Origin of the sequence: Pseudomonas sp., assembly GCF_046581935.1 — a bacterium.
Lineage (GTDB): Bacteria > Pseudomonadota > Gammaproteobacteria > Pseudomonadales > Pseudomonadaceae > Aquipseudomonas.
This window is the reverse complement of sequence record NZ_JAYGFK010000001.1, coordinates 288,358-346,028: the sequence shown is the minus strand read 5'-3', so window position 1 is coordinate 346,028 and position 57,671 is coordinate 288,358. Positions and strand designations below refer to the sequence as shown.

50 protein-coding genes and 1 pseudogene (2 of these 51 only partly in view) are annotated in these 57,671 nt (G+C 57.6%); 26 read left to right on the top strand and 25 right to left on the bottom strand.

What is annotated here, in order from left to right; genetic code table 11:
• The 10 genes and pseudogenes from VCA57_RS01525 to VCA57_RS01480 all read left to right on the top strand — a co-directional run.
• Nucleotides 1-185, top strand: partial view of a nitrite/sulfite reductase gene (locus tag VCA57_RS01525; protein ID WP_411183188.1) — the 3' portion only. Its footprint begins 1,486 nt before the window's first position; the window shows 185 of its 1,671 coding nt (coding positions 1,487-1,671); its start codon lies off the left edge, out of view; the stop codon is at nt 183-185.
• Nucleotides 182-694, top strand: coding sequence for a DUF934 domain-containing protein (locus VCA57_RS01520; RefSeq protein ID WP_411183187.1), 513 nt, complete (start codon nt 182-184; stop codon nt 692-694). The genes VCA57_RS01525 and VCA57_RS01520 overlap by 4 nt, the downstream gene beginning before the upstream one ends.
• An 11-nt stretch (nt 695-705) precedes the next feature.
• Nucleotides 706-1,074 (top strand): CidA/LrgA family protein, encoded by a 369-nt coding sequence (locus VCA57_RS01515; protein ID WP_411183186.1) that lies wholly within the window; start codon nt 706-708, stop codon nt 1,072-1,074.
• The gene (locus VCA57_RS01510; RefSeq protein ID WP_411183185.1) at nt 1,067-1,795 is read left to right on the top strand and encodes an LrgB family protein; all 729 of its coding nucleotides are present in this window, start codon (nt 1,067-1,069) and stop codon (nt 1,793-1,795) included. Before VCA57_RS01515 ends, VCA57_RS01510 begins: the two co-directional genes overlap by 8 nt.
• 191 nt (nt 1,796-1,986) lie before the next feature.
• Nucleotides 1,987-2,475: pseudogene (locus VCA57_RS01505) on the top strand (c-type cytochrome); the annotation flags it as partial.
• 500 nt (nt 2,476-2,975) lie between these two features.
• Nucleotides 2,976-3,230, top strand: a complete 255-nt coding sequence (locus VCA57_RS01500) for a heavy-metal-associated domain-containing protein (protein WP_411183184.1) — start codon at nt 2,976-2,978, stop codon at nt 3,228-3,230.
• An 83-nt stretch (nt 3,231-3,313) separates the two neighbouring features.
• The gene (locus VCA57_RS01495) at nt 3,314-3,724 is read left to right on the top strand and encodes a hypothetical protein (protein WP_411183183.1); all 411 of its coding nucleotides are present in this window, start codon (nt 3,314-3,316) and stop codon (nt 3,722-3,724) included.
• Between the two features lie 45 nt (nt 3,725-3,769).
• Nucleotides 3,770-6,127 carry a heavy metal translocating P-type ATPase gene (locus tag VCA57_RS01490; protein ID WP_411183182.1) on the top strand — a complete coding sequence of 786 codons (2,358 nt, stop codon included), beginning with the start codon at nt 3,770-3,772 and terminating at the stop codon, nt 6,125-6,127.
• 181 nt (nt 6,128-6,308) lie between these two features.
• On the top strand, nt 6,309-6,722 hold the full coding sequence (gene arfB / locus VCA57_RS01485; protein WP_411183181.1) for an alternative ribosome rescue aminoacyl-tRNA hydrolase ArfB: 414 nt from the start codon (nt 6,309-6,311) through the stop codon (nt 6,720-6,722).
• Nucleotides 6,723-6,954: 232 nt separating this feature from the next.
• The gene (locus VCA57_RS01480; RefSeq protein WP_411183180.1) at nt 6,955-7,848 is read left to right on the top strand and encodes a LysR substrate-binding domain-containing protein; all 894 of its coding nucleotides are present in this window, start codon (nt 6,955-6,957) and stop codon (nt 7,846-7,848) included.
• 114 nt (nt 7,849-7,962) lie between these two features.
• On the opposite strand, the gene ggpS is transcribed toward VCA57_RS01480, so the two are convergent.
• The 6 genes from ggpS to VCA57_RS01450 form a co-directional block, all read right to left on the bottom strand.
• The gene (gene ggpS / locus VCA57_RS01475; RefSeq protein ID WP_411183179.1) at nt 7,963-10,230 is read right to left on the bottom strand and encodes a glucosylglycerol-phosphate synthase; all 2,268 of its coding nucleotides are present in this window, start codon (nt 10,228-10,230) and stop codon (nt 7,963-7,965) included.
• 98 nt (nt 10,231-10,328) lie between these two features.
• Nucleotides 10,329-11,606 carry an MFS transporter gene (locus VCA57_RS01470; protein ID WP_411183178.1) on the bottom strand — a complete coding sequence of 426 codons (1,278 nt, stop codon included), beginning with the start codon at nt 11,604-11,606 and terminating at the stop codon, nt 10,329-10,331.
• Nucleotides 11,607-11,722: 116 nt separating this feature from the next.
• Nucleotides 11,723-13,078, bottom strand: coding sequence for a DUF2254 domain-containing protein (locus VCA57_RS01465; protein ID WP_411183177.1), 1,356 nt, complete (start codon nt 13,076-13,078; stop codon nt 11,723-11,725).
• Between the two features lie 139 nt (nt 13,079-13,217).
• The gene (locus VCA57_RS01460) at nt 13,218-13,571 is read right to left on the bottom strand and encodes a 4a-hydroxytetrahydrobiopterin dehydratase (protein ID WP_411183176.1); all 354 of its coding nucleotides are present in this window, start codon (nt 13,569-13,571) and stop codon (nt 13,218-13,220) included.
• 187 nt (nt 13,572-13,758) lie between these two features.
• The gene (locus VCA57_RS01455; RefSeq protein ID WP_411183175.1) at nt 13,759-14,697 is read right to left on the bottom strand and encodes a hydroxymethylglutaryl-CoA lyase; all 939 of its coding nucleotides are present in this window, start codon (nt 14,695-14,697) and stop codon (nt 13,759-13,761) included.
• A 197-nt stretch (nt 14,698-14,894) separates the two neighbouring features.
• Entirely contained in the window at nt 14,895-16,097 is a 1,203-nt protein-coding gene (locus VCA57_RS01450; protein WP_411183174.1) for a CaiB/BaiF CoA transferase family protein, read from the bottom strand.
• Between the two features lie 183 nt (nt 16,098-16,280).
• Between VCA57_RS01450 and VCA57_RS01445 the strand changes: the two genes are divergently transcribed.
• The 9 genes from VCA57_RS01445 to argR all read left to right on the top strand — a co-directional run bounded on the left by VCA57_RS01445 (nt 16,281) and on the right by argR (nt 26,540).
• On the top strand, nt 16,281-17,186 hold the full coding sequence (locus VCA57_RS01445) for a LysR family transcriptional regulator (protein WP_411183173.1): 906 nt from the start codon (nt 16,281-16,283) through the stop codon (nt 17,184-17,186).
• Between the two features lie 135 nt (nt 17,187-17,321).
• Nucleotides 17,322-18,326: a TRAP transporter substrate-binding protein gene (locus VCA57_RS01440; protein ID WP_411183172.1), complete on the top strand. Its 1,005-nt coding sequence runs from the start codon at nt 17,322-17,324 to the stop codon at nt 18,324-18,326.
• Nucleotides 18,327-18,658: 332 nt separating this feature from the next.
• Complete coding sequence (acs, locus tag VCA57_RS01435) at nt 18,659-20,614, top strand: acetate--CoA ligase (protein WP_411183171.1); 1,956 nt, start codon at nt 18,659-18,661, stop codon at nt 20,612-20,614.
• A 594-nt stretch (nt 20,615-21,208) separates the two neighbouring features.
• A complete protein-coding gene (locus VCA57_RS01430; RefSeq protein ID WP_411183170.1) occupies nt 21,209-21,988 on the top strand; it encodes an ABC transporter substrate-binding protein in 780 nt (259 codons plus the stop codon).
• 194 nt (nt 21,989-22,182) lie between these two features.
• Nucleotides 22,183-22,872, top strand: coding sequence for an ABC transporter permease (locus VCA57_RS01425; RefSeq protein WP_411183169.1), 690 nt, complete (start codon nt 22,183-22,185; stop codon nt 22,870-22,872).
• Between the two features lie 16 nt (nt 22,873-22,888).
• Nucleotides 22,889-23,587: an ABC transporter permease gene (locus VCA57_RS01420; protein WP_411183168.1), complete on the top strand. Its 699-nt coding sequence runs from the start codon at nt 22,889-22,891 to the stop codon at nt 23,585-23,587.
• 10 nt (nt 23,588-23,597) lie between these two features.
• Nucleotides 23,598-24,710, top strand: coding sequence for a succinylglutamate desuccinylase/aspartoacylase family protein (locus VCA57_RS01415; protein WP_411183167.1), 1,113 nt, complete (start codon nt 23,598-23,600; stop codon nt 24,708-24,710).
• A gap of 18 nt (nt 24,711-24,728) precedes the next feature.
• Nucleotides 24,729-25,493: an ABC transporter ATP-binding protein gene (locus VCA57_RS01410; protein ID WP_411183166.1), complete on the top strand. Its 765-nt coding sequence runs from the start codon at nt 24,729-24,731 to the stop codon at nt 25,491-25,493.
• A 66-nt stretch (nt 25,494-25,559) separates the two neighbouring features.
• Nucleotides 25,560-26,540, top strand: coding sequence for a transcriptional regulator ArgR (gene argR, locus VCA57_RS01405; RefSeq protein WP_411183165.1), 981 nt, complete (start codon nt 25,560-25,562; stop codon nt 26,538-26,540).
• Between the two features lie 55 nt (nt 26,541-26,595).
• Here the strand turns inward: argR and VCA57_RS01400 are convergent, their stop codons facing one another.
• From VCA57_RS01400 to puuE, 8 genes are all read right to left on the bottom strand, one after another.
• Nucleotides 26,596-27,432, bottom strand: coding sequence for an ion transporter (locus VCA57_RS01400; RefSeq protein ID WP_411183164.1), 837 nt, complete (start codon nt 27,430-27,432; stop codon nt 26,596-26,598).
• Nucleotides 27,433-27,630: 198 nt separating this feature from the next.
• On the bottom strand, nt 27,631-28,275 hold the full coding sequence (locus tag VCA57_RS01395) for a TetR/AcrR family transcriptional regulator (protein WP_411183163.1): 645 nt from the start codon (nt 28,273-28,275) through the stop codon (nt 27,631-27,633).
• Nucleotides 28,276-28,516: 241 nt separating this feature from the next.
• Complete coding sequence (locus VCA57_RS01390) at nt 28,517-29,980, bottom strand: NCS1 family nucleobase:cation symporter-1 (protein ID WP_411183162.1); 1,464 nt, start codon at nt 29,978-29,980, stop codon at nt 28,517-28,519.
• Nucleotides 29,981-30,632: 652 nt separating this feature from the next.
• Nucleotides 30,633-31,874 (bottom strand): urate hydroxylase PuuD, encoded by a 1,242-nt coding sequence (locus tag VCA57_RS01385; protein ID WP_411183161.1) that lies wholly within the window; start codon nt 31,872-31,874, stop codon nt 30,633-30,635.
• Between the two features lie 48 nt (nt 31,875-31,922).
• Nucleotides 31,923-32,426, bottom strand: a complete 504-nt coding sequence (locus VCA57_RS01380; RefSeq protein WP_411183160.1) for an ureidoglycolate lyase — start codon at nt 32,424-32,426, stop codon at nt 31,923-31,925.
• A 121-nt stretch (nt 32,427-32,547) separates the two neighbouring features.
• Entirely contained in the window at nt 32,548-33,543 is a 996-nt protein-coding gene (alc, locus tag VCA57_RS01375) for an allantoicase (RefSeq protein ID WP_411183159.1), read from the bottom strand.
• A gap of 46 nt (nt 33,544-33,589) precedes the next feature.
• Nucleotides 33,590-34,105 carry a 2-oxo-4-hydroxy-4-carboxy-5-ureidoimidazoline decarboxylase gene (uraD, locus tag VCA57_RS01370; RefSeq protein ID WP_411183158.1) on the bottom strand — a complete coding sequence of 172 codons (516 nt, stop codon included), beginning with the start codon at nt 34,103-34,105 and terminating at the stop codon, nt 33,590-33,592.
• Complete coding sequence (puuE, locus tag VCA57_RS01365) at nt 34,102-35,046, bottom strand: allantoinase PuuE (RefSeq protein ID WP_411183157.1); 945 nt, start codon at nt 35,044-35,046, stop codon at nt 34,102-34,104. Before puuE ends, uraD begins: the two co-directional genes overlap by 4 nt.
• Nucleotides 35,047-35,448: 402 nt before the next feature.
• On the opposite strand from puuE, the gene uraH reads away from it, so the two are divergent.
• Nucleotides 35,449-35,802 (top strand): hydroxyisourate hydrolase, encoded by a 354-nt coding sequence (gene uraH / locus VCA57_RS01360; protein WP_411183156.1) that lies wholly within the window; start codon nt 35,449-35,451, stop codon nt 35,800-35,802.
• A 135-nt stretch (nt 35,803-35,937) separates the two neighbouring features.
• On the opposite strand, the gene VCA57_RS01355 is transcribed toward uraH, so the two are convergent.
• Nucleotides 35,938-36,564 (bottom strand): LysE family translocator, encoded by a 627-nt coding sequence (locus VCA57_RS01355; RefSeq protein WP_411183155.1) that lies wholly within the window; start codon nt 36,562-36,564, stop codon nt 35,938-35,940.
• Nucleotides 36,565-37,005: 441 nt separating this feature from the next.
• Here VCA57_RS01355 and VCA57_RS01350 point away from each other — a divergent pair, with 441 nt between their 5' ends.
• A complete protein-coding gene (locus VCA57_RS01350) occupies nt 37,006-37,761 on the top strand; it encodes a GntR family transcriptional regulator (protein WP_411183154.1) in 756 nt (251 codons plus the stop codon).
• 64 nt (nt 37,762-37,825) lie between these two features.
• Here the strand turns inward: VCA57_RS01350 and VCA57_RS01345 are convergent, their stop codons facing one another.
• From VCA57_RS01345 to pobA, 8 genes are all read right to left on the bottom strand, one after another.
• Nucleotides 37,826-39,412 (bottom strand): ABC-F family ATPase, encoded by a 1,587-nt coding sequence (locus VCA57_RS01345; protein ID WP_411183153.1) that lies wholly within the window; start codon nt 39,410-39,412, stop codon nt 37,826-37,828.
• 364 nt (nt 39,413-39,776) lie between these two features.
• Nucleotides 39,777-40,565 (bottom strand): hypothetical protein, encoded by a 789-nt coding sequence (locus VCA57_RS01340; protein ID WP_411183152.1) that lies wholly within the window; start codon nt 40,563-40,565, stop codon nt 39,777-39,779.
• Nucleotides 40,566-40,608: 43 nt separating this feature from the next.
• On the bottom strand, nt 40,609-41,952 hold the full coding sequence (locus VCA57_RS01335) for a restriction endonuclease subunit S (RefSeq protein WP_411183151.1): 1,344 nt from the start codon (nt 41,950-41,952) through the stop codon (nt 40,609-40,611).
• Complete coding sequence (locus VCA57_RS01330) at nt 41,949-43,493, bottom strand: N-6 DNA methylase (RefSeq protein ID WP_411183150.1); 1,545 nt, start codon at nt 43,491-43,493, stop codon at nt 41,949-41,951. Before VCA57_RS01330 ends, VCA57_RS01335 begins: the two co-directional genes overlap by 4 nt.
• 132 nt (nt 43,494-43,625) lie before the next feature.
• Nucleotides 43,626-44,123, bottom strand: coding sequence for a hypothetical protein (locus tag VCA57_RS01325; RefSeq protein WP_411183149.1), 498 nt, complete (start codon nt 44,121-44,123; stop codon nt 43,626-43,628).
• Nucleotides 44,124-44,155: 32 nt separating this feature from the next.
• The gene (locus tag VCA57_RS01320) at nt 44,156-45,343 is read right to left on the bottom strand and encodes an AAA family ATPase (protein ID WP_411183148.1); all 1,188 of its coding nucleotides are present in this window, start codon (nt 45,341-45,343) and stop codon (nt 44,156-44,158) included.
• Between the two features lie 180 nt (nt 45,344-45,523).
• Nucleotides 45,524-49,000 (bottom strand): type I restriction-modification system endonuclease, encoded by a 3,477-nt coding sequence (gene hsdR / locus VCA57_RS01315; protein ID WP_411183147.1) that lies wholly within the window; start codon nt 48,998-49,000, stop codon nt 45,524-45,526.
• A 224-nt stretch (nt 49,001-49,224) separates the two neighbouring features.
• On the bottom strand, nt 49,225-50,409 hold the full coding sequence (pobA, locus tag VCA57_RS01310; RefSeq protein WP_411183146.1) for a 4-hydroxybenzoate 3-monooxygenase: 1,185 nt from the start codon (nt 50,407-50,409) through the stop codon (nt 49,225-49,227).
• Nucleotides 50,410-50,544: 135 nt separating this feature from the next.
• Between pobA and VCA57_RS01305 the strand changes: the two genes are divergently transcribed.
• The gene (locus VCA57_RS01305) at nt 50,545-51,414 is read left to right on the top strand and encodes a helix-turn-helix domain-containing protein (RefSeq protein ID WP_411183145.1); all 870 of its coding nucleotides are present in this window, start codon (nt 50,545-50,547) and stop codon (nt 51,412-51,414) included.
• Between the two features lie 26 nt (nt 51,415-51,440).
• Here VCA57_RS01305 and VCA57_RS01300 read toward each other — a convergent pair whose 3' ends face one another.
• Both VCA57_RS01300 and VCA57_RS01295 read right to left on the bottom strand, forming a co-directional pair.
• Entirely contained in the window at nt 51,441-52,631 is a 1,191-nt protein-coding gene (locus VCA57_RS01300) for an MFS transporter (protein ID WP_411183144.1), read from the bottom strand.
• A gap of 90 nt (nt 52,632-52,721) precedes the next feature.
• Nucleotides 52,722-53,663 carry a LysR family transcriptional regulator gene (locus VCA57_RS01295; RefSeq protein WP_411183143.1) on the bottom strand — a complete coding sequence of 314 codons (942 nt, stop codon included), beginning with the start codon at nt 53,661-53,663 and terminating at the stop codon, nt 52,722-52,724.
• A gap of 680 nt (nt 53,664-54,343) precedes the next feature.
• Here VCA57_RS01295 and VCA57_RS01290 point away from each other — a divergent pair.
• The 4 genes from VCA57_RS01290 to VCA57_RS01275 all read left to right on the top strand — a co-directional run.
• The gene (locus VCA57_RS01290; RefSeq protein ID WP_411183142.1) at nt 54,344-54,892 is read left to right on the top strand and encodes a TRAP transporter small permease; all 549 of its coding nucleotides are present in this window, start codon (nt 54,344-54,346) and stop codon (nt 54,890-54,892) included.
• On the top strand, nt 54,889-56,169 hold the full coding sequence (locus VCA57_RS01285; RefSeq protein ID WP_411183141.1) for a TRAP transporter large permease subunit: 1,281 nt from the start codon (nt 54,889-54,891) through the stop codon (nt 56,167-56,169). Before VCA57_RS01290 ends, VCA57_RS01285 begins: the two co-directional genes overlap by 4 nt.
• Before the next feature lie 53 nt (nt 56,170-56,222).
• Nucleotides 56,223-57,242 carry a TRAP transporter substrate-binding protein gene (locus tag VCA57_RS01280; RefSeq protein WP_411183140.1) on the top strand — a complete coding sequence of 340 codons (1,020 nt, stop codon included), beginning with the start codon at nt 56,223-56,225 and terminating at the stop codon, nt 57,240-57,242.
• A gap of 187 nt (nt 57,243-57,429) precedes the next feature.
• On the top strand, nt 57,430-57,671 hold the beginning of the coding sequence (locus tag VCA57_RS01275) for an OprD family porin (protein WP_411183139.1). The gene runs 1,027 nt beyond the window's last position; 242 of the gene's 1,269 nt are visible here — the first part of the coding sequence; its start codon is at nt 57,430-57,432; its stop codon lies beyond the right edge, outside the window.

Genomic DNA, 57,671 nt, shown 5'->3' with positions numbered 1-57,671 from the left:
GTGCGCTGGGTAAGGTGATTGGTCCGGCGTTCAGTGCCGAGCAGATTCCCGAGGTGATCGATGGGCTGGTACGCACCTTTACCGACTATCGCGAGGCCGAGGAGCGCTTTGTCGATACGGTGCAGCGAATCGGCCTGGAGCCATTCAAGGAGCAGGTCTATCGCAAGCAGCAGGTGCCTGCATGAACAATCTGATCAAGCTGATTGATGGCACGCCGAGTATCGTCGAAAACGACCCTTGGCACTTATTGGCTGACAACCTTGCGCCGCGCCCGGCTGGACCGCTGATCCTGCCGCTGGCAGCTTGGCTTGAGCGGCAAGATGCGAGAATTTTGCGTGGCGAGCGATTTAGTCTCGATGGTGTTTGCCTGGCACCGGACGATGAGGTGGAGAGCCTGCAGGCTTACCTACCGGTCCTGCCGTTGATTGCCATCGACTTCCCCAGCTTTCGTGACGGCCGTGGCTACAGCCAGGCTTACTTGCTGCGTACACGATTGGGGTGGCTGGGTGAATTGCGCGCCGTGGGTGATGTGCTGCGTGACCAGCTCAGCCATATGCGCCAGTGCGGTTTTGATGCCTTTGCTGTACGTGCAGACAAGTCTGTGGCAGATGCGCTCAAGGGCTTGGCCGGGATGAGTGTGGTATATGGACGGTCGGCAATCGAGCCGCGGCCATTGTTCCGGCGGCGTACATAAGGAGTGTTCTGATGGTGTTGAAAGGGCTGACCTGGCTGGTCCTCTTGCAAATTCTCGGCAGTTTAATCAGTGAGCTGCTGCTGCCTGTGCTGCCCGGTAGCGTGATCGGTCTGCTGTTGCTGTTTGGCTACCTATTGCTGCGCGGCCAGGTCAGTGAGCCGTTGGGCCAGGCGTCCGGTATCTTGTTGCAATACCTGCCGCTGCTGTTTGTCGTGCCCGCAGCGGGGATCATGTTGGCCAGCGATGCATTGCTCGCTGACCTGCCGGCCATCCTTACTGCGCTGTGCCTGTCGTTGGTGGTCACGGTGCCACTGTGCGGCTGGATGATGCAGCGTTTGGCCATTCGTGTGGAGCAACGCGAGGAGGGTCGCCATGAGTGAGTGGTCGTGGCTGACTGTCGGGCGGTTGGTGGTTGATCATCCGCTGTTCCCCGTGGGGCTGACGCTTCTGGCGTTTCAGTTCGCCTTGTGGCTGTACCGGCGCAGCGGTTGGTTGGTGTTGCAGCCGGTGATGGTTTCCATGTTGCTGGTGGTGGGCGTGTTGCTGGCCTGTGGCATGGATTACGCCACCTATCGCCAGGGTGCCGCGCCCATTGCCTTTCTCCTCGGCCCGGTGACCATCGCCTTGGCCGTGCCGTTGTATAACAACATTAAACGCATTCGCCTGCTGGCCTGGCCGGTCTTATTGACCGTCCTGCTTGGTGGCTCGCTGACGGTTACGCTGACGCTGGTGATCGCCCATGCGATGGGCGCACAACTGCCGGTGTTGGCGAGCCTGTCGGGCAAGTCGGTGACCATGCCGATTGCCATGCTGGCGGCGGAACAACTCGGCGGCCTTGCCTCTCTGGCTGCGGTGTTCGTGATGCTGACCGGCGTGATTGGTACGGCACTGGGGCCTTGGTTGTTGGGGTTGGTCAAAGTGACTCACCCGGCGGCACGGGGGCTGAGCTATGGCATCAATGCTCATGCGATTGGCACCGCACGCGCCCTGGAGGAAGGTTCCGAGTGCGGGGCTTTTGCCGCCTTGGGCATGAGCTTGCTGGGTGTGATCAGCGCTGTGCTCTTGCCATTGTTGGCCGGTTGGGCGCTCGCCGGCTTGTGACGTTCAGCGGTAAAGCCGAGGCGGGTGCCTGTGCCCCCGTCCTTCTGCTAACTCACATTGAGCTGATGATTTTTTTGAGTTGAGTAGCAGCGCTAATCCAGTTCACGCCTTAACGCAGATCGATATCTGCCCGTTTGTCAGGCAGATATCGGCCAGAAGCGCAGGTATCGGTCGAAGAATGCCGACTCACTATCGTGGCCATTTCGGCTTACTCATCCTGGCTCGCCATCGGCATCCCCGCCGGTCAATAGCTGCCGGGTCGCGGCTATCCAGAAGTGCCACAACCTGAGGGCGGGTTTGATCTTGCCAAAGGGCAGCAGGTTTACACCGCGCAATGTGCGGTGTGCCATGGCAAAAGCGGTGAAGGGCAAAAAGCTGGCGATGATTATGTGTTACCGCCCCTGTGGGGCGCGGACTCTTTCAATTGGGGCGCGGGCATGCACCGGATTAACACGGCTGCCGCGTTTATCAAGGCAAACATGCCGTTGGGCAAAGGCGGTAGCTTGTCGAATGACGACGCCTGGCACGTAGCCGCCTTTATGAATAGCCACGAACGCCCGCAGGACCCGCGCTTGATCGATGGCTCGGTCGAGAAGACCCGCGACAAATACCACGCCAATGATGGGGTGAATCTATACGGTAAAACCGTTAACGGGCAGATGCTGGGTAAGGGCATTTAACCTAGCTATTTGGCCGCCTTTTTGCGGATTTTTGAGCCTCTTTTAGACGGCTGAGATCGTTTCGGAGTGCTCATGAAGGAACCCGCTTCTGCGGGTTTTTTGTTGCCCACCGCAAAGAGCGTGGATTGGCTCTGGCAGCCTGAGTTCCCGTTTTTTCGGTTTTATAGACTCTGGTGAGCGACATGCTTTGAGCGAGAGTTTTGGCTCGCAATTGGCAGCGGCTTGCAAGCCAGCTGAGCACGCCCCCCGACTTCATTACCGGCACCGGCTTGCGTGTCGCAGCGAACAGACCAACCGGCAGCGCAGGCGGATAGTCAGTGAAATGCAGAAAAGTGCATCTGCCTATTGTTGACGGACTTGGACGAAATCCTCCGCTCAGAAGGGCCAAGTGACGTTACGTGGCGGTTAAGAAATTGGTTGCGGGTTTTCTGTGCTTGACCTTGCCACCGTGGCAAGGGGGAAAGTCGAATCATCAACCACAGCCCTATAAGGAACGCGCGATGATTACCTTCGACGTAAAAGACATGACCTGCGGCCACTGCATAAAAACTATTACCCAAGCGGTGCTGGCTGTCGATCCGCAGGCCGACGTGCAGATCGACCTGCCATCGCATCGGGTACAGATTGAGTCGGCAAGCGCTGTAGCCGAACTCAGCCAGGCCATTGTGCAGGCGGGTTACTCCCCGGTTGTGACAACTGGCGAACCGGCCATTAGTGCGCCGGCGAAGAAGGCTGGCGGTTGCTGTTGCCATTAAACAGCGCCAACACAGCGCGTTGATATCGTTCAACGCGCTGTGTTGGCAAAACATAGATTTACCCCAGCTCAATGGAGGCAACCATGAACACTCAACACGTCATCGCCATCCTGGCATTCACGTTCGTTGCCGGCGCACATGCCGCCACGCCAACGACACAGAGCGATCAGTCGACTGATACCCCGGTTGCAGCTGCTAAGCCTCAGTTCGAGGCCGCCACGTTCGAACAGCACACCAAGGCGATGCACGACCTACACGAAAAAATGATGGCCGCCCGTTCGCCTGAAGAGCGTGCCGCGTTAAGGCATGAAGGTATGGCATCCATGCAGAACGGCATGGCGATGATGGGGCAGATGCGCAAGGACATGGGGGCTGGTATGCACATGGGTAATCACATGGGCGGTACTGGCATGCCAATAGATTGCACCGGCGAGGACCGTCGCATGGAGATGATGCAGCTCATGCTTGACCAGCAGGTGCCTGCTAAGCAGTAGGTCGGAGCACCACAACGCATTTGCCGAACGGAGATGGGGCAGCCCATGGATACGAAAGTGAAAACTGGCCACGACGAGCAGAATCCAGCGGTTTCAACACAGATCGCTACCCTTGAGGATCCCGTCTGCGGTATGAAGGTCACCGCTCAGTCGGCGCACAAGGTCGAACATGAGGGCAAACCGTTCTACTTTTGCAGTGCCAAGTGCCAGGAAAAATTCAGCGCTCAACCGGGCAAGTACAGCCAGCAGTCGTCGCCTGCAGCAGAAAAAGCGGAGGAGCCGGCATCACAGGCCGCGACAATTTACACATGCCCAATGCACCCGGAGATCCGTGAGTCGCATCCGGGTAATTGCCCCAAGTGCGGCATGGCCTTGGAGCCGGTTGTTCCCGAACTCGACGATGACGAGAACCCAGAACTGGCCTCGTTTACCCGGCTCTTCTGGTGGACGCTGCCGCTGTCGGTGATTGTCATGGTGCTCGCCATGTTTGGTCATCAGCTTGGCTGGTTTGACATGGCCACGCAGAGTTGGGTCGAGATGATTCTGTCACTGCCGGTGGTGCTATGGGCGGGCTGGCCGTTCTTTGTACGCGGCGTGCAATCCGTGTTGCAGCGCAGCCCGAACATGTGGACGCTGATCAGCCTGGGCACCGGCGCTGCTTTTATTTACAGCGTGGTGGCGACCTTAGCGCCTGGCGTGTTCCCGGCTTCATTTATCTCGATGGGGCGGGTGGCCGTTTACTTCGAAGCCGCCGTGGTGATTATTTCGCTGACGTTGTTCGGCCAGTTACTTGAGCTGAAGGCCCGCTCAAAAACCTCGGCGGCGATCAAGTCGCTGCTTGGCCTGGCCCCGAAAACGGCTCGCCGGGTTAATGCAGACGGCAGTGAGGAAGACATTCCCCTGAACCATGTGCACGAAGGCGATAGCCTGCGCGTGCGACCAGGAGAAAAGGTGCCGGTCGATGGTGTGGTACTTGAAGGCAGCAGCTCGCTTGATGAGTCAATGCTGACGGGCGAACCCTTGCCCGTCAGCAAACACGCTGGCGACAAGCTCATCGGTGCCACGCTCAATACCAGCGGTGCGCTGCTGATGCGCTCCGAACACGTGGGTTCAACCACCGTACTCGCGCAGATTGTGCAGCTGGTGGCACAGGCGCAGCGCTCGAAGGCGCCAATGCAGCGCATGGCGGATAGCGTGGCGGCCTACTTTGTTTATGGCGTAGTCGGTATCGCGCTGCTGACATTCTTCGCCTGGGGCCTCTTCGGCCCGCAGCCGAGCTGGGTCTTTGGCCTGATCACTGCCGTGACGGTCTTGATCATTGCCTGCCCGTGCGCGCTGGGGCTGGCCACGCCGATGTCGATCATGGTCGCCACGGGTCGAGGCGCCACGCATGGCGTGTTGTTTCGCGATGCGGCGGCCATCGAGAACCTGTGCAAGGTTGATACGCTGATCGTCGATAAGACCGGTACGTTAACCGAGGGCAAACCAGCATTTGAGCGCGCGTTGGGCGTTAATGGCTTCAGCGACGACGAGGTGCTACGGCTTGCTGCCAGCCTCGATCAGGGCAGTGAGCATCCCTTGGCTGCCGCTATTGTCAGCGCAGCGCATGAGCGCAAGCTGGAGTTGGAGAAAGCCGAACAATTCGACTCGGCGTCAGGCATCGGCGTAAAGGGTGTTGTGGGCGGTAAGTCGCTGGCCATTGGTAACCCCGCGTTAATGCAGCAGCTGGATATCGATGTGACGTCATTGGCGAGCCAAGCCGAAGAGTTACGCGGGCAGGGCGCCAGCGTTATGCACCTGGCAGTGGACGGCAAATTGGCGGGGCTACTGGCGGTATCTGACCCGATCAAGGCCACCACGGCCGTCGCGCTGGATTCGTTACGGGCCTCTGGACTGCGCATCATCATGGCCACTGGCGATGGCCTGACGACGGCGCAGGCTGTGGGCAAGCGTCTGGGCATAGAGGAGGTGCATGGTGAGGTCAAACCGGCGGACAAGTTGCAGCTGGTCGAGCGCCTGCAAAAAGAGGGGCGAATCGTGGCGATGGTGGGGGACGGCATCAACGATGCCCCGGCGCTGGCCAAGGCCAATGTCGGCATCGCCATGGGCACCGGCACCGACGTGGCGATGAACAGCGCGCAGCTCACCCTGGTCAAGGGCGATCTGCGCGGCATTACAACAGCTCGTGAGTTGTCGGTGGCCACGGTGCGCAACATGAAGCAGAACCTCGGCTTTGCCTTCCTCTACAACATGCTCGGCGTGCCGCTGGCCGCCGGTGTGCTGTTTCCATTCACCGGCTGGCTGTTGTCGCCAATGATCGGCGCATTGGCGATGAGCCTGAGTTCGGTTTCGGTGATCAGCAACGCCTTGCGGCTGCGCTTTACTGCGTTAAAGCAGGACTGACTGTATGCGTAACTGCTAGACATTTTTCACAGTTAGTCACGCTAGCGTCGTCTCTGCGCTGGAGTGGGGCCGCCGTGGACGGAAAGCATGCAGTGAGTTAGCAAGTAGACATGGATGTGAGCGGGCAGTTGGTGTGCGTTCGCGTTATCCTGAGCGGCCTTACTTGTGTTGAAGCCTGTCCATGCTGGTTATTTCTAACAGCGTTCATCTACCTGACGCTGAAGTTGAACTGACTGCTATCCGCGCTCAAGGTGCAGGTGGTCAGAACGTTAATAAGGTGTCCAGCGCGATACACCTGCGCTTCGACATCCAGTCTTCCAGCTTGCCGCCGTTCTATAAAGAGCGCTTGTTGGCGCTGCGCGACAGTCGTATTACCGCCGAAGGTATGGTGATCATCAAGGCCCAGCAGTACCGCACTCAGGAGCAGAACCGCGCCGATGCACTGGAGCGTCTGGCCGAGCTGATTCGCAGCGCCGCTAAAACAGAAAAAGCCCGTCGCCCGACGAAGCCAACGATGGGCTCGAAAAAGCGCCGTCTGGAAGGCAAGACCAAGCGTGGAGCAATCAAGGCGGGCAGGGGCAAAGTGGATTTCTAGTCTTTCGAGTTACATTGCAGGACGCTTCGCCTTCAATGATGTGGCCGTGTATGTATCACGGCATTGGCGTTTTGCACGAAGGTCCGTTTCTGTAGATTGGCCTTTAAGGCAGGTGCCAGCAGGGAAGTGCTCCGCAGAGCAAATCCTGATATGCGTGGTGGGTGCACTTTTTCTGCTTAGTCATGCCGTGAAATAAGATTTAAAGGCTGTGATATTTGAGTAATGTGCACGAATGAAAACGACCCTCGATGAGTTGCTGGCCTTTGTCAGTGTGGTGGACTGCGGCTCAATCAGTGCTGCCGCCGAGCAACTGACGCAGACGGCGTCTGGCGTTAGCCGGGCGCTCAGTCGCCTGGAAGAAAAACTTGATGTCACGCTGTTGCGCCGCACAACTCGCCGGCTGGAATTAACCGAAGAAGGTCAGGCTTTTCTAGCCGAAGCACGCAAAATTCTCGATGCAGTAGAGAACGCTGAAGAACAGATGAAAGTTCGCCGGCAGAAGCCTGCAGGACGTTTGCGGGTGAATGCAGCTGCGCCTTTTATGCTGCATGCGGTGGTGCCATTAGTGGCTGGGTTTCGCGCGCAGTACCCGGAAATTCAGCTGGAACTGCACAGCAGCGATCAGATCATCGATCTGTTGGAGCAACGCACCGATGTCGCGATCCGTATTGGCCCGCTGCGTGATTCCACCCTGCATGCACGTCCGCTGGGCAGCAACAGCCTGCGAGTGCTGGCCAGCCCGGCTTATCTCAAAGCCCATGGCACACCGAAGAGTGTTACGGTGTTAAGTGATCACAGTTTGCTTGGCTTTACTCAGCCGGACAGCCTCAATCAATGGCCGCTGCGCCACGCTTTAGGCGAGACCTTCGGCATTAACCCGAGCCTCAGTGCCTCTAGTGGTGAAACCCTGCGTCAATTGGCTTTGGCCGGGGTAGGAATCGTTTGCCTGGCAGACTTCATGACCGCTGCCGACCGAGCCAGCGGCGAGCTGGTGCAGGTGTTGCCGCGCGACACCATTGAGGTGCGCCAGCCTATCCATGCGGTGTACTACCGCAACACGGCGCTGGCGTCGCGCATCACATGCTTTCTCGATTACCTGAGCTGTCATCTGGGTGATGCAGGCTAACGCGTATTTTCGATTTATGCCGTTCAACTGATGCGCAAAAACGCGTCAAAGCTCTAGCCATAGGCTTCTTGGCCACCCGCGTATGCCTTGCCATACGCGGGTGCCTCGTGCCTTTTAGCCAACCAGACCCAGCGCGCGGTCCAGCTTTTCTTCTGGGTCGCTGACGGCTGCAAGGAATTCATCGCCCCAGCGACGGATATCGTTGTAGCTGACGATATCGAACAGTTCACGCAGTCGGTCCTGAGCCTCGGCTTTGGGCATGTTCAGCGCGACATAACAGGTTTGCACCATGTCCACCGGGTCATGCGGGTTGGTCAGCAGCGCGCCTTTGAGTTCAGCCGCAGCGCCGGCAAACTCGGACAACACCAGCACGCCGCGTCCACCTAGTAAACCTTGAGCGGCGACGAATTCTTTGGCCACCAAGTTAAGGCCGTCGCGCAGTGGAGTAATCCACATCACGTCGGCCATGGCGTACCAGGCGCTGACTTCCTCGAAGGGCAGGCTGCGGAAGAAGAATTGCAACGGCGTCCATCCGATGCGGGCGAAGCGGCCGTTGATACGCCCCACGGCTTGTTCGATCTGCCCTTGCAGCTCGTCGTAGATGGTCATTTCCTTGGCGGCGGGTACACAAACAGTCACTAGCGTGACCTTGCCCAGCAGCTCCGGATTTTCGTCCAGCAGGCGTTCGTAGGCGTTGAGTTTTTCCAGAATGCCCTTGGTGTAGTCGAGGCGCTCAACCGACAGAATCAGTTTCACCCCGCTTAACTCCGCACGCAGGCGCTCCATCATTTCCTGGATTTTCGGCGATTCAAGGGCGCTGCTGACACGCTTAATATCCAGACCTACCGGATGAGCGCCGAGCTTGACCACTCGAGTGCCGGTGTCAACGGCAGTGGTCATGCGTTCCAGTCCCACCGCGCAGCCATAGGTGATAAAGCGTGGCGCGCAGTTTTGCCGGCTTACGGTTTGTAGCGGCATCACGCCGCGTGCGGCATCGACGAAATTCTCCACCTGGCGCGGAATATGGAAGCCGATGTAATCGCATTGCAGCAGGCTGCCGATGATCTGCTTACGCCAAGGCAGTACGTTGAACACATCTGCCGACGGGAAGTAGGTGTGGTGGAAGAAGGCGATACGCAGGTCTGGGCGCAGCTCGCGCAGGTAGCCGGGGACCATCCACAGGTTGTAGTCGTGTAGCCAGACGGTGGCGCCCTCGGCTGCTTCCAGGGCCGTACGTTCGGCAAAGGCACGGTTGACCTTGAGGAACACTTGCCAGTCGTCTTCACGAAACTGCGCACGCTCCCAGAAGGTGTGCAGGGTTGGCCAGAAGGCTTCTTTGGAGAAGCGCTTGTAGAAGATATCGACTTCTTCCTTGCTCAGGGCTACCCGTGCGGCCGTCAGCTTGGGGTAGCGCTCGGCATCTACGGTGGTGTGGCTGTCGAAGGTTTCGCCGCTGGCCTCGTCATGTTCGGCCCAGGCCACCCAAGAGCCTGCGCGGCCGTCACCGAAGAAGCTCAACAAGGTCGGGATAATGCCGTTTGGTGAGGTGGGGCGCCGGCGTTGCAGCTTGCCATCGGCGCCACGGAATTCTTCGTAGGGCAGGCGGTGATAAACCATGACCAGATCAGCTTTGCCCGGCTCGGCAACTTGCTTGCCTTCGGCGGCGATACCCTGTTTGCCGAGAAAGCCAAAATGCACAAAGGCCTCAAGAATGCCGCCGCAACCCGCACGCTCAGCATGAAATACGCGGGAGTATTGGCGGGTGGCCTGCAGCAGGCCGTCTTCAGAGGAACCGACACACACGCCTTTGAATTGGCCGCTGAGCATGCTCAGGTCATTCAAGGTATCGCCGGCAGTCAACACTTGGTCGCTGTCCAGTTCCAGCCACTCGACCAGCGCTTGTAGGCTGCTGCCCTTGTTGACGCCCTTGGGCAGTAAGTCCAGGTAACGTTCGGCTGAGTAAAGCAGGTCGCAGCCAAGGCTTTCGGCTATTTCTAGCAGTTCCGGGTTAGCGGCCTCTTCGGGGCTGCAGAAGTACGAGCAGCGGCGCACTTGCGGTACGTCCTGGCGCTCCAGGGCAAAGCGCTCGATGGCGCTGGCAACTTGGCTGTCGCCCGGCCAGAGGGCGTCTACTGCGCTTTGCAGGGGTTGGATTGGCTGTAGGGTTTCGCCATGCACCAGGCTGGCACCGACATCGGAAATGATGAAGTCGGGTTGTGGCAGGGTTGGGTCGGCCAGCAGCGGCAAGACCGACTCCAGGCTACGTCCGGTGACATAGGCGAGGCGGATTTCCGGGTGTGCGGCGATAGTCTGGTAAAGGCTCAGGCGATCTTTGGGATCGCCGCCGAGAAAGGTTCCATCGAGATCGGTGGCAAGTAACATGCGCTGTCTTCCTGTCCAGTTAAGTGGGTGCAGTGACGCGCCGACAAAAGCCGACGAGCTGTGTGGCGAATGCGCAATGCTGCGTTCGCCTCTTCTTTTTACCCAGGCGTCTGCGGCGCCGGGTTATGCGGTTCCTCGTGAGGGGCTGTGGAGTCGGTTGGTGGTGCATCGGGCATTAGCTCAAGCACCGTATGGCTGGTCCGTAGCATGGGCATAAAGTGCCCAGCGGGTGCGCTGACTAGGTCGCTGACATGGCGCAGGCGGTAGAGCGTGTAAGCCGCCAGCACAGCGAGCACAGCGGCAAAATACAGTGGCAATGCCTGTGGCCCCAGGTGCTCCATGAGTACACCCACGAGTAGCGGACCGCAGACTGAACCAATACCGTTGACCATCAGCAGGCTGCTGGAGCCTGAAAGGATTTCGTCAGTGTGCAATTGGTCGATCAGCTGCGCCACAGCGATCGGGTAGATGGCAAAGGTCAGGCCGCCCCAGATGAATATCAAACCGAGCAGCAATGGGCCGGCCGGCAGCAGGCTCATCAATAGCGACACCAGCACCGCGAGGGTTACCACCCAGAGCAGGACCAGGCGGCGGTCATGTTTGTCTGAGTAAATCCCGATAGGCCATTGCAGCAGAGCACCGCCTAGGATGCTGCTACTCATCAATAAGCCCACCCCGGTAGCGTCAAAGCCATTCAGGTTGGCATACACCGGGGCCATGCCCCAAAACGCGCCGAGGGCCAGGCCGGATAAGCCGGCGGCGGCAAGCGCTAGCGGTGCGATACCAACGATCTTGCGCAGGTTGGTGTGCAGGGATTCCGGCACGCTGGGCTGCACTTGCCGGGTTAGCGTGATGGGCATCAAGGCGGCGCTGATCAGGATGGCCGCCAGAATGAACAACACAAAGTCAGTGGGGGATGCCAGGTTGAGCAGCTGCTGTGCGGCAGCCAGTGCGCCAAGGTTGACCGCCATATACACCGCGAACACTTGCCCGCGTTTGTCGTTCGGCACCTGCGCGTTAAGCCAGCTCTCGATCACCATATACAGGCTGACCAGTGCCAGGCCGTAAAGCACGCGCAAACCCAGCCAGACCCAAGGGTCGACTATGAGCACATGGAGAAGTGCGGTGATGGCGGCCAGTGCGGCACAAAAGGCAAATGCACGGATATGCCCAACGCGGCGGACCAGCGGAATCGCCAGCCAGGTGCCAAGAAGAAAACCGACAAAATACCCGGACATAATCAGGCCGAGCATTGAGGTGGAGTAGCCTTCGGCGACGCCACGCAAGGTCAGTAGGGTGTTGAGCAGGCCATTGCCGAGAAGGAGTAACGCAACTCCTCCCAGCAATGAGCTGATAGGGGCAATTAAAGTCAACATAGAGCACTACCCTAAGGAAAACGTGCGCGGTTGGCAAATCAAGGGCAGTTAATCTAAGTCTTTAGTTTATTTATAAGTTGTTGATTTTATTGGTTTATATTTTATTGATAAGGGTGCTAATTATTTTTTTGGCAAGCCTCTTTGCCGGCTACTGCGAGCAGTGCAATAGAGGGTTTTTCTTCACTTAGCTGGTTGATGCGTTCAATAACTTGATTGATCGCTTCACGATCGCGGCTGTTGTCCAAATGCTGATCCGCCGTTTCTTGCACGCTGTGCGCATGCCTGAGCAGATCCTTTTTCTGTTGCGGGCGTAGCGGAAGGTATAGCAGGTTTTTGAAGGTTTGCAGCAGGCCGAGCAGGACATTGGCATCAGCGCTGCCGTAGTGGCGGATGGGGCCAAACACCAATAACAGCAGTTCATCCAGCGATAGTTCGTAATGGAAGAGGCGGGGTGGCTCATCATCCAGCGGGGCGATATCGAGATCTGGCAAGGCTATGCGTTTGCTCAACAGTACGCTGAGCATATCGATGGCGGTAATCGCCGTGCCGGGGTCGTTGATCCCTGGGCTGAGTGCTTTTACTGCGATTTCGGAGATCTGTGTGCAGCCAAAGAGGTAGTGCGCATGAGCATATTCTTCGATAAAAAAATCGAAGCAGTCGAGCAGGTTGCTGGCAATTTCTGGTTCGACCTCGCGACTCAGTTTAAACAACGGCCGGCCGCTCATTACAAAGAAGCCGCGATGAATCATCACGGTCATGCGTAGGTCGTGTTCGCACAAGAGGGTGTTGATCGCGTTGATGTTTAGCTCTTTGAAATAACCGGTATGCCGGGCGGGCACCTGTTGCCAGCGCTGGTCATCCGGCCAGCTCGGTATATCGTCGATGTCAGCCAGTTTGGCTTCTCTGGCGGCAAGTTTCTCCAGGGTGGTGCGGTAGAGGTTGTTAAGAATGTATTCGACTTGGATTGAGCGGGAAATCGAGTGAATGAAGTGCACGAACAGGCCGAGACAGGCAATCCCCAGGCACAGGGCGATAAGTACGCCGAGACTGGGCACCTGGGTTGAGCTGTTCTGCTCGATGCTGGTTATGAGCAACAGCGAATAGAGAATAGTGCCGAGGTAAAAGCCCAGGGTTTTCTGATGGCCTTTATCGCTGATCAAGCCTGGTATTACCCGTGGCGATAGCGTCGATGCGGCGTTGTTGAGCACCACCATCACCATTGAAAAGCTAAACACCATCAGCGTCATGATGCCGCCAACCAGCGTGCCGAGAATCAGCCTGGCGTTATCAGCATTACGCACTAAACCGACATCAATGTTGCCTTTGAGCGTCATCAGCCACGGCTGATACTCGATGCTCATGGACAGCAGGCACAAGACCAGGAAGCCCAAGGCAATCAGCGTCGGGTAGAGGGCCAGGCTGTGTAATGCGCGCTGATAAAGGCGGAATACGATATTGGAGAAACGGGACACAGGCGTCTCGGCGCGATGAATGTGCTGCGACTATAGCAAGCTCATCGCCACTTGCGGCCAGGCTGGATCGCGCAGGCAAGTTTGGCGCTCTAGGGAGCCATCAGGCGTCGAGGTTTGCCGGTGTTGCGATTGTATGGCCTTACTTGCGGCCCTCGGCGTTGGCGGCGAGTAGATCGGTGCGGGCAGCCATGATGAAGTCATTACGGTGCAGGCCGCGCAGCTTATGGCTCCACCAGGTCACCGTGACTTTGCCCCATTCAGTGAGCAGGGCCGGGTGGTGATCAACTTCTTCGGCGATGGTGCCGACCGCATTGGTAAAGGCCAGGGCGTGGCTGAAATTCTTGAACAGGTAAACCCGCTCCAGTTCCTTGTGCTCGTCACGCTCTTCAATGTTCCAGTGCGGTATTTCGCGGAGCAGTTCGCTTAGTTCACCTTCGCTGACTTTAGTCGCGTCAGCAGTGCAGGCTTGGCATTGCGCTTGGGCAAGGGACATTAGGCTTCTCCAGGGTTAATGGCGAATCATCAGATGGGCGTTGCAGTGTTCAACCCACCTGCAGTGGGATTCATGCTAGTTGTAGAGCCTTAGGCCTAAGCCGCGCCGCGTTCGTTCCCTATAAAAGCAGAAGCCCCGGAGATAACGCTGGGGCTTTGTTAGTCGACTTCTGTCTGTGCCGTGGCGCTTACCCGCGCTCAGCTTCCTGCATCCACTTGGGCTTAGGGTAGCGCCGGTCAGCTTTGCCGGCCTTGAGGACCGCGCCAGGTACGTCATGGCCGAGCAGTTGCGGCAGGCTGGTAGCGGCGCTGATTAGTGCGTCGAGGTCCACGCCGGTGTTCAGGCCCATGCGTTGGAACATGTGCACTAGGTCTTCGGTGCAAATATTGCCACTGGCGCCTGGTGCGTACGGGCAGCCGCCGAGGCCGCCAAGCGAGGCATCAAAGCGTGTGATGCCGGCATTCAGGGCCGCTAGTGCATTGGCCAGGCCCATGCCTCGGGTGTTGTGGAAGTGCGCGGTGAACTGCGCTTCGGGCCAGCGTTGCAGGGCGGTGCTGCTGATGCGTGCGACCTGGGCCGGGTCAGCCATACCGGTGGTGTCGCAGAGGGTGACGCCCTGAACACCAATGTCCAGCAACTGCTGGATCAAGGTATAGACGCGCGCCTCGGCTACTTCGCCCTCAAACGGGCAGCCGAAGGTGGTGGACAGCGAGGCATTAATAAACACGCCGCTGCCACGGCTGACTTCAATGATCTCGCGAAACTGCTGTAAGGATTGCTCAGGCGTCATGCGCAAGTTGGCCAGGCCGTGCGTATCGCTGGCCGACATGACCAAGTTGATCTCATCGACTTGGCACGACAGTGCGCGTTCACAGCCTTTCACGTTGGGTACTAATACGGTGTATTCCACACCCGCCACGCGGGTGATGCCGCGCATCACGTCCTCCGCGTCACGCAGGTTAGGGATCGCCTTGGGCGAGGTGAAGGAGGTCACCTCGATCTTCGCCAGGCCGGTACGCGACAGTTGGTCGATTAGGCTGATCTTGTCTGCGGTGGGCACGAATGACGATTCAATCTGGAAGCCGTCGCGGGTGGCGACTTCTTGGATATAGAGACGTTTGCTCATGAGAGGAGTCCTGTTGTTCTGGCGAGCCGCAGGGCGGTGGACAAGTTCACTAATCGTTCCTCCGCTGTCACGGACTGATCGTTCCTCACGCTCTGCGTGGGAATGCATCCGGGGCGTTCTGCGTCCGTTGGTATCAAAGGCGAACGCGGAGCGTCCTGGGTTTAGCTCCCACGCAGAGCGTGGGAGCTATCTGTATCTCAAATAATCCCGCGCTCGCGCAGGCCTTTGACTTGTTCGTCGCTCAGGCCGAGGCCGGCGAGGATGTCGTCGCTGTGCTCGCCCAGCTCTGGGCCGCCGCTGCCGATGCGCCCTGGGGTGCGGCTCAGTTTTGGCAGTACGCCTGGCACCTTGAGCGGGCCTGTGCTGGTTTGCACCTGCTCAATCATCTGGCGCGCCAGGTAATGTGGGTCCTGAACGATGTCTGCGGCGGTGTAGGGGTAGCCCGCCGGTACGCGCGCGGCCTTGAGTGCCTCGATGACGTCGTCACGGCTGCGTAGAGCTGTCCATTCGGCAATGGCTGCGTCGATCATGTCGGCATGCTCGCTACGCCCGTCGTTCTGCGCCAGGCGTGGGTCGTTGCCCAGGTCATCGCGACCAATCAGGTTCATCAGGCGCTTATAAATGCTGTCGCCATTGCCAGCGATCAGCACGTAAGCGCCGTCATTACAGGGGTAGGAGTTGGATGGCGTTATGCCGGGCAGGGCGCTGCCAGCGGGCTCGCGGATATAACCGAAGGCGTCGTACTCGGGAATCAGGCTCTCCATCATGGCGAACACCGACTCGTACAGTGCTACGTCGATTTCCTGGCCCAGGCCGCTGCGTTGCCGCTCTTGCATGGCTAGCAGCACGCCGATTACGCCATACAGTGAGGAAAGCGAATCGCCGATGCTGATGCCCACTCGCACCGGTGCCTGGCCGGGGTAGCCAGAGAGGTGGCGCAGGCCGCCCATGGCTTCGCCGATTACGCCGAAACCGGGTAGGTCGCGGTAGGGGCCCGTCTGGCCGTAGCCGGAGATGCGCAGCATGATCAGGCGTGGGTTGATTTGCTTCAGGTCGGCATAGCCCAGTCCCCAGGCCTCCAGGGTGCCCGGGCGGAAGTTCTCCACCAGCACATCGGCCTCGGCTACGAGCTGACGGACGATGTTCTGCGCTTCAGGCTCTTTCAGGTTGAGGGTCAGCGAGCGCTTGTTACGCGACTGGACGTGCCACCAGAGCGAGGTGCCGTCCTTGATCTTGCGCCACTTACGCAACGGGTCGCCAACGCCAGGCGGTTCGATTTTGATCACGTCAGCGCCGAACTCACCGAGTAGCTTGCTGGCGAAGGGGCCGGCGATTAGCTGGCCCATTTCGATCACCTTCAGCCCTTGTAGGGCCATGTTGCTTGCGTTTGCTTCCGTCATGACGGCATCGATCCAGAGTATGTGGTTCTTGTGAGGCGAAGAATGGCCCAGTGCTGAAGGATGAACAATTGATCAATCGCCAAGCTAGGCTTCGTGGCTTGCGAAGTGTCATGCTGTGTTTAAGCAGCTAAAGGGCTTTGTGGCTCGACAGCTTCGCCATATACGAAACAGAAGGCGTTTATTATGCGGCGTATCGACTTTATTACCCTCAAACTGTTTGTCGCCATTGCCGATGAGCGCAGCCTGACCCGTGCCGCCGAGCGCGAGCATCTGGCCCTGGCCGCCGTCAGCAAGCGCATCAGTGACCTGGAAAATCAGCTCGGTATTGCCTTGCTCTACCGCCAGCCCAAGGGCGTCGAGTTGACTCCCGCCGGCCACGCACTGTTACACCATGCGCGCAACATGATGGACAACCTGGAGCAGCTCAATGCTGACCTCAGCGAGTTTAGTGAGGGGGTTAAAGGGCATGTACGTATCCACGCCAACACGTCGGCGGTGATCGAGTTTTTGCCTGAGGACCTGGCCAGCTTCTGCCGTGCTCACCCGCAGGTGAAGATCGATCTGGAAGAGCGGGTGAGCAGCGAGACCATCCGCGCCGTCCGCGAAGGGTTGACCGATATCGGCATTTTTGCCGGGCACGTGCCCGCCGAAGACCTGCAGGTGTTTACCTATCGCCACGATCAGTTGGTGCTGGTCACGCCGCGTGAGCACCCACTGGCTGAGCGTGAGGGCATCCACCTGCGTGAGGCGGTTGGCTACGATTTTATCGGCTTGCAACAGGATGCTTCGCTGCATGGCTTGCTACAGCAGTCGGCACAAAGCCAGGGCGTGGCCTTGCGCCTGCGCATTCAGGTGCGCAGCTTCGAGGCCATCTGCCGGATGATTCACACCGGCATGGGGGTTGGCGTGTTGCCTGAATTGGCCGTGCGTACCTATCTACCGGCGCTTGATGTTCGGGTTATTCCATTACGCGATGACTGGGCCAGACGTGAGCTGAAGATCGCTGTTCGCCACCTAGACAGCCTTTCGCTGACCGCGAAGCAGATGCTCGAACACCTCTGCAGCAGCGAGCAAAACAGTCTGATATAGGTATTGCCTTCGTGAATGCCGAAGGCGGAGTTGTCCAAATGTGAATTTAAGTCGCCAGCGCGTGCGGAGTAGAGTTCGTTCAATCGAGGGGCGTCCGCCCCCGACGCTCAGACAAAAAAACAACAGGAGCTCTCCATGAAGTCTTTATCCGTCCGCCGCGGTTTGGCTGGCCTGTTCGCCGGTTGCGCCTTGTTTGGTGCGCTGTCGGTGCACGCTGCTGATCCAATTCTGATCAAGTTCTCCCACATCACTGCCGACAGCACCCCAAAGGGTCAAGGTGCGCTGCTGTTCAAAAAACTGGTAGAAGAGCGCCTGGCTGGCAAGGTCAAGGTTGATGTGTACTCAAACTCCTCGCTGTACGGCGATGGCAAGGAGATGGAGGCGCTGCTGCTCGGCGAAGTGCAGATGCTCGCACCCGCACCATCCAAACTGGAGCAATACACCAAGCAACTGCAGCTGTTCGACATGATGTTCCTCTTCGACGACGCAGCGGCTGCTCAGCGCTTCCAGTCCTCGGACAAGGGCAAAGCGATGCTCAAGTCCATGGAGAGTAAAGGCATCACGGGGCTGGCTTATTGGCTCAATGGCATGCGTCAGTTCACCGCCAACAAACCGTTGCGTGAGCCAGCCGATGCTCGTGGCTTGAAATTCCGCGTACAGCCTTCGGATCTGCAGGCTGCGCAATACAGCGAGCTGCGCGCCGTGCCGCGCAAGATGAGCTTCGCTGAGATCTATCAGGGCCTGCAAACTGGCGTGGTTAACGCCCAGGACAACCCGTGGTCGAATATTTACTCGCAGAAATACTTCGAGGTGCAGAAGTACATGACCGAGTCCAACCATGCCATCGGTAACTACCTGCTGATCACCAACACCAAGTTCTGGAACAGCTTGCCGGCAGACATTCGCGGTGAGTTGGAGGTGATCATCGATGAAGTCACTGTTGAGGTGAACAAGCGTGCCGAAGCGCTTAACGCCGAAGCGCGTCAGGGCATCATTGATTCGGGTAAGAGCGAGATCATCGCCCTGACGCCTGAGCAACGTGCAGCCTGGCGTGAGGCTGTGAGCCCAGCCTGGAAGAAGTTTGAAGCCGAGATCGGTCCTGATCTGATCGAGGCGGCTAAAGCGGCAAACCAGCACTAACGGCGCTGTTGCAAGCTAGCCACTAAGCTCCCTGGCACTGCGAGCCCTCGCAGCCGCAGTAGCCAGTTAAACGCCGCCATTTATGGCGGCGTTTGTCTATTGTGAATGCTGCTGCTCAGCCTTCTGATGATCATCACTTACGTGCCAGCCGTGTCCATGGTACTGCCTAACTGGTTGGCTATGAGCTGAGTGCAGGGCGCGCCGTGCTTGGTCCGCAGGCTATCTGCAAGACCATGGTCGTAGAGCGGTAATACGATGGTCGAATGGCTCTGGGTGGGGGTCTTGGCTACAAAATGGGGCATATAGAACAACAACCCACCGAGGTGTTTCAGATGAGTGCTGCGTCCTTGTATCCCGTGCGCCCAGAGGTGGTAGCTCAGTCGCTGACTGATGAAGCCACCTATAAAGCCATGTACCAGCAGTCGGTGATTAACCCCGACGGTTTCTGGCGTGAGCAGGCTCAGCGTCTGGACTGGATCAAGCCGTTCACCAAGGTTAAGCAAACCTCCTTTGATGATCACCATGTCGATATCAAATGGTTTGCTGACGGTACGTTGAACGTTTCCTACAACTGCCTGGACCGTCACCTGGAAGAGCGTGGCGATCAGGTGGCGATCATCTGGGAAGGTGACGATCCTTCCGAGCACGAGGAAATCACCTACCGCCAATTGCACGAGCAGGTGTGCAAGTTTGCTAACGCGCTGCGTGGCCAAGATGTGCACCGTGGCGATGTGGTAACCATCTACATGCCAATGATTCCGCAGGCTGTCGTGGCGATGCTGGCCTGTACCCGCATCGGCGCGATCCACTCGGTGGTGTTCGGTGGCTTTTCGCCTGAGGCGTTGGCCGGGCGCATCATTGACTGTCAGTCCAAGGTGGTGATCACCGCCGATGAAGGTCTGCGCGGCGGCAAGAAAACAGCCCTGAAAGCCAATGTCGACGATGCGCTGACTAACCCGGAAACGGCCAGCATTCAGAAAGTTATCGTGTGCAAGCGCACGGGCAGCCCGATCAAGTGGAACCAGCACCGCGACATCTGGTACGAAGACCTGATGGCCGTTGCGTCCAGCCATTGCGCGCCGAAGGAAATGGGTGCTGAAGAAGCGCTGTTTATCCTTTACACCTCGGGTTCTACCGGCAAGCCAAAAGGTGTTCAACATACGACTGGCGGCTACCTGCTGTATGCGGCACTGACCCATGAGCGGGTATTTGACTACAAGCCTGGCGATATTTACTGGTGCACGGCCGACGTGGGCTGGGTTACTGGTCACAGCTACATCGTTTATGGCCCGCTGGCCAATGGCGCGACCACGCTGCTGTTCGAGGGCATCCCGAATTATCCGGATATCACCCGCGTGTCGAAAATCGTCGACAAGCACAAGGTCAATATCCTCTACACCGCACCTACTGCTATCCGCGCGATGATGGCTCAGGGCGATGCGGCTGTTGCCGGTGCCGATGGTTCCAGCCTGCGCCTGCTGGGTTCGGTGGGTGAGCCAATCAACCCAGAAGCCTGGAACTGGTACTACAAGACCGTCGGCCAAGAGCGTTGCCCGATTGTCGATACTTGGTGGCAGACAGAAACCGGCGGCATTCTGATCAGCCCACTGCCAGGCGCTACCGCGCTCAAACCAGGTTCGGCAACGCGTCCGTTCTTTGGCGTGCAGCCAGCACTGGTGGACAACCTTGGCAACCTGATCGAAGGCGCTGCTGAAGGTAACCTGGTCATCATCGACTCCTGGCCGGGCCAAGCGCGTACGTTGTATGGCGACCACGACCGTTTCGTTGATACCTACTTCAAGACCTTTAAAGGCATGTACTTCACCGGCGACGGTGCGCGCCGCGACGAAGACGGCTACTACTGGATTACCGGACGCGTTGACGATGTGCTAAACGTTTCCGGCCACCGCATGGGCACCGCCGAGATCGAAAGCGCCATGGTTGCTCACCCGAAAGTCGCTGAGGCTGCCGTGGTTGGCGTGCCGCACGACATCAAAGGGCAAGGCATTTATGTCTACGTCACTCTGAATGGTGGGCAGGAGCCGTCCGAGCAATTACGCCAAGAGTTGAAAAACTGGGTGCGTAAGGAAATCGGTCCGATTGCCTCGCCAGATGTCATTCAGTGGGCTCCAGGCTTGCCGAAAACCCGTTCGGGCAAGATCATGCGCCGTATCCTGCGCAAGATCGCCACCGCCGAATACGATTCACTCGGCGACATCTCCACGCTGGCCGATCCTGGCGTGGTGCAGCACCTTATCGACACCCACCGCGAAATGCAGGTTGCCTAACTTCGGTTGAACCACCTGTAAGCAACGCCCTGTTTCGGCCATAAGCCGGGCAGGGCGTTGTGCATTGTGTTGGGGCTTATGGCGTTCCAATAAGCTCCGCTACCGTGTCTTTTGCGTAAATCTCGATTTTCATCTGGGTAACTGGCTGTTACCTGGCGGCCACAGTGGGTGCTTTTATGAGGCGTGCGGGAACGCTGTGCGTCAGGTTGGTGCGACTTCGTGCTTGTTTTAGAAAATGATTTTCGCCATCAAGCCCCGTAAATAAAGGGTCGATTAAAATCGGGCGCGCTTATTGCTTTATCCTGAGGTTGACTGTCTTTTCTTTCCTGCACTTTTTTATCGTGCTGTCAATATCCTCGTTGTGCCCGTTCGGGCCTTTTGTAATTACTTGTCGCATTGAAGAAATATCGACTTTCGAGCTATCGCTAGAATGCCGCTCACCCGGCTGGGCCTGTCTGGGCTTTGCGCAATGCGCAGCCTGACGGTGACTCACTACAATTCATGCAAGGCTGGATGCGCGCAACATTCGCTGCCACTGCTTGTGCCGCTGCTTTATACCAGCGCAAGGCCACACTCATTTCTAGGAGTCACACAATGAAGAAGATTGCACTTCTTGGCGCATTGGCGCTGTCCATGCTGTCGCCGCTGGTCATGGCTGAAGAGGCCAAGCCCCTGCGTATTGGTATTGAGGCGGCTTACCCGCCATTTGCCTTTAAAACCCCTGAAGGTGCCATCAGTGGCTTCGACTACGATATCGGCGTCGCCCTGTGTGAAGAGATGAAGGTGCAGTGCAAATGGGTCGAGCAGGAGTTTGACGGCCTGATTCCTGCGCTGAAAGTACGCAAGTTCGACGCTGTCCTGTCGTCGATGAGCATTACCGATGACCGCAAGAAGTCCGTGGACTTCACCGGTAAGTACTACGCCACCCCGGCCAAGCTGGCGATGAAAGCGGGCAGCGCGATTAAAGATCCGGCGGTGGATTTGAAGGGCAAGAAGATTGGCGTGCAACGCTCCTCGGTTTATGACCGCTACGCCACCGATGTGTTTGCGCCGGCAGGTGCCGAGATCGTGCGTTACAGCTCGCAGAATGAAGTCTTTCTCGACCTGTCTTCTGGGCGTCTGGATGCCACCTTGGCGGACTCGGTCAATATCGACGACGGTTTCCTGAAAACTGATGCAGGCAAAGGCTTCGCGTTTGTTGGGCCGGACTTCACTGACGTTAAATACTTTGGTGAAGGCCAAGGCATCGCAGTACGTAAGGGCGACAAAGCCCTGGCTGACAAAATCAGCGCCGCCATTCTGGCTATCCGTGCCAACGGCAAGTACAAGGAAGTGCAAGACAAGTACTTCGATTTCAATGTCTACGGCGACTGATTGAGTTAACCCAGTCGTCTTCACTGAAAGTGGTGTAAGCCCGCTCTAGATCAGCGGTTTACACCACTTTTTGTAATCACCATCCGTGGTGATTACCCTTCTGGCCGTCGCGGAGCGACGTCAAAAATTGCTCCCGGTAATTTTCTCGTTGTACTCCCAGGCGCCGCCCGGCGTTTGCATGAGGTAAGCAGAGCATGCTCAACGGCTACGGCTCGACCATTCTGGAGGGTGCCTGGCTCACCCTGATTCTGGCCCTGACGTCGATGGCGTTGGCCATCGTGCTGGGGTTGTTGGGGGCAGCGTTTCGTCTGTCGCCGATCAAGTGGTTGGCGCTGCTGGGCGAAACCTACGCCACGGTAATTCGCGGGATTCCTGATCTGGTGCTGATCCTGCTGATCTTCTACGGCGGCCAGGACATGGTGAACCGTCTTGCGCCCATGCTCGGCTACGACGACTACATCGATATCAATCCATTCATTGCCGGCGTGTTCACCATGGGCTTTATCTTTGGTGCCTACTTGTCGGAGACCTTTCGCGGGGCCTTTATGGCCATCCCCAAAGGTCAGGCCGAGGCTGGTGCCGCCTATGGCATGAGTGGTATGCAGGTGTTCTTTCGCATTCTTGTGCCGCAGATGATTCGCTTCGCCATTCCCGGCTTTACCAACAACTGGTTGGTATTGACCAAGGCCACCGCGCTGATTTCCGTGGTGGGTCTGCAAGACATGATGTTCAAGGCGAAAAGTGCCGCCGATGCCACCCGCGAGCCGTTTACTTTCTACCTGGCTGTTGCGGCCTTGTATCTGGTGCTGACCAGTGTGTCGCTGCTGGCTTTGCGCTACCTGGAAAAACGTTACTCGGTCGGCACTAAAGCCGCTGATCTGTGAGCGGGGGAGCGCAGCGATGATTTTTGATTTCAACGTAATTTGGGACAGCCTGCCGCTGTACTTTGGTGGCGTGCTGGTCACCTTGAAGATTCTGCTGATTTCCCTGGTCTGCGGCCTGGCCGTGGCCATCCCCCTGGGGCTGATGCGGGTGTCCAAGTCGAAGCTGGTTAACTTCCCAGCCTGGCTGTACACCTATGTGATTCGCGGTACACCGATGTTGGTCCAGCTGTTTTTGATCTATTACGGTTTGGCGCAGTTCGAGGTCGTGCGTGAGAGTGTTCTCTGGCCATATTTTTCCAGTGCCACTTTCTGTGCCTGTTTGGCATTTGCGATTAACACCAGCGCCTACAGTGCCGAGATTCTCGCCGGCAGCCTGAAAGCTACACCGCATGGCGAGATTGAAGCAGCCAAGGCCATGGGTATGTCGCGTTTCAAGCTGTATAGCCGAATTTTGCTGCCTTCGGCCCTGCGCCGGGCGCTGCCGCAGTACAGCAATGAAGTGATCATGATGCTGCACACCACCAGCCTGGCGTCGATCGTTACGCTCATCGACATTACCGGCGCGGCGCGTACCGTCAGCTCGCAGTATTACCTGCCGTTTGAGGCCTTTATCACTGCCGGCCTGTTCTACCTGTGCCTGACCTTTATCCTTGTACGCTTGTTCAAACTGGCCGAGCGTCGTTGGCTGGCTTATCTAGCGCCGCGTAAGGCTTGAGGGCGACAGCATGCAGCGTATCGATCATCCATTGCCTTGGGGCTGCCCCGGAACAGAACGACGCTTGAGCGTGTTCCGTTTTGGCAGCGGTCCGTGCAAGGCCTATATCCAGGCCTCTTTGCACGCCGATGAGCTGCCCGGAATGCGCGTAGCGGTGGAACTCAAGCGCCGCTTGCATGAGCTGGAGGCCCAGGGACGCCTGACCGGCGTGATCGAGCTGGTGCCAATGGCTAATCCGATTGGTCTGGGGCAGGTGTTCCAGGCGTCCCATCACGGCCGTTTCGAACTGGCCAGCGGGAAGAACTTCAACCGTGATTTCTTTGACCTGGCAGCAGCTATCGCGCCAGCACTAGGCGGTTGTTTGGGGAGTGACGGGCCCAGTAATGTGCGGCTAATTCGCGCTGCCATGCAGGCCGCGATGGACGCTTTAGCACCTGCCAGTTCTGAGCTTCAAGGCATGCAGCGCTTGCTGCTCAAGCATGCCTGCGATGCTGATGTGGTGCTCGACCTGCATTGTGATTTTGATGCGGCGGTGCACCTGTATTTGTTGCCCCAACAATGGCCGCAACTACGTTCACTGGCTGCGCGGTTACACGCCGGCGCAGCGCTCACTCTTGAAGACAGCGGTGCTAACTCGTTCGATGAGGCCTGCGCCTTGCCGTGGGTGCAGCTGGCACGACAGTTTCCCCAAGCCGTTGTGCCGCTGGCCTGCCTGGCAGTTACGGTTGAGTTGGGCGGCATGGCTGATACCGGCAAAGCAGAAGCTGAAGCCAGTGCCGAAAGCATTCTGGGGTTTCTCGCCGAACAAGGTCTGATTGCCGGTGACTGGCCGGCAGCGCCGGCCGCAAGCTGCGCCGCTACGCCCTTTGCCGGGGCCGAGTACGTTTACCCACCGCATGCCGGTGTTGTGAGTTTTTTGCAGCCGGTTGGCGCTTTGGTTAGCGCTGGCGACCCGCTATTTGAAGTGATTGATCCGTTGAGCGATCGCCACACAACGGTCTGTGCCACTACCGATGGTGTGCTCTATGCCCGTGAGCGGTTGCGCTTTGCCCAGCCCGGTTTGTGGCTGGCCAAAGTGGCCGGTCATACCCCTATTCGCCAGGGTCGCTTGCTCAGCGACTGATTCAAGAGAGTGGAAACCATGTACAAACTTGAAGTTCAGGATCTGCATAAGCGCTATGGCAGCCACGAAGTATTGAAGGGCGTATCGCTAGCGGCCAAGGCGGGCGACGTGATCAGCATCATTGGCTCCAGCGGCTCTGGTAAAAGCACCTTCCTGCGCTGCATCAATCTGCTGGAGCAGCCGAACAGTGGCAAGATTCTGCTCAATAACGAAGAGCTGAAGCTGGTGGCCAACAAAGATGGCGGCCTCAAGGCAGCCGATCCTAAGCAACTGCAACGCATGCGTTCGCGCCTGTCCATGGTGTTTCAGCACTTCAACCTGTGGTCGCACATGAGCGCCCTGGAAAACGTCATCGAAGCACCGGTGCATGTGCTCGGCATGAGCAAGAAAGAAGCCCTGGAAAAAGCCGAGCACTACCTGAATAAAGTTGGCGTAGCGCACCGCAAAGATGCCTACCCCGCGCACATGAGTGGTGGTGAGCAGCAACGTGTAGCGATTGCCCGTGCCCTGGCGATGGAGCCGGAAGTCATGTTGTTTGACGAACCAACTTCGGCCCTCGATCCGGAACTGGTTGGCGAAGTGCTCAAGGTTATGCAGGACTTGGCCCAGGAAGGTCGTACCATGGTGGTTGTAACTCACGAGATGGGCTTTGCCCGTGAAGTATCAAACCAACTGGTATTTCTCCATAAAGGCCTGGTGGAAGAGCGCGGTTGCCCTCGCGAAGTGCTGGCTAATCCGCAATCCGAGCGCTTACAGCAGTTCCTCTCTGGCAGTCTTAAATAACCAGCGGCACCCTCTACAACGATTCAGCTATGCCACTAATTGCCGTCAGAGCCTAAACTGCCCCCCATGAATGCCCACCGAATTGGCTTCCTGCTTTGGCCCTCCACCAAGCCCCTTACTCTGGCCTTGGCCGAGGAGGCGCTGCGTGTTGCCCAGCGCGTCCACCCCGAGGTGGTTTACGAACTGGTGTTTTTACAGGCCGAGGCGCCGCGTGAAGAGGCATGGCGACTGCCGGGGGAATCCTGGGTAGGCAAGCTTGAAGGCTGCCAGAAGCTGTTTCTTCTTGCGGACGAACCACCTGGGCCGATTCCGGCCGCTCTGTCTGGCGCGCTCAAACAACTGGTGCGTAACGGCTGCGTGATCGGGGCGATTGCTGCCGGCGTTTACCCGCTGGCGCAGTTAGGCCTGCTTGATGGCTACCGCGCTTCCGTGCACTGGCGTTGGCAGGATGATTTCAGTGAGCGCTTCCCCAAGGTGATCGCCACCAGTCATTTGTTCGATTGGGACCGTGATCGTCTGAGTGCCTGTGGCGGCATGGCGGTGCTTGATCTGTTGCTGGCCTTGCTGGCCCGTGATCATGGTGCTGAGCTGGCCGGTGCGGTCAGTGAGGAGTTGGTGGTCGAGCGCATCCGCGAAGGCGGCGAGCGCCAGCGTATTCCATTGCAGAATCGTTTGGGTTCCAGTCATCCCAAGCTGACCCAAGCTGTGCTGTTGATGGAAGCCAATATCGAAGAGCCACTGACCACCGACGAAATTGCCCAGCATGTGTGCGTGTCGCGCCGTCAACTGGAGCGCATCTTCAAGCAATACCTCAACCGCGTACCCAGCCAGTATTACCTAGAGCTACGCCTGAACAAGGCGCGTCAGCTGTTGATGCAAACCAGCAAATCGATCATCCAGATTGGCTTGTCCTGCGGCTTCTCTTCCGGCCCGCACTTCTCCAGCGCCTACCGCAACTTCTTTGGCGCAACCCCGCGCGAAGACCGCAACCAGCGCCGCAGTAACAGCCCGTTTGAGCTGACGTCCAGTCCGGCCGAGCGCGGTTGATATCGCGATTAAAAGCCGCAGCTAACTGCGGCTTTTTTATCTCCAGCCTATGGCTTTACGGCGACTCGCTCTGCCTTGGGAACAGCGGGTTGCCACAGCGTGAGCAGAATCCCGCGCCATATTCGTGGGTGTCTTTCGCGCAGCTTGGGCAGTCATGGTTCAGTTGGTCACCGCCGCGCATGGCATTGGCCAGTTCAGCAGTGAAGATGCCGGTAGGGACGGCGATGATTGAGTAACCGGTGATCATCACCAGGGTCGATAGCGCCTGGCCCAATGGCGTTTTCGGCACGATATCGCCAAAGCCAACCGTGGTCAGGGTCACCACAGCCCAGTAAATGCCCTTGGGGATACTGGTAAAGCCGTGCTGCGGGCCTTCAATCACGTACATCAGTGTGCCGAACACGGTTACCAGGGTGGCGATGCAGGCGAAGAACACGATGATTTTTTGCTTGCTGCCCCGCAGCGCAGTCAGCAGGAAGTTGGCCTGGCGTAGGTAGGGACTCAGTTTCAGTACGCGGAACACCCGCAGCATGCGGATCACCCGAATGATCAACAGGTATTGGGCGTCGCCATAGAACAGCGCCAGGATGCCCGGCAGGATCGCCAGCAAGTCAATCAGACCGAAGAAGCTGAAGGCGTAGCGCAGAGGCTTTGGCGAGCAGTACAGGCGCACCACGTATTCGACGGCGAACAGCGCGGTAAAGGCCCATTCAATGCCGGCCATTAGCCCTGCGTACTGGCTGTGAATGCTGTCGATGCTATCCAGCATCACCACTACTAAGCTGGCCAGGATGCACAGCAACAAGTAGCGGTCGAAGCGCTGTCCGGCAGGGGTATCTGTGTGAAAAATAATGCTGTTTAACTGCTGGCGCAGATTCTGCGGCGTGTTCATGGTGCTCCCGTTGTTGCCTATACGGTGCTCGCTTATCGCGCGAGCTGCCTGGCAGCCTAGGGAGTTTTTGCCTGACGATGCAAGCCTTAGCGTTGCTGAGTGCTAGGCAGGTGTGGCTGAGAGAGGCTCAGAACGGTAGCAGAGCAGCACCGAATTCAGACCGCGTGCTGTCTCTATGCAGTGATCAAACGGTCAGGTTTATGCGTTGGTGACTTCTTCGGAGCTGCTGGGCTGGGTTTCATCGATCTCGCAGCCTTTGATTACCAGGCGAATGATGGTCTGCGTGGCCGCCTCGTAATCGCTTTCGTCGAGGCTGGCTTTGCCCGTGACGGTGGATATTTGCCAGTCGAAATCCGCGTAGGTTTGCGTGGCTGCCCAGATGCTGAACAGCAGGTGGTGCGGGTCAACCTTGGCCATCAGGCCTTGGTCGATCCAACCTTGGATGCAGGAGATATTGTGTTTGGCCTGGGCATTCAGTTGCGCGACTTGCTCGGTGGATAGGTGTGGCGCGCCATGCATGATTTCACTGGCAAATACCTTGGAGGCCGAGGGCAGCTCGCGAGAAATGCGGATCTTCGAGCGGATATAGGCACGCAGTACCTCGGCAGGTTTGCCCGGCTGGTTGAAGGGTGCTGAGGCATTCAACAGTGGTTCGATAATGCTTTCCAGCACTTCGCGGTAGAGGTTGTCTTTGGACTTGAAGTAGTAGTAAACGTTGGGCTTGGGTACCCCAGCCTTGGCGGCGATATCGCTGGTTTTACTGGCAGCAAAACCTTTGTCGGCGAACTCCTCACTGGCCGCGCGCAAAATCAGCTCTTTGTTGCGCTCGCGAATACTGGTCATAAGTCTCTTGGCTTTTCGGTCGCCCTGGCTGGGCAGCGGCGGGCATGGTAGCACCCGCTTCGCGCGCGTCTCAAGGCTTGCAGGGCGTGCTTTGCGGGGCTATCTGACTTTTCAGTCAAGTGCATTCAGCGCGTTTAAAAACCTAGCGCTAGGAGCCTGTCAGGCTTGACCGTGCGTAGCGAGGTAAAGTCTGGATCGAGCCTGGATGCCGAGCTTCGATGCCGGCATCCAGGCTGCAGGCTTAGTTCAAGGAGCTGCCTAGGACTTTCACAGCGCAGTGTTTGCGCATTAACACGTAGTGGAACAACGCACCGAGCAGCGCGCCGAAGAGCCAGGAGTAACCGGATAGCTGGTTAAGGCCAGGTGTCCATACCGAAGCGACCGAGAAGACCGATGCCACGCCGAAGGCGATCATGGCCTTACGGTTCCAGCCGCCATTGTAGTAATAGCTCGAGCTGTCTTCAGCGCTGAACAAATCCTGCAGGTTCAGGTGCTGCTTGCGTATCAGGTAGTAGTCCGCGACGAGAATGCCGTACAGCGGTGCCAGCACCGCGCCCAGGGTGTCGACGAAGGCGGCGATACCAACGTTGCTGATAAATGACACCCACAGCGCGCCAATAAAAAAGGCGATGGCCGCAGTAATAAAGCCGCCGGTACGCGCGCTGATATGTGCCGGTGCCAAATTGGCGATGTCGTAGGCCGGCGGGATGAAGTTGGCGACTAGGTTAATGCCGACTGTGGCGGCAAAGAAGGTCAGTGCCGCGATGATGGTTAGGGTCAGGTTGTCTACTCGGGCGACGATATCGGTCGGGTTAGTGAGCGTCTCGCCAAACACCACCACCGTGCCAGCGGTGATCACCAGGGCGATCAGCGAGAAAATCGCCAAACTCACCGGCAGTCCGAGAAAGTTGCCGACGGTCATTTGTTTTTCGCTTTTGACGAAGCGCGCGAAGTCGCCGTAGTTGATCACCACGGCGGCGAAGTAGGCGACCATGGTGCCCACCACGGCGACAAAGGCGGCAACCGGCCCAGCAGCATATTCGCCGGTGCCACGGAAGATCTCGCCCAGTTCGCTGAGCAGGCTGGGGCCGGCCTTGTACCAGATCATCAGCATCAGCGCGATCATCACCAGGTAGACCAATGGGCCGGCCCAGTTGAGGAATTTGGTAATCCAGTCGATCCCGCGGATAAACAGACCGACCTGAAATACGCAGACGATCACATAAGACACCCAACCGATGGTGGTCATGCCTAAAAAGGTCGCGCTTGAGGTGCTGTCGAACAGCGAGTTAAGCAGCAAGGCCACAGCGGTTGAGGCGAAGTAGGTTTGCACGCCGTACCAGAAGATCGCGACGATGCCGCGCACCACGGCCGGGAAGTTGGCACCGCGTACGCCCATGCTGGCGCGGGCCATAACGGGGAAGGGGATGCCGTACTTAACGCTGGGTTTGCCGGTCAGCTGCACCAGGCCCATCACGATGAACCCCGCCAGAACGATACCAGCCAGCACTGCCCAGCCGTTCAGGCCGTAAGAGATAAACAGGGTGGCGGCCAGGGTGTAGCCGAACAAGCTTTGGATGTCATTGGACCAGACGTTGAAAATCTCAAACCAGCCCCATTTGCGCTTTTCCAGCGGGAGCGGGGCCAGGTCCTCGTTGTACAGCGAGGTATCAATTTGTTTGATGCGAAAGTCATCTGTGGGCATGAGCCGCTCCTCGAATTTTGTTATGTGCGTCTGTGCAGGCGCCTATCTGAGCAGGGGTAAGCACTATCCATTCCGCTTTCGACTGTTTTTATGCTGATTGCCGAAAAATTTGTAGAACAGACTGAGTACAGCGCAGTTGTACATATGAAATACGATTTAGAACACTATATTTTGGATATTTGTGTACAAAAAATCGTATTTTTGAGTTCTATATTCCTACCGTGCCGTTAATTTATTGCTGGCAATCATCGTTTGGTTGATTGCAATGGGTGGCTTTCTGCCTGGCTCAGCAGAACAAACCTATTTTTTGCGCCAGAACGGTGCGTCAAGTTAAGGCCTGCATTTATACCGCCCAGTCATGCCATCGGCTGAGCCACTGAGCCACTGAGCCACTGAGCGCTGCGATGCCGAAGACGTTGTGCGGCATGTTCAATGATTAGGTTTTCGCTGGGCAGACCCGATTTGCCTGCATGCCGGCTGGAGTCTCCACGCGATGAGTGGCGCGCTGTTTGCGCGATTCGACATAAACGTCGCATGTGATCGTTGATGACTAGCGACTATCGAGGGACGTTGCGTTGTGTAGGCGGGAGTTGAGCGTGGGATGTCTGAGGTTACAAGCAGATAGCGCCCCCGAAGGGGCGATATCGAGTGATCAATTGAGTGGTGCGCCTTGCTCAATCCATGAACCGATCAGGTTGCGTTCTTCTTGAGTCATTTGGGTGATGTTGCCCAACGGCATGATCTGCGATGCCACGCTCTGGGCGTGTATTTTCGCGGCCTGTGCCTTGATCTGCTCTGGGGTGTCGAGCATCAAACCGGCAGGTGCAGCAGTGAACATCGGGCTGCTTGGGGTGGCCGAGTGGCACACGCTGCAACGCTGATGAATCACGCTGTAAACCTGAGCAAAGCCACCTGCGGCGGGTGCAACCTCAGCACTGCTGGTTTGAGGGCTACTGGTGCTTTGTGGTGAGGTGTTTTGCGGTTGTGGCGCAGCTGTTTTCAGCTCTGGGCTTGTGACGAAGGCCAGGCAAATCATCCCCAAGGCGGCGGCGGGCAGGGTCCAAACGTACTTGCTGCTGTTATGCCGGGTATTGAAGTAATGGCGCACCAATACCGCGATGACGGCGATGCCGGCCAGAATCAACCAGTTGTATGGGCTGCCATAGGTGCTCGGGAAGTGGTTGCTGATCATGATGAACAGCACCGGCAGGGTGAAGTAGTTGTTGTGGCGTGAGCGCAGCAGGCCTTTGGCCGGCAGGCTGGGGTCTGGCGTGGTGTTGGTTTCGATGGCTTTAACCAGCGCACGCTGGGCCGGCATGATGGTGAAGAACACGTTGCCGACCATGATGGTGCCGATAATTGCACCAACATGCAGGTAGGCGGCGCGACCGCTGAAAATCAGGCTGAAGCCATACGCGGCGGCAATGAGCAGAACAAACAGCACGACACCGAGCAGGGCGGGGCGTTTACCCAGGACCGAGTCACAGAGCAGGTGATAGACCGCGTAGCCTACGGCCAGTGAACCGAAGCCGATGGCAATTGCGCTGGCCGGGGGCATATCACTACCGGGGGCAATCAGGTACAGGCTCGGGTTGAGGTAGTAGACCACCATCAGCAGGGCCACACCGGATAACCAAGTGAAGTAGGCTTCCCACTTAAACCAGTGCAGGTTCTCCGGCATTTTTGCAGGAGCCAATTTGTACTTTTCCAGGTGGTAAATGCCGCCGCCGTGGATCGCCCAGAGGTCGCCGGACAAGCCTTCGCGCGGATTGGCGCGGTTGAGGTTGTTTTCCAGCCAGACGAAATAGAAGGATGCGCCGATCCAGGCGATGCCGGTGATCATGTGCACCCAGCGCACACTCAGGTTCAGCCACTCAGTTAAATGTGCTTCCACAATAGAACCTCTTTCCCAGTGCCGGCACGCCGGTCCTCTGTACTTCTCTCATTGGTGGGGCGCGAGCAGCAGTTGCTCCTCGGCGCTAAAGAAATGCTCATCGCAGTTGTTACCGGAACCGCTGCGATCAACCACCAGGAAGTCATCCCGCTTTTCGATCGTTAGCACTGGGTGGTGCCAAACGCCGCGATGGTAATTGATGCCCTGCCTGCCATTACTGCGGAAGGCACGGACTAACGCTGACTCAGGTGCATCGCCATGTGGCGCGACCACAATCAGAAAAGGTTTGCCGAGCAGCGGAATAAACGCCTGGCTGCCCTGCGGGTGGCGCTCCAACATGCCAATGGTCAGCGGCATATCCAGAGCCTCAGCCCTGAAAATGCTGATGATCGCCTTATCCTCTGGCTGCGCAGTCTCAACGGTGGCCAGTTTGTGATAGCGGCGAGTGGAACCATTGTTGATCATGAAGTATTCGCTGCCATCGGTTTCGATAACGTCACCAAAAGGGGCGAAAGCTTCTTTGCTCAGCGGCTCAATGATCAATGTGCGCATCTTGGTCTTCTGTGTTTAAGTTCGGTTGCTTGTGCGTTTGTTTGGGAGGGGGCTGCATGCCGCTTTAGCCGCGAGCGTTAAGCAACATCGCGGCTAAAGCCTCTCCTACAAGTTATCAGTGTTACTTGGCGACTTTACCGAACAGGCGCAGGCGACTGACACCGCCATCCGGGAACACGTTGAGTCTTACGTGAGTGATTGGCCCAAGCTGTTTGATCTGCTCGCTGTACTCGTGCTCGGCGTGCATTTGCAGTTTTTGGCTTGGCAACAGTTCACGCCAAAACAGGCTCTGGGTTTCGATCTGGCTGTCGGTGCCACCTTTGACGAAAGCGGCTTGGATCGAGCAGCTGTCGGGGTAGTTGCCCTTGAAGTGCAGGGTGTCGACGACGATCCGTTCGATTTCACCCGGATGACCAAGGGCGACGATCACCCAGTCATTGCCCGGCGTACGACGTCGCGCAGTTTCCCAGCCGTCGCCCATGTTAACGCCACGGCCAGGGTTGAGGATATTGCTCATACGGCCGAAGTGCTCATCCGAGCAGGCCAGTGCGCGGCCACCATTGAGCGCCGAACCCAGGTCGATTTCTTCATGCTCAGCCACGCTAGACCAGTCGCGGAACGGCACGCCGTACACCCGCAAGCGCGCTACACCGCCGTCCGGGTAGATGTTGAAGCGCAGGTGGGTAAAGGCTTGGCTGTTGTTGATTTCATGGTAGTGATGGCTGTTGCCTTGCAGCTCAACTGCGCCCAGCACTTCGCTCCACTCGGTGGCGTCGGTCGGATCGCCTGCGCTGACAAAGCAACCTTCCAGAGAGGCTGATGGCGGGAAGTTGCCGGTAAAGAAGCTGGTATCGATGTCCACACCCTTGATCGAGCCGGCAACGCCCAAACGGATCACGGCGCTGTCGTAGCCTTCAAAACGCTTGCGGCGCGACTCCCAGCCATCCATCCACTTGCCGTTATCATCGAAAACCCCTTCTTTCCATACAGCAGGGGTTGGCTGAAACAGGCGGTTAACGTCGGCGAACCAGTCGTCAGTAACCGAAATAGCTTGGGTGCCGAGGCGGGCGTCGGCCAGGTTGACGTATTTTTCGAAGGGTACGGCGTAAGCTTTCATGTCGTATCTGCCTTAGTTGATGGCGAAGGGGTGCTGGGCTTGCGGCTTAAAGCTGCTGCAGGCGAAACAGCGCAATTTTGTTGATCTCGGCCAGGGCGCAGGCGAACTCCTGCTCTGGGGCGTGGTGAATGCGCGCTTCAAAGGCCGCCAGGATCTGATGCCGGTTGCTGCCTTTCACCGCCATGATGAAAGGGAAACCAAACTTGGCCTTGTAGGCAGCGTTAAGTTCGGTGAAGCGGGCGAACTCTTCGGCGGTGCATGCATGAATGCCTGCACCGGCTTGCTCCGAGGTGCTGGAGGCGGTCAGCTCGCCCTGGATTGCGGCCTTGCCGGCCAGGTCCGGGTGAGCGTTGATCAGCGCCAACTGGCTATCGTGATCAGCGTTAAGCAGCAGATCAGCCATGCGCTGGTGCAGGCCGTCGATGTCATCAATGCTCTGGTCCTGGCCGAGATCGAAGGCCTTCTCGGCAATCCAGGGCGAGTGCTCATAAATATCGGCGAAGGCCGCGACGAACGCCTCACGGCTAACAAGTGATGGCGTCAGGGTTTGAAAGCGGCTCATTTTGCGCGCTCCTGGGCCTGCTGCTCCTGCAGTGGGTGGGTGGTGTACCAGTGTTGGGCAATGTCGACCCGGCGGGCGCACCAGACTTTTTCGTGGCCCTGCACATAGTCCAGAAAGCGCGCCAGGGCCGCCAAGCGGGCAGGCCGGCCGAGCAGGCGGCAGTGCATGCCAATCGAGAGCATCTTCGGCGCGCCGGCCACGCCTTCGGCGTAGAGCACATCGAAGGCGTCCTTCAGGTACTCAAAAAAGTCATCGCCCTTATTGAAGCCCTGCACCTGGGTGAAGCGCATGTCATTGGTATCCAGGGTATAGGGAATTACCAAGTGCGGTTTGGCCGCCGTGCTGGCCGGGTCCCAGTAGGGCAGGTCGTCGTCGTAGGTGTCGCTGTCATAGAGGAAGCCACCTTCCTCGCGTACCAGGCGTCGGGTGTTGGGGCCGGTACGCCCGGTGTACCAGCCCTGCGGACGTTGCCCGGTTAGCTCGGTGAGGATGCGGATGGCGTCAAGCATATGGGCGCGCTCTTGCGCTTCATCCATGTACTGATAGTCGATCCAGCGATAGCCATGGCTGCAAATTTCATGACCGGCCGCGACCATTGCCTTGATCACATCCGGATGGCGCTGCGCAGCCATTGCCACAGCAAAAATGGTCAGCGGGATATTGTGCTTCTGGAACAGCCTGAGCAGGCGCCAGACGCCGGCGCGACTGCCGTATTCGTAAAGCGACTCCATGCTCATGTTGCGTGCGCCTTGCAGCGGCTGCGCAGACACCATCTCAGAGAGGAATGCCTCGGACTCTTTGTCGCCATGCAGGATGTTACGTTCGCCGCCTTCCTCATAGTTGAGGACAAATGACAGGGCGATACGCGCCTCATTCGGCCAGTGCGGGTGAGGCGGGTTGTTGGCGTAACCAATCAGGTCGCGTGGGTAGTCAGCGCTCACTGCTGTATTCCTTATTGCTGTTTGCGGCGGTCATTGGGCGTGCGCAGGTGCTGTATATGTCTTGATGGTGAATTGTATACAAAGTGATTTGCGCATTGTAAATCTAAAATCTGCTTATTTTTCCTGGCGCTTGTGTGTTTCTGGTGCTGCTATGTGCGTAGTTTTGCCAGAAACCAGTGCGCACAAGCATCTAAGAGCGTTTTATTGCTTTATTAAGGTGCGCTTTAAGTAATTAATATTTTGATTATTGTGCACAGTTTTTTATCGAAGTGTCTCGGTCTGTGCATTTAGCATACTATGCTAGCGCTCATTCAAGACGTTAGCCCGATGAGCCTGCCAAGCCCAATAAATCAGAGGAGGCGTGGCATCTGTGTTGGTTATTTACGCAGGTGCCCATAAGCAATGGGACGATTGACCACGCACGTATTAGACGCTGCCCATGGCTGCCCAGGCAGCGCGTTAAAAGTCGAACTGTATCGCGTTGATGGGGCTCAGCTTGTGCTGCTCAACAGCGTTGTCACCAACCATGACGGCCGTTGTGCTGCGCCGGTTTTACAAGGTGATGATTATCGCAGTGGCGTTTATCAGCTGCATTTCCATGCTGGTGATTACTATCGCGCGCGCGGCGTCGCGTTGCCGGAACCGGCGTTTCTCGATGTGGTGGTGCTGCGTTTTGGGATTGATGCTGAGCAGGAGCATTACCACGTCCCGCTGCTGATTTCCCCGTACAGCTATTCCACCTACCGCGGTAGCTGAAGCAAGTTCTTGCCTCTGCGCAACTTGATTGCATGGCTAGCCGCATACAGACAGTCCTGCAATCCACTCTTATTCATCGCGCGTTCGACAAAGCGCTCAAGCTACCGGCGAAGGGGGCTTGAGCGCTTGGTATTGCTAGCGGCTGAGCAATGACGCAGCCCCAGCACCGCCAAACAGGGTAGCGCTAATACGGTTGAACCACACCTGGCCTTTGCCTGAGCGCAAGTAGCGCGCCGCGCCTTGAGCGCTGAGGCCATAGAACAGCTTGCAGGTTAGGTCGAGTACGGCCCAAGTGGCGATCATCACGAGTAGCTGGCCAAGCATGGGCCGTTCGGCGCTGATGAACTGCGGTAGAAAAGCTGCAAAAAACAGAATGTCTTTGGGGTTGCTGGCTCCCAAGCCAAAGGCCTTCCAAAACATGCTGCGAAAGCTTGGGTTAAGTGCTGCTAGTTCTTGCGTCACGGGTTTGGCTGCTTGGCGGGAGGCTTGCCAGCTTTGCCAGGCGAGGTAGAACAGGTACAGCGCGCCGATAAGTTTCAGCAGGCTAAACAGCTGCTCCGAGGCCAGTAGCAATGCCCCAAGCCCCAGCGCCGAGGCACTCAACAAGCAGATTGAAGCTGATACGCCGCCGATAAAGGCCGGGGCCGAGCGGCGCAGGCCGTAATTCAGGCTATTGCTGACCATCAACAGTGACAGTGGCCCTGGTATCAGAATCACAACCAGTGCAGCGCTTGCGAACAGCAGCCAGGTTTCCAGGCTCATTACCTATTCTCCAAGGGGGCCAAAGCTCAGTGCTCATGCCGAGGCTTCAGCTTGCGTGAGGGTGTGCTTGTTGTTTTGCAGCACAACGAGCGATGGTCAGAAATGCGACTAGGATTGTCCTGGGCATTGTATACAAAAATAGTATTTGTTTGTCTGCTGCCATCTGGCCCTGCTTATTTGCTGTACAAAGCGGGAATAGCTTGTGAGGGTGCTAGGGTTTTAACGCCGGTGGCGACGTGCAGACAGTCTGCTCATCTGTCCTGGCATGCAGTGTTTTGCGGGTATTGTTGAGCGCTGCTGAATAGGTATGGTTTGGTTGTTTTGTGTACAATGCCGGGCTTTTTATTTGTGAGTTATTACTGCTTTCCTGCTTGCCATAGGGTGTGTAAACGGCAGTAAAGTTGCATCCGTAACCGACGAACCTTGATCACGCGAGCCACAATGAACGAACAATTGCAGCCCTTAAAGAAGCAGACGCGCGCCGGCAAGGGCACTCGAAGTGGAACCCAGGATGATGTCGTTTACGCGCATATCTTCGACGCCATTCTTGAGCAACGCTTAGCGCCTGGCACCAAGCTCAGTGAAGAGGCGCTCGGTGAGATCTTTGGCGTCAGCCGCACCATTATTCGTCGTGCTTTATCACGCCTGGCCCACGAAGGTGTGGTGCTGCTAAGGCCTAATCGCGGCGCGGTAGTGGCCAGCCCTGGAGCGGAAGAAGCGCGGCAGATTTTCTATGTGCGGCGCATGATCGAGCGGGCGATAACCGAGTTGGCCTGCAAAAATGCCAAGCCTGAACAGATTGCCGCGCTGCGCCAGATGGTCATTGATGAGCGCGATTGCTTTGCCCGTGGTGATCGCGGCATGGGCATTCGCCTCTCCGGTGAGTTCCACCTCAAGTTGGCCGAGGCTGCCGGTAACCTGACGCTGCTGGGCTTTCTGCGCAGCCTGATTTCCCAAACATCACTGATCATCGCGCTGTATGAAAGCAAGAGCCGTACGCACTGCTCGGATGCCGAACACGACCTGGTGATCGATGCGATTGAGGCCGGCAATGTTGATGCTGCGGTAGAGCTGATGATGCGCCACATGGATAGCGTCGACGCCAAGCTCAACCTGGATGGCGAAGCTGCATCTGGCGACCTGCACGCGGTGTTTTCGCACTTGCTGCCGAGCAAGAAGAAATCAGCAGCCCGCTAATTAACCCAGAAGATAAAACAAAAATCCCGCTCATTGAGCGGGATTTTTTGTTGCCTAATGGCGCTTAAACGATCACACCCTGGCTGCGCAGGTAGTCATCGTAGGTGCCGCTGAAGTCGGTGATGCCGTTGGCCGACAACTCGATGATACGCGTGGCCAGGGAGCCAACGAATTCACGGTCGTGACTGACGAAGATCAGCGTGCCTGGGTAGTTTTCCAGCGCCAGGTTGAGCGCCTCGATGGACTCCATGTCCAAGTGGTTGGTCGGTTCGTCCATCACCAGCACGTTAGGCTTTTGCAGGATCAGCTTGCCGAACAGCATGCGGCCTTGCTCACCACCGGAGATCACCTTCACCGATTTGAGAATTTCGTCGTTGCTGAACAGCATGCGCCCCAGCGTGCCGCGAATCATCTGCTCGCCGGTGGTCCACTGGCCCATCCAGTCGAACAGGCTAACGTCGTCTTCGAAATCGTGAGCATGGTCTTGGGCGTAATAGCCCAGCTCGGCGCTGTCGGTCCATTTCACGTTACCGGCATCCGGCGTCAGTTCGCCGACCAGGGTGCGCAGCAGGGTGGTTTTACCGATACCGTTCGGGCCGATAATCGCCACGCGCTCGCCGGCTTCAACCTGGAAGCTGAAGTTCTTGAACAGCTCTTTACCGTCAAAACCTTTGGCCAGTTTGTCGATCATCACCGCCTGGCGGTGCAGCTTTTTGTTCTGCTCGAAACGAATGAACGGGCTGACACGGCTGGACGGCTTGACCTCGGCCAGCTGGATTTTGTCGATCTGCTTGGCGCGCGACGAGGCCTGCTTGGATTTCGAAGCGTTGGCCGAGAAGCGGCTAACAAAGCTTTGCAGCTCAGAGATTTGCGCTTTCTTCTTGGCGTTGTCTGAGAGCAGTTGCTCGCGTGACTGAGTAGCCGCCGTCATGTACTCGTCGTAGTTGCCGGGGAACAGGCGCAACTCGCCGTAATCCAGGTCAGCCATGTGGGTGCACACGCTGTTGAGGAAGTGACGGTCGTGAGAAATGATGATCATGGTGCTGTTACGCGTGGTCAGAATCGTTTCCAGCCAGCGGATGGTGTTGATATCCAGGTGGTTGGTTGGTTCATCGAGCAGCAGCACGTCCGGATCGGAGAACAGCGCCTGAGCCAGCAGCACGCGCAGTTTCCAGCCTGGAGCCACTTCACTCATCGGGCCGAAGTGCTGTTCCAGCGGAATACCCAGGCCGAGCAGCAGCTCGCCAGCGCGGGACTCAGCGGTGTAGCCGTCCATCTCGGCGAATTCACCTTCAAGCTCGCCGACCTTCATGCCGTCTTCTTCGCTCATTTCCGCCAGCGAGTAGATGCGGTCGCGCTCGGCTTTGACCTTCCACAGCTCTTCGTGGCCCATGATCACGGTGTCGATCACGCTGAAGTTTTCGTAAGCAAACTGGTCCTGGCGCAGCTTACCCAGGCGCACATTGGGCTCCAGCATCACCTGGCCACCGGACGGCTCCAGATCATCACCGAGAATTTTCATAAAGGTCGACTTGCCACAGCCGTTGGCCCCGATCAGGCCGTAACGGTTGCCGCCGCCAAATTTGACGGAAACGTTCTCGAACAGCGGCTTAGCGCCGAATTGCATGGTGATGTTGGCGGTGGAGATCACGAATCTTGGTCCAGTTGAGCGGGCGCACGGGCGCGAAAGGGGCGCGATTGTAGCGGTTTATGGCCATAAAAGGCAGCAGATGGGACAAGCGGGGTGGCATTCAATGGGTTTATTGGCGTGCAGTGGTTGCGCGCCCTTAGCCCGGCCGAGCCTGTTAATGCAGTTGAGGGCAGGCTGTGGCACTGGTTTAAGTGCCACAAGGTGAGGCGGGGCGATTATTCGCGGCTGCGCTGTTGCGGCGCGCACGGGGCAATTGCCGCAGCCCCGGCCATAGGTGTAACCGTGTTCGGGGCGGGGCGTGTGGGGCGGTCAGCGTGATGGGTATCGCTACGCTCCACCCATCCTACGGCTACGGCAGGCTCGGTCAGCGTGCGGCGGTGACGTCATTGAACTTGATTACCCGCTCATGGTTATCCAGGCCATTAAGTACCAGCTTGACCGAGGGGATGGTGCTCAGGTCGTTGCGCGTTTGCTTGAAGATTAAGGTCACCTTGGTGTTGAGGTTACGCACCAGCTCGATAGAGCCGTACTTCAGCTCCTCATTACCCACTAAGGTTTTTTCCAATCGCAGGTTGTTGCCGTCCTGTTCGAACACTGCACTTACGCTGCGCACCTGAACTTCGCGGTCTTTGTTGGTGCTGTTGAACTCAAATACGCAAGAAGGTGTTTGGGCGATGAAGTTGCAGTTGACCAGGCTGATACGCACGTTATTGACCATTTCCATGCGCTTACCAAAGAGTGTTGGGCTGTCGTTTTCTACGATGCGGTCCTGGGCTTTGGCAAATTCGAACGACGGTTTTGCGTATTCCATACCAATGACGAAGAAGCCGGCTGACAGCCCTGCAGCCAATATGAAGTTGACCAGGCGGCGGGGAAAAGTTGGCAGGCGCAAGGCAAAGATGGCGATCATCATGGCCATCATAAAAACGAAGGCCGCGAAAAAAGACAGAAAGTTTTTCCAGTTCACGACACCCAGCCCGAAAATCGATGGGTCCGGGAATACATAGGTCACGATTGCCCAGCAAATGCCAATCACGCTGGATAAGGCTCCGGTCATCCAGGCTATTAGTTTTGCGGGCGTATTTTTGATCTTGGCGTCCATATTCACTTTTTCATATCCAGTTGTTGGCTGAGTGTTGGGGTAAGTGGGCATCTTCTGCGCCCTTGTGGGTTGCGGGTTTGTTGTGGTTTAGGGGTTATGCGCTCTTTCTGCCGCGCTTGGCTTTGGGTGCGGCGGCGCGTTGGGCTTGGATGCGTTCCAGCAGCACGCTGGCCGGTTCGTCGTTGGGGTCTTGCGGTACCAGTTCGCCACGGAAGGCTTTGGCCAGGATGCTTTGGGTCAGGTGGTCGATGCGGCTTTTGGCTGAGGCGACTTTGACTTCCAGTTGATCTGCAAAGGCGAAGAGTTGTTCGACGCGGCGGACGATTTCGGTTTGCTCTTCGATTGAGGGCAAGCCAAGCCTGAAATCAGCCAGCTTTTTTGCGTTGATGTTTGACTGGCTGACGCCATCAGTCTTGACCTGCCAGCAGTAGTCCCTACCTTGCGGGCTGTTCAAGCAGTAGTTCAGAAAATCAGGAGAAAGATGCTCGGAACACCTGATGCGAATCAGGTATCCGGCATAAATCGCAGGTTGCTCCCCTTTGTAAATTGCCGTCTTTCCAACCAGTTCCGGGCTGTTCGTCCTGTTGAAAAGCACGTCTCCCGATTTGAGCGCGTATTTCTCAATTTCCTTTTGGTCAGAAGAGAAAACTAGATCGTCCCAAACAAGGCGGCCGCCTTGGATGTTCCCCATTCGCAAGACCGGTATGTTACCAGTTGGCTGTGACTTGGCAGAGCTGCCATATGAGAAGTCACGGGCGACTTCACCGAGGCGGACTGCAGGCCATGCAAAGTCTTCAGAGCACTCTACCGAGAGTCCTATGCCAATCTGCGCTCGCCACCCCCCTGTCAACCGCCCAGAAACCGCTGCGGCGAGGACGGATTGGCGGAAGCGTTTGAGCAGGGCGGGGATGGCGTCGATGCGGGCTTTGAGGGTGTCGACCTGGGCCAGCAGTTCATCAAGTTTTTGGGCGATGCGGGTTTGTTCGGCGAGTGGCGGCAGCGGGATTGGAGCAGTCGAAAAGATGCCCTTGTTAACAATTGAAATCGTGGTCGCTGACGACTCACTCTCAAGCCAAGGCTTCAGCGTTTTGCAGTAGTGAAAGATGTATGTGGGATCAACGCCTTGATCTGGGACTACCGCGTTGATTTGCTGGTTCGAAGCCGACAGCTTAGTTGTAATCCCCACCTTGCCAAGGTTCCCAATACAGGTAACCACAATACTGTCTGGTGGCAGAGCTGGCACCTCAGCCAGCCCATCATCTGTCAAATACACTTCGGTTGAGATCACTGGGCCGCTGTGATCAAGGTCACCCGGCTTGATGAAGGGTATTTCCCCGCCATAAAAGCGCGGCTCTTTGGTGCTTGGCGTCTTCCCCGTAACGATGTGGCCAATATCTGACAATTGACAGACAACCCACCCACTCGGCAACTCACTCATTCCCCATTCCCCTCAACCACCGCCAACCCCATAACTTCCGCCATCAACTGCTTCTGCGCCGCCACTTCATCCCCAGCCCCCAGCGCTTTCATCAGTTCTTCCAGCTCATGCAGGGCTTCGGTCAGTTCGGCCATGGCTTCGCCGGCCAGCACTTCCGGCGCTGGTAAGTCGGCGGCGTCGAGGCTGTCGGCATCTTTTAGCCAGCTGATATCCAGCGAGTCGCCGCGTTCTTTGATTTGTTCGCGGGTAAATACGCGGAAGCGGCTAAGTTCGCCGATGCCTTCGACATTCTCGGCGCGTGGGCTGTTGCCGTTGGCGTCCGCGCCATAGGCATCCTCAAAGGGTTTCAGGTGGTTTGCGCCGAAAGGTGTGCGTTTGCCGAAGCTGGGCATATTGCTGCGCAGGTCATACACCCACACGCGCTGGGTGCAGCCGTGTTCCTGGCGTGGGTTGGCGGCGGTGCCTTTTTGGAAGAACAGCACGTTGGTCTTTACGCCCTGGGCGTAAAAGATGCCGGTGGGCAGGCGCAGGAGGGTGTGCAGGTTGCATTTGTCGAGCAGGTCGCGGCGCACGTCGGTGCCGACTCCGGCCTCGAACAGCACGTTGTCGGGCAATACCACGGCGGCGCGGCCACCGGGTTTTAGGCCACGGTAAATGTGTTGCAAGAAGGCCAGTTGCTTGTTGCTGGTTTTAAACGTGAGGTCATCACGGGTGGGGCCGCCGCCGCCTTTGGCGGTGCCGAACGGCGGGTTGGAGAGAATCACGTCAACTTTGGGTAGGTTCGCGCCGGTTTGGCCGAGGGCGTTGCCGAGGTGTACCACGCCTTCTTCGTCACCCTCCATGCCGTGCAGCAGGGTGTTCATCAACGCCAAGCGGCGGGTGCCGGGCACTAGCTCGACGCCAACAAAGGCGCGGTTACGTTGGAAGGTTTGCGCCTTGGCGTCGAGGTCGTAGTGATCATCGGTGTGGCGCTTGATGTAGGCATCGGCGGCAATCAAAAAACCGGCGGTGCCGGCGGCCGGGTCCTGAATGGTTTCACCGGGCTGCGGTTTGAGGCAGTTGATGATGCTGTCGATCAGCGGGCGCGGGGTGAAGTATTGGCCGGCACCGGATTTGGTTTCGCTGGCGTTCTTTTCCAGCAGGCCTTCGTAGAGGTCGCCGAGGCCATCCTGACGGGCGCTGAACCAGTCGATGCCGTCCAGGCTTTTGATCAGTTGCTCCAGGTGGCGCGGCTCTTTTAGGCGAGTTTGCGCATCGGCATAAATGGCGGCGATCAACGGGTCGGTGTTTTTGCCGAGGTCGAGCAGCATTTGCCGGTAGTGATCCAGCAGGTTAAGCCCGGATTTACCGGCCAAATCCGGCCAGCGCGCACCCTCGGGCAGCTTGTGGGCGAAGCTGGCGTTGTTCTGTACCTGCTCGTATTCCATCTTGATAAACAGCAGCAGCACCAACTCGGTGACGTAGTCGCTGTAGTTGATGCCGTCGTCGCGCAGCACGTCGCAGAGGTTCCAGAGCTTCTGGACAATATCGGAGTTGGTCATGGGGCTTCCTACCAGAAATAAAAAACCCGCACGATTTGTGCGTGGCTGCCGGGGCAGTCAGAGGCATGGCGGGTATGTGGTTGCCGAGGGTAGTGGTCAAGGCGGGGCTTTTCAAGGATGGCCATGCGCGCCTTAGTTACAAGCGGGGGGCTGTAATGCTTCGCGTACCTGAGTGACGGCGACATTTCGTCCGGCATCCAGTATCTGCCGGGTGAAGAGGGTTGCGTAGGCGAAGGCGTCAGTGTGTCTGCCATCCAACCGAGGATGTAGGCGAGCCTTGAGCTGTTGGCTGTTTTCGTGTTGACCCACTGGCTCGCCCAACGTATCGAGCAAGGCACCTTCAAGGCATTGTGGCTGCCAAAGAATGATTGCATAGCCCTCTTTGGCGGCGCGTTTGTAGTCAGCCTCGTTAGGTGGCAGGTCGGCATCGAGCAGGAACAGGCGTCGGTCATAGTCTTTGCCCTGGTACTTGCGAATGGCGTGGGTGATGACGTTGCCCGGTGAGCCGCCATCACCTGCTTCGACCTTGATGCTCATGCCACTGTCGCGCGGGCAGTAGAGCTGTTTCATGAGGGTTATGAAGGCTCGGTCATCCGCACCTTCACCCACCACCAGAAGTGTGCTGCGCATGAGGTTGCGCGGTCCTTTGCGCACTGCTCGCTTCATAGATCCGGCACCCCGCCGAGGGCACCCGCCATGTATTTGGCATAGAGGTTGTCGTCGGCTCGTAGGCCCTGAACTTCATCCAGTCGCCAGGCTTCGGAGCACTGGTCACGCTTTTCACAGAGATAGACCTGATGCTTCTGCAGATGGTTGAGCAACTCCGGTGTATGGCAGGTGAAGATCAACTGGGCCTGATGCGGATTGCTGTGCTCGAAACGGAACCAGTCGAGAATGCGTGGCATCAGGTGCGGGTGCAGGTCGTTGTCGATTTCATCGATAACGGCGATACCGCCAAACTCCAGCGCGTGCAGGACTTTTCCCAGCAGCACGAAAGCGGACTGCGTACCGCTGGATTCGTCGAAGAAGTTCAACTCGAACTCTTGGCCAGCGTTGTTGCGGTGCAGTCCGAAGGGTTCATGCAGCGTACTGGCGCTGCCATCTTCACGGGTGATTACGCGTTGACGAATGGCGATGTCGCTCAGGCCAAGGTCAAACTCGCGCATGGCTTCCACCATACGCGCCTTGAGCTGCGGCGCTTGCTCATAATCCCTTGCCGCAACAAACACCTCCCCATGCTGGAAATGGCTACGGCCCATGGCATTGACGTTGCTGGTCACCCGCTCGAAATACTCGATGAAAGGCCTGGCTTCGCGAATATCGTAGCTGTGTGCGGCGGCAAGCAGCGACGCGTTAGCACGAATGCTTTCGGCCTGGGCCTTGGGGAAGGGAAAGCCTTTTTGTTTGAAGCTGAAGCCATCACCATTCCGCTCGCGACGGAACAAATAACTGAACTGGCTGCTGGTTCGTTGTTGCAGGACTTCTCGGAGCACCAGCCCTGACTGAAGGGCGAGCTGGTAGCGATGTTCGATGCCGCCCAGCAGGAAGTCGACTTCAATGCGTGTCTCTTCAGCGGCGTGCAGGCGATGGGGTCGGTAAAAAATCGCGCTGTCTGGGGCGTTTTCCAGAAACGAATCACAGACAAACCAGCTGAGAAACGCCAACGGCTTGATGAGCTGCGTCTTGCCTGAGCCATTGGCCCCGACCACCGCTATGACTTTGTTCAGGCGGTTGCCATCGGCTAGATCGATGTCGAAGCCGGAGGGCGTGGGTTTTTTGCCGAGGGTGAAGTCGACTTCGGTTTCGCCAACAAAGCTGTAGAAGTTCGAGATACGGATGGATTTGATCATATTCTTTAACTTCTAACGAAATTTTGTTGATTCTTGTCTTTTGTTAGGCCTGATGCAAGGTGTTATTTGCCGTCTTCTCATGTTTGAGAGATGGCGTTCGGCTCGACGGTTTGTTAGCGACTGTCCTCTGTCCTAGGACAGAGGACAGTCGAAGTGGCACCCGCTGGGTTGCTTTAGCGCTTAACTCGCAGCCGACCAGAGGTTGTTATTCAAGGCTTCCAATACCTGACCCAGGTTCCCGCCCAGGTTGCGATCCAGGCTTTTCATGCCGCCGTCATTGCGGAAGGCGTCGTTGAGTTGTTGCGTATCGATCACCACTTCATGCACCAACTGCTTGGCCAAGCGCTCTAGCCAGCGGCGCTGCACGGTCGTCCAGGGTTGCAGGGCGTAGATCGTTTGCATGGCGTGGGCCACGCGTTGGTCGAACGGTTGCAGGGCTTCACCAATAGCGGCTCGGCGGATGTAGCCGATGATGCTGGCGGCAATTTCCTGGTTGGTCTGGTTGCGCCAGGCGCTTTTCAGGTTGGCTTCACTAAAGCCGTGTTGGTCGAGCAGTAGGCGTACTTCGCGCAGTTGCTCGCGGGTGAGGTCTTTGGGGCGATTGACCACTACGCCAAGGGCGGCTGACTGGTTGAGCTGCTGGCGAATAAAGTCGTTGAAGCTCTCCAGGTAGTCAGCGGGTTTCTGGTTTTGTCCGTAGTTCTGTTCGCGCACCACCAATTCGTCGCTGTGGGTGGCGATTACCGGGTAGTTCTCCGAGCCGAGTAGGGCGCTGACGGCGGCAAGCTGGTTGAGCAGTTGGCTGTGTTGGCGGACGAAGTTGGCGGCTTGCTGTGGGCCGAGTGCGTGCAGGTGTTTGTGCAGTTGGGCCGGCTCAACGCCCCACACGTCTTGCAGTTCATCGAGCTTTTTCTTCAGCGTGGGTTTGTCCTCGGCCTTGTGCTGGGCTTTGCGCAGAATACGCATAACGCGCTGGCTCAGTTGGTCGAGCACGTCATGGGCGTGGCTGCTGTCGTCCTGGCTGCCGGGTGCGTCATGGCTGGCTCCGTTGGTGAGTTCGCTGACCAGTTGCTCCAGGCTGATGTTGGGGTTCTTCACCAGGGGCTTCATGGTGTCGACCGCTTCTAGGCTGGCATAGAGGTCGACGGGGTCGTAGATGCGGAATACGGTTTTGCCAATGTCATCGCAGCGACGGGTGGCGCGGCCTTTCATCTGCTCGTAGAGGATGCGCGAGCGCACACGGCGCATAAACACCAGGTTGCAGATTCTCGGCACGTCGATGCCGGTGGTGAGCAGGTCGACGGTGATGGCGATAGTGGGGTTGGGTTCGTTCTTGTAGCGGCGAATCAGTTGCTCAACTTTATCGCTCTGACCGGTGATGATTTGCACGGCGGCTTGGTTGTATTGCTCGCCGTAAGCGGCTTTAAAAGCGTCATCGAGCAAGTTTTTTACGCGAACGGCATGGGCCTGGTTGACGCAGAAGATCATGGCCTTTTCATCACCGAACGGGTCCAGCTCTTTAGCCAGTTCGTCACAGATGACTTTGTCGAAGGCCGGCGTAATGACACGGCGGTTGAACGATTCAATGTTGAAGGTGAGTTCGTCTTCCAGTTCGGTTACGTCGACTTCGCCTGTCTGTGTGTTGATGACGCTGACCGACTCGCCTTTCTCAAAATGGATGCCGTGTTGGCTGAGCTGGGTTTCATAACGAATTGGCGGTTCGTGATCCACCAGCCAATCGTCGGCCACGGCTTCGCGGTAGCTGTAGATGAATACGGGTTTGCCGAAAATTTCGCTGGTGTGTTTGGCCGGGGTGGCGGTGAGGCCGATACGGCAGGCATCGAAGTGGTCCAGTACGCGGCGGTATTGCGAGAGGTATTGGTTGTGGTCGCGTACGGTCAGCTCACCTTCGGTCATCTCTTGGTCGAGGGTATAACCGCGGTGGGCTTCATCGACGATGATGCAGTCGAACTCGCCCACGGGCAGTGGGTTGTCTGAGCGGAAGATGCGGCTAACCATGGCCTGCACGGTGGCCACTTGCACACGGGTTTGCGCCTCGGCCGCCATGTCGCCGAGCTCTTTGATGTTGTAGATCTGCGCCAGGCTTTGGTTTTGCTCAAGGGTGGTGTCATTGAATGCGTCGATGGCTTGTTGGCCAAGGGCGCTACGGTCGACCAGAAAGAGGATGCGCTTGAAGCGTTCGGCTTTCAGGAAGCGGTACATCAAGCCAATGATGGTGCGTGTTTTACCGGTGCCGGTGGCCATGGCCAGTAGGCAATCGCGTTGGTTGTTGGCCAGGGCCAGCTCCACGGCGCGGATGGCGTTCTCCTGATAATCACGCAGCTTGAGGTAGGTGAAACCTTCGTCCTTGAGCTTGGCTTCTGCATCGGCGCGGCTGCGTTTGAGGAGGTCTAACAGGGCATCCGGTTTGTGAAAGCTGTGCAGCGGTCGACGCGTATTGGCCGGGCTGCGTAGGTCTCGGAACCAGGTGCCGGACTGTTCGGCGAGCTGCTTGATAAAGGGCCGGCCGTTGCAGGCAAAGGCAAAGGGCACACGGAAGTGGCCGCCCTGGCCATCAGGCCAGGACTGCTCCTGACCGGCTAGCAGCCCGGGTTGTTGGTGTTCGGCACTTAGCTGGAACTCGCGGGCGTAGCGCTCAGCTTGAGGGATGCGGTCAGCAATGTTGATCCGTTTGCGCTTGGCTTCGACGATGGCGATAGGCATCAGGCCGGCGAACAGCACGTAGTCGGCGCAGGCTTTGGGGCTGCTGGTGGGCCATTCGGCGATGGCCTTGTTCTTACCTTTCTGCGGGCGCGCACCTTTGCTGTAAGTGAGGTCGAGGGAGTCAGCTTCCCAGCCAGCCTCAAGCAACTGCTGATCAATCAGAATGCGCGTTAGATCTTCCGATAGGTCGAAGCTGCTGGTGGCCTGCATGGTGCGATGCATGACTTGCTGAGTAGCCTGGGGCTGGGTCAACAACTGGAGCTGCAAAGCCTTGATGCGTTGTTCGTGTTCGCGGCGAAGCGTGCTCAGAGCCGCTTCATGTTCGCTAGCCAGTTGTTTGTGAGTGCGGGATTCGATATCCATCTGTTCGGCGAGTACCGCGTATTCCTCGGCCTCTCGCTTGTGCAGTTCGGCAAGCTGCTGGTTGCTCTCCAATTGCTGGCTGGATTCGCTGAGCTGCGCCTTGAGCTGTTCGATCTGGTTTTGCAGATCGCGCAGCGGGGCGCTGGGGTCGGCAGGCGTGACAAAGGGGCCCGGTTTGAAACTGCTGCCGGCCTTGGCAACGGACTGGTGAAACCAGATGGCCAGAGCTCGCGCGACCTTCAAACCATCCATGGCCTCACGGTGTTGGGTGCGGAATTGGTGGGTGGCCTTGTTACCCTCGATGCGCAGGGTGTGGAACAGGCTGCGGATGTTCTGATCCAGCTGAATCTCGCGGCTGAGCTTGTAGAGCAGGTCTGACTGGGTGGTGTTGGCATCGAACTCGATACCGGCACGGCTGGCCAAATCCTGGGCCAGGGCTTCACCCAGTTGGCGCAGTTTGATCAGGGTGGTGTTGGGATCGCTGGGGAAGACCTGCTCGGCTGTGCTCGCCAGTTGCAGGAAGATGGGATCGTGCTCCTGGAGAAATGCGAAGTTACTGCTGACTGCCATGGTCGATCCCTTGAATGCCCATCCTTTGATTACGCCTGATTAATCGTTGTGGCGCATAAGTCGGCAGAGCTTACCCAAGGCGGGTGTGTTTTGGCCATGACTCGGTCTGTAGCAGTGATTTAAATCCTTATGGCATTCAGGTTTGGGAGTGGTGCGTTGGAAGTAACGTCCTTGCACTGACTCCAGCGGCGGTAAAAGCTCCCGCGAGCGGGAGCCGGAAGCCGTTACTCAATAGCCTCGTAGGGCAGGCCGACATAGTTCTCGGCAATGGTTTTGCGCCCCGCTTCGGAGCCGACAAAGTAGTCCAGCTCGGTTTGCTGCATGCGCTGGCTAAAGGCGTCGGTGCCTGGGAATTTGTGCAGCATCGAGGTCATCCACCAGGAGAAACGCTCGGCTTTCCAGATGCGTTTCAGGCACACGGCCGAGTAGCGCTCCAGCAAATCGCTACGGCCTTCGCGATAAACCTTGAGCAGGATGTTGTACAGCGTGCTGACGTCGCTGGCGGCCAGGTTCAAGCCTTTGGCGCCAGTTGGTGGGACGATGTGGGCGGCATCGCCGACCAGGAACAGGTGGCCGTACTGCATCGGCTCGACCACGTAGCTGCGCAGCGGCGCGATGCTTTTTTCGATGGATGGACCGGTGATCAGGCGTGCGGCGGTTTCGGCGGGTAGGCGGCTTTTAAGTTCGTCCCAGAAGCGCTCGTCGGACCAGTCTTCGACCTTTTCCTCGCTGGCAACTTGCACGTAATAACGGGTGCGGGTCGGCGAGCGCATGCTGCACAGGGCGAAGCCGCGTTCGTGGTTGGCGTAGATCAGCTCTTCATTGACCGGCGGGGTGTCAGCCAGTACACCGAGCCAGCCGAACGGGTAAACCCGCTCGAATTCTTTCAGCACACCCTGCGGGATTGATTGACGCGAGACGCCGTGGAAACCGTCGCAGCCGGCAATATGGTCGCAGTCCAAGCGAACTGTCTCACCGTTATGGCTGAAGATGACGTGCGGTTGCGCGCTCTTGAGTTCGTGCAGTTGGGCGTCGGTGACGTTGTACAGGGTGATGCCGCCGCTGGCCTGACGTGCGGCCATCAGGTCGCGGGTGACTTCGGTTTGGCCATAGATCATCACGCTTTTGCCGTCGGTGAGTTCGCGCAGATCAATGCGCTCGCGGCGGCCGTCGAAGGCCAGTTCGAAGCCGTCATGCACCAGGCCTTCCTGGTCCATGCGCTCATTCACACCGGCTTCGCGCAGCAGGTCAACCATGCCTTGTTCCAGCACACCAGCGCGGATACGGCTGAGCACATAGTCGGGGCTTTGGCGTTCGATGATGATGTTGTCGATGCCGGCTTTGAGTAGCAGCTGGCCGAGCAGAAGGCCGGAGGGACCGGCACCGATAATCGCAACTTGAGTCTTCATTGTTATTGTCCTTGGGCGATAGGGCAGGCCACTAGTGCTTGCCTTGATTGGTTCTCCTGTATTTTTGGTGGATAGCCTTGGGCTTTGAAGGCACTATCCGATTATGTTTATGGACTTTTCGAGTATTGCTACGTGATGCATAAGTTTCCTGCCACGGCGGTGCCGGTGTTCAAGCTATACGGCGAAACGGCCGCCTGGCCGACGCCAGACTTGATCCATTGCGAGTCGATTCCTGAGCGCAGCCGCTTGCACGATTGGGAGATCAAACCTCATCGGCATGGCGATCTGGTGCAACTGCTGTATGTGCAAGGTGGCAGTGCGGAGCTGGAGGTCGAGGGTGTAATCAATTGCGTGCAGCAACCTTCGCTACAGGTAGTGCCCGCGCTCAGCGTGCATGGCTTTCGCTTCTCGCAGGACATTCAGGGCCACGTACTCAGCTTGGCGTTGCCACTGGTGGAGCAGCTCGGCACGCTGCTCGGCAGTCAGCCACTGGCGCGTGCGGCCTGCTATCCGGTGGGTGAGCAGCAGCCTTATCTGGATGCGTTGTTCAATTCCATTAATGAGGAATACAGCAGCTCACAGGCGGGACGTGAGCTGATGCTGCAATCCTTGATCAGTGCGCTGCTGGTATGGGTTGGACGCCGCGCGATAGCTCTTGAAAATGCCGAGGCGCAGAACCCGGACCGTGGCCGCGAACACTTGCTGCGCTTTACTCGCCTGCTGGAAATTCACTACCGCGAGCATTGGCCTATTGAGCATTACGCCGCCGAACTGGGCATCAGCGCCGCGCACCTGAATGCCCTGTGCCGGCGTTTGGGCGGGCAATCAGCCTTGCAGCTGATTAATCAGCGCTTGCTGCTAGAGGCCAAACGCTGCTTGGTTTACACCGCCATGACGGTCAATCAAATATCGGACAGTTTGGGCTTTTCCGAACCGGCGTACTTTTCCCGCTTCTTCAAACGCGGCAGCGGGATGTCGCCCAAGGCCTTTCGCCTAACGCGCTGAGTCTCGACAAGCCGGCTAATGAGCCGCTAATTGCGAGCGGCAAGGCGGCTTACCAACGGAGTCATCAGCAACGCAAGCCCGGCAACGGCCGCTGCTACATAGCCAACGCTGGCTATGCCTGCGGTCTGGATGGTCAAACCGCCGATGATCGCGCCGATGCCTATCCCGGCGTTGGCTGCAGAAACGTTGGTTGTTCCTGCAAGGGCCTGGGAATGGCTCACGGAGTTCATCACCCGCACCTGGCAGATCGGATAAAGCGCTGTGTTGGCAATGCCCCAAAGCGCTAACGCAATGCAAACCAGTAGGCCTGAGGTGGCCAAGGGCGTGACGGCCGCCATGCCCGCCGCCAGCAGCACCACGAACAGGGTTGTGGCCTTGAGTGGCGAGCGATCCACTGCTTTGCCGCCAACCCAGTTGCCAATCAGGCCTATGGCGCCGAAGCCCATCATCCACCAGCCGACATGCGCGGGAGCCACGCCGGCCACCCGCTCGAGGATGTCGGCCAGGTAGGTGTAAGCGACAAACATGGCGCTGAAGATGATGATCGACAGCGCGACGTTGGCCAGAAAAAGTGGCTCTTTGAAGATGCGCGCTTGCTTGAGGAAGTCGACCCGCGCGGTGCGCGCGACCTTCGGCATATAGACCGCTATGGCAATGGCCATCAGCAGTGATAAACCCGCCAACAGCCAGAATGCGCCCCGCCAGCCGATGCCGTTGGCCGCCAGTGTGCCCAGGGGAATACCCAGCAGCAGCGCAGCGGTGATACCCAGATAGACTCGAGCAATGGCTTGGCCTGACTTTGCCGGGCCGGCCAGTTGCGCTGCCGTTTCACTGGCTGTGCCCCAGAACACTGGCAGCATCAGCGCCGGGATAAAGCGTGCGAGGGCCAGTATCCAGATGTTCGATGACAGCGCCGCCAGGCCGTTGGCAAATGCGAAGACCAGCAGTATCGCAATAAACAGTTTTTTCCTGTCCAGGTGGGCGAGGGCGGCGGTAAGTGGTGGACCAAAGAGCATCACGGTGAAGGCGAACAGCGTGACTAACTGACCGGCAGCGGTAATTGAAATGCCCAGGTCACGGGCCAACGCCGGCAGTAGGCCGATAATCAGGAATTCGGTGGTCACAATCAGAAAGGCCGAGATGGCCAGGATGATGATGCTTAGCGTGGAGCCTGTGGCAGATACAGCCTGTGGCCGGGGTGATTCGATAGCACTCATGACGCCGCTCTTTGTTCGAGGAGGGCGTCATGGTATTGATTCTTCGGGCGTCTATTGCTGGCGTTTTTTCTGGCTATTAGTGATTTAAATTCACTTGTCGGTGTGCGCGGGCAAGACGTGGCCTGCGGGAGACAGGCAGGCCGCGAGTGCTTCCAGCAGGGCGCTGACCTTGGGCAACGCTTCGCGCTTCTTCAGCCAGACCAGGTTCATCGGCAGGCCGTCGGTGGACAGCTGCGGTAGCACCTCGACCAGTGCGCCGCTATTCAAGTGTGCTTGCACCAGCCAGGTTGGCAATTGCGCAATGCCGTAGCCCGCCAAAACGGCCAGCACCTCACCTTCGCCATCGCCGACAGCGATTCGCGCCGGCATGATTCGGCGCTTTTTATCGCCAGCCTGAGGACCTTCTCGGTACCACGGGCTGACCTGGCCATCGTTATGGCCATAGAGCACGCAGTCATGCTGTTCAAGCTGCGCTTCGCTTGTTGGCACACCGCGCCGGGACAGGTACTCGGGAGCCGCGCAGTAGATCAGGCGCTCGGCGCCCAGGTAGCGGTGGCCCAGCGTAGATGACCAAACATCCGAACCGCCAATCCGCACCAGCATGTCGATGCCCTGATCGGCTGGGTCGACAAAACTATCGGTAAAGGAGATATGCGGCATCAGCAGCGGATGCTGTTTTACGAATTGCAGGATCACTGGTAGCACGTGCATGCGGCCGTAGGACGCCGGCAAGTCGATACGAATCCGTCCGCGAGGTTCGAAGAACTCGGCATGCAATGCCAGCTCCGACTCTTCCAGATCAGCGAGCACTCGCGTGCAGGTTCGGTAGAACGCTGTGCCCGCATCCGTCAACGCCAGCCGGCGTGTGGTGCGCTCAAAAAGGCGAATACCCAGGCGGGTTTCCAAACGCGCGATGCCCTTGCTCACCGCCGAGCTGGTGAGGCTCAGGCGCTCAGCCGCGGCGGCAAAGCTGCCGAGTTCGGCGACGCAAACGAACACGTCAATACCTTTCAAGCGTTCAGAGGAAAACACGTTATGGCCTTGTATCGCAGTGGGAACGTTAAGCAGGTTAACCCAGCTGAGGTCAGCGGTCGTTGATCCACGCTGGCAGATACAACCTGTGCGCTGGGCTGCCAACTGCGACGATCAGCCTGCGGAACAGAACGCTGCGCGTACGGCGCAGAGAGCCAGTGGGGGCGATGGGTAAGAGGGTGAGTTGGGCAGGGTAAATAGTCGATAATCGCACGCTTTGTGCCGGCCTAAGGTCGCTTCGGAGAACTGCTTTCAAGGCCGATTAAATGACTTAATATCCTTTATATACAATGACTTATATTGTTTTTTCATGGGCCTTTGATGGCGTCCAACAAGCCTACTTGTGGTGGTGAAACAGCGCATAGGTTATTGACCGTATTAACCAGTTAGTACATTTTAGTCAGCACGTGTCTTGGCTAGCATTGCCAATGGCCACAATAAAAATAGAGGAACACCCTATGCCGTACAGCATGCAGGCGTTCAATACCGCCTCCCTCATTTTGCTCTGCACCTGTCCTGTGGCCCGCAATGGCCTCTCGTCGTCGCAGATAGCCCTTTACCCACTGCTTCAGGCTTAGCGCGCTGGCGAAACACGTGCGGCTCAACTGTGACCGGCATTCGTGCGGGTTTTGTTGTGCGGCGTGGGTCGCTGTACTCAACGAGTCTGAGAGGTTCCCATAATGACAAGAATCGTCGATCTGTATTTCAAACTGCTGAAGCTGCTGATCGTGCTGTGTATGGTCATGATGATCGTGCTGGTGTTTGGCAATGTCGTCCTGCGTTACGCCTTCAATTCAGGGATCAGCGTGTCGGAGGAGCTGTCACGTTGGCTCTTCGTCTGGATGATCTTTCTCGGCGCCCTGGTTGCCCTCAAAGATCGCGCCCACTTGGGGTTGGACAGCCTGATCAAACGTTTGCCGCCGTTGGGTAAGCGCATTTGTTTGGTGATCGGTCATGTGCTGATGCTGTTTATCTGCTGGCTGATCTTTAAAGGCAGCTGGCAGCAAGCCGTGATCAATCTCAATGTGGTGGCTCCGGCATCTGGCATGTCGATGGCCGTGTTCTATGCCGCCGGCCTAGTGTTCGGTGCCAGCGCCGCTGCGATCATTCTTTATGAACTTTATCTGGCCTTGTTCGGCAAGCTTGGCGATGACGAGCCAGTGCTGATCGAAGACAGCAGCGCCGAGGTAATCCAACAGCAGAACAACTCCGGGAGTATCCGTCCATGACCTTGGTTATCTTCCTCGGTTCGTTACTTGGCAGTATGGCGTTGGGTATCCCAATCGCGTTTGCCTTGCTGCTGGTCAGTGTGGCGCTGATGTTCCACCTGGATCTGTTTGATGCCCAGATCATTGCGCAGAACCTGCTCAATGGTGCTGATAGCTTTCCGCTGATGGCAGTGCCGTTCTTTATGTTGGCCGGTGAGGTGATGAATGTCGGTGGTTTGTCCAAACGCATCGTCAACATCGCGATGGCGCTGGTTGGGCATAAACGCGGGGGGCTTGGTTATGTGGCGATTATTGCTTCTTGTCTGCTGGCTTCGCTCTCTGGGTCAGCGGTGGCCGATGCTGCGGCACTAGCCGCTTTGCTGGTGCCGATGATGGTGTTGGCAGGGCACAACCGGGCGCGTTCGGCTGGTTTGATTGCTGCTGGTGGCATCATTGCGCCAATTATTCCGCCGAGCATCGGTTTTATTGTCTTTGGCGTGGCATCTGGGGTGTCGATTTCCAAGCTGTTTCTCGCCGGCATTGTGCCGGGGATAATGCTTGGTGCCGCGCTGGCCATCGCTTGGTGGTTTATCTCACGCAGTGAGAACGTCGAGACGCCGCCCAAACGCTCACGTGCTGAAATTACACGTGCTCTGATCGAGGGCAGTTGGGCGATGGGGCTGCCGCTGATCATCATTTTCGGTCTCAAGTTCGGCATCTTTACCCCGACGGAAGCAGCGGTAGTCGCGGCGGTCTATTCGCTGTTTGTAGCGTTGGTGATCTACCGCGAGTTGAAAGTCAGCCAGTTGTACGAGGTGATTCTGTCGTCGGCTAAAACCACTTCGGTGGTGATGCTTTTGGTCGCTGCAGCCATGGTGTCTTCTTGGTTGGTGACCATTGCCGATTTGCCTGGCCAACTGGCGGATATCCTCGAGCCCTTTATGGGCAACCCAACGCTGCTGCTGGTGGTGATCATGCTGCTGATCATCATGGTTGGCACGGTGATGGACATGACCCCGACCATCCTCATTCTCACTCCGGTGCTGATGCCGGCGATTACCCAGGCAGGTATCGACCCGGTGTACTTCGGTGTGCTGTTTTTGATCAACACCGCCATCGGTTTGATCACGCCTCCCGTGGGGACGGTGCTCAACGTGGTGAGTGGGGTCTCCAAATTGAAGATCGAGGAAATCGTCGGCGGCGTGTGGCCGTTCTTGCTCGCGCAACTGACGGTGCTGTTTCTCTTGGTGCTGTTCCCGCAACTGGTCCTCGGGCCGCTGAAGTTCTTCACCGGCTAATCCCGGTGCAGCTGTAGTAACTCGACCTCTAACAACAATGATCGGAGAGTGACATGCAACAATTGATGAAAACCCTGCTTGCCGGCGCATGCGCCACAGGTCTGCTGCTCGGTAGCGTAGTCAGCCACGCTGACGAGATCCGTGAACGCACCCTGCGTTTCGCCTTCCAGAACGTCAAAGAACACCCGCAGGGCCAGGGCGCGCAGAAGTTCGCCGACCTGCTTAGCGAGAAGAGCGGCGGTAAGCTCAAGGTGCGTCTGTTTCCGGGCGGTACGCTAGGCGGCGATGTGCAGACGGTATCAGCCCTGCAGGGCGGAACCCTGGATATCACCGTGCTCAACTCCGGCATTCTGGCGGCACAAGCCCCTGATTACGCGATGCTCGATTTCCCCTTCCTGTTCAACAGTGTTGAGGAAGCGCATGCGGTGATTGACGGGCCTGTTGGCGAAAAACTCTCCGCTCAGTTGGACAGCAAGGGCTTGGTTGGTTTGGGTTACTGGGACCTAGGCTTTCGTCATCTGACTAACAGCAAGCGTGCGGTGACCAAGCTTGAAGACATGCAGGGTCTGAAGGTTCGCGTTATCCAGTCGCCAATCTATCTGGAAACCTTCACCGCGCTGGGTGCCAACCCGGTACCGATGGCATTCCCCGAGGTTTATACCGGCCTTGAGCAGCACACCATCGACGGCCAGGAAAACCCCTTCACGGTGATCGAAGGCAACAAGTTCTTCGAAGTGCAGAAGTACCTGTCGGTTACTGGGCATATCTTCAATCCGCAGTCGCTGATCATCAGCCAGAAAACCTGGAATCGTCTGAATGACGATGAAAAGGCACTGATTCGTCAAGCTGCCAGTGAGGCGCAGAAGTTCCAGCGCGAAGTCACTGCTGCCAGCATGGACAAGTCGCGTGCCGCGCTTGAAGGCGTGATGGCGGTCAACGATATCTCTGCCGAGGAGAAGGACCGTTTCCGCGAGCGCGTACAGCCGGTGATCGATAAGTTCTCCAAAGATCTGGATGCTGATCTGGTGAAGATGATGTACGACGAGATTGCCAAAGTGCGCGCGGCTCAGTGAGCTGAGCCGGCTGTGTCTCCGGGCACGGCCAGTGCTTGTGTCATGCCGGGTTCAAGTGGCGATTTAGCGCTGCCCGGTATCTAACGCAGCTATGACTCAGTAGCTGCATAACTCTTGCGCATTGCCTATGCGAGTCCTTCAGGGATTTGCAGGGCAGCGCTCGTCCCAATAACACGGGTATACAACAATGAAAAAGCACGACACCCTGATTTTCGGCGCTCTTGGTACTGCCTCGCTTGGCCTGTTAATGGCGTTGCCGTCTGGCGCCATGGCTGCCGGTTTTGTCGACGACGCCAAGGTCACCCTCGGTCTGCGTAACTACTACTTCAACCGTAACTATCTCAACGGCACTGACCCGACCGTTAACGGCGAACGCCAGGGCCAAGCCGAAGGCTGGAGCCAGAGCTTTATCCTTGACGCCCGCTCCGG

Bases quoted from the DNA above. Each gene is read 5' to 3' on its own strand.
- VCA57_RS01520 (WP_411183187.1), top strand. From the start codon at position 182: ATGAACAATCTGATCAAGCTGATTGATGGCACGCCGAGTATCGTCGAA.
- VCA57_RS01515 (WP_411183186.1), top strand. From the start codon at position 706: ATGGTGTTGAAAGGGCTGACCTGGCTGGTCCTCTTGCAAATTCTCGGC.
- VCA57_RS01510 (WP_411183185.1), top strand. From the start codon at position 1,067: ATGAGTGAGTGGTCGTGGCTGACTGTCGGGCGGTTGGTGGTTGATCAT.
- VCA57_RS01500 (WP_411183184.1), top strand. From the start codon at position 2,976: ATGATTACCTTCGACGTAAAAGACATGACCTGCGGCCACTGCATAAAA.
- VCA57_RS01495 (WP_411183183.1), top strand. From the start codon at position 3,314: ATGAACACTCAACACGTCATCGCCATCCTGGCATTCACGTTCGTTGCC.
- VCA57_RS01490 (WP_411183182.1), top strand. From the start codon at position 3,770: ATGGATACGAAAGTGAAAACTGGCCACGACGAGCAGAATCCAGCGGTT.
- arfB (WP_411183181.1), top strand. From the start codon at position 6,309: ATGCTGGTTATTTCTAACAGCGTTCATCTACCTGACGCTGAAGTTGAA.
- VCA57_RS01480 (WP_411183180.1), top strand. From the start codon at position 6,955: ATGAAAACGACCCTCGATGAGTTGCTGGCCTTTGTCAGTGTGGTGGAC.
- ggpS (WP_411183179.1), bottom strand. From the start codon at position 10,230: ATGTTACTTGCCACCGATCTCGATGGAACCTTTCTCGGCGGCGATCCC.
- VCA57_RS01470 (WP_411183178.1), bottom strand. From the start codon at position 11,606: ATGTTGACTTTAATTGCCCCTATCAGCTCATTGCTGGGAGGAGTTGCG.
- VCA57_RS01460 (WP_411183176.1), bottom strand. From the start codon at position 13,571: ATGTCCCTTGCCCAAGCGCAATGCCAAGCCTGCACTGCTGACGCGACT.
- VCA57_RS01455 (WP_411183175.1), bottom strand. From the start codon at position 14,697: ATGAGCAAACGTCTCTATATCCAAGAAGTCGCCACCCGCGACGGCTTC.
- VCA57_RS01450 (WP_411183174.1), bottom strand. From the start codon at position 16,097: ATGACGGAAGCAAACGCAAGCAACATGGCCCTACAAGGGCTGAAGGTG.
- VCA57_RS01445 (WP_411183173.1), top strand. From the start codon at position 16,281: ATGCGGCGTATCGACTTTATTACCCTCAAACTGTTTGTCGCCATTGCC.
- VCA57_RS01440 (WP_411183172.1), top strand. From the start codon at position 17,322: ATGAAGTCTTTATCCGTCCGCCGCGGTTTGGCTGGCCTGTTCGCCGGT.
- acs (WP_411183171.1), top strand. From the start codon at position 18,659: ATGAGTGCTGCGTCCTTGTATCCCGTGCGCCCAGAGGTGGTAGCTCAG.
- VCA57_RS01430 (WP_411183170.1), top strand. From the start codon at position 21,209: ATGAAGAAGATTGCACTTCTTGGCGCATTGGCGCTGTCCATGCTGTCG.
- VCA57_RS01425 (WP_411183169.1), top strand. From the start codon at position 22,183: ATGCTCAACGGCTACGGCTCGACCATTCTGGAGGGTGCCTGGCTCACC.
- VCA57_RS01420 (WP_411183168.1), top strand. From the start codon at position 22,889: ATGATTTTTGATTTCAACGTAATTTGGGACAGCCTGCCGCTGTACTTT.
- VCA57_RS01415 (WP_411183167.1), top strand. From the start codon at position 23,598: ATGCAGCGTATCGATCATCCATTGCCTTGGGGCTGCCCCGGAACAGAA.
- VCA57_RS01410 (WP_411183166.1), top strand. From the start codon at position 24,729: ATGTACAAACTTGAAGTTCAGGATCTGCATAAGCGCTATGGCAGCCAC.
- argR (WP_411183165.1), top strand. From the start codon at position 25,560: ATGAATGCCCACCGAATTGGCTTCCTGCTTTGGCCCTCCACCAAGCCC.
- VCA57_RS01400 (WP_411183164.1), bottom strand. From the start codon at position 27,432: ATGAACACGCCGCAGAATCTGCGCCAGCAGTTAAACAGCATTATTTTT.
- VCA57_RS01395 (WP_411183163.1), bottom strand. From the start codon at position 28,275: ATGACCAGTATTCGCGAGCGCAACAAAGAGCTGATTTTGCGCGCGGCC.
- VCA57_RS01390 (WP_411183162.1), bottom strand. From the start codon at position 29,980: ATGCCCACAGATGACTTTCGCATCAAACAAATTGATACCTCGCTGTAC.
- VCA57_RS01380 (WP_411183160.1), bottom strand. From the start codon at position 32,426: ATGCGCACATTGATCATTGAGCCGCTGAGCAAAGAAGCTTTCGCCCCT.
- alc (WP_411183159.1), bottom strand. From the start codon at position 33,543: ATGAAAGCTTACGCCGTACCCTTCGAAAAATACGTCAACCTGGCCGAC.
- uraD (WP_411183158.1), bottom strand. From the start codon at position 34,105: ATGAGCCGCTTTCAAACCCTGACGCCATCACTTGTTAGCCGTGAGGCG.
- uraH (WP_411183156.1), top strand. From the start codon at position 35,449: ATGGGACGATTGACCACGCACGTATTAGACGCTGCCCATGGCTGCCCA.
- VCA57_RS01355 (WP_411183155.1), bottom strand. From the start codon at position 36,564: ATGAGCCTGGAAACCTGGCTGCTGTTCGCAAGCGCTGCACTGGTTGTG.
- VCA57_RS01350 (WP_411183154.1), top strand. From the start codon at position 37,006: ATGAACGAACAATTGCAGCCCTTAAAGAAGCAGACGCGCGCCGGCAAG.
- VCA57_RS01340 (WP_411183152.1), bottom strand. From the start codon at position 40,565: ATGCCCACTTACCCCAACACTCAGCCAACAACTGGATATGAAAAAGTG.
- VCA57_RS01335 (WP_411183151.1), bottom strand. From the start codon at position 41,952: ATGAGTGAGTTGCCGAGTGGGTGGGTTGTCTGTCAATTGTCAGATATT.
- VCA57_RS01330 (WP_411183150.1), bottom strand. From the start codon at position 43,493: ATGACCAACTCCGATATTGTCCAGAAGCTCTGGAACCTCTGCGACGTG.
- VCA57_RS01325 (WP_411183149.1), bottom strand. From the start codon at position 44,123: ATGCGCAGCACACTTCTGGTGGTGGGTGAAGGTGCGGATGACCGAGCC.
- VCA57_RS01320 (WP_411183148.1), bottom strand. From the start codon at position 45,343: ATGATCAAATCCATCCGTATCTCGAACTTCTACAGCTTTGTTGGCGAA.
- hsdR (WP_411183147.1), bottom strand. From the start codon at position 49,000: ATGGCAGTCAGCAGTAACTTCGCATTTCTCCAGGAGCACGATCCCATC.
- pobA (WP_411183146.1), bottom strand. From the start codon at position 50,409: ATGAAGACTCAAGTTGCGATTATCGGTGCCGGTCCCTCCGGCCTTCTG.
- VCA57_RS01305 (WP_411183145.1), top strand. From the start codon at position 50,545: ATGCATAAGTTTCCTGCCACGGCGGTGCCGGTGTTCAAGCTATACGGC.
- VCA57_RS01300 (WP_411183144.1), bottom strand. From the start codon at position 52,631: ATGAGTGCTATCGAATCACCCCGGCCACAGGCTGTATCTGCCACAGGC.
- VCA57_RS01290 (WP_411183142.1), top strand. From the start codon at position 54,344: ATGACAAGAATCGTCGATCTGTATTTCAAACTGCTGAAGCTGCTGATC.
- VCA57_RS01285 (WP_411183141.1), top strand. From the start codon at position 54,889: ATGACCTTGGTTATCTTCCTCGGTTCGTTACTTGGCAGTATGGCGTTG.
- VCA57_RS01280 (WP_411183140.1), top strand. From the start codon at position 56,223: ATGCAACAATTGATGAAAACCCTGCTTGCCGGCGCATGCGCCACAGGT.